Here is a 55,199-nt window from a genome sequence, read left to right as displayed (position 1 = left end):
CAAGGATGTCCCGCCGTACGTCGAGTCCACGTTCGGGGTGAGCACCGCCAGCGCCAACTGGGGTGTCCTGGGCTGGTCGATGGGCGGCACCTGCGCGGTGGACCTGACCGTGATGCATCCCGAGCTGTTCAGCACGTTCGTCGACATCGCCGGCGACACGGGACCCAACGCGGGCACCAAGGAGCAGACGATCGCGCGGATCTACGGCGGAAACGCCGCGGCGTGGCCGGTCTACGACCCGACCACGGTGATCACCAAGCACGGCCCCTACCGCGGCATGGCCGGGTGGTTCGCGATCTCGTCGGACGCACCCACGCAGCGGAAGGGACCGGCCAACCCAGACGCCGTCGGCCTCGGTGGGCAGGACGCGGCGGGCAACCCTGGCGACCAGACAGAAGCCGCGAACTCGCTGTGCAGCCTCGGCCGCGCGAACGGGATCGCCTGCGCGATCGTGGCCTCCCCTGGCAAACACGACTGGCCGTTCGCCACGGCGGTGTTCACCAAATCCCTGCCGTGGCTGGCCGGCGAAATCGGCACGCCGGACGTGCCGAAGATCCCGCTGCCGGGCGGGGGCGCGGCGCCGGGGCCGGTGGGCACTCCACTTCAAGCTGCGACGCACTGATCTCAAGATCGCGTTGGGCACTGATGACCAGCGCCGTCCAAGCGAACAATGCAGTCAGCAGGCATTCGCAGTGATCGCTCCACGCCCGGCACAGCCTGAACGCCTTCTCGGTCCCGGCATGGCGGCACGTCCGACACCGGCAGATCGGCGCACGTCAACAGCCGGAGAACGACCCGGCAATGGTGGCGGTCGCGGAGCGGCTGCGACGGGCTGAAACAGCGGGTGTCCGACGGTTCCGGATAATGGACAGAATGACCGACGGCCCCCTGATCGTGCAGTCCGACAAGACGGTGCTGCTCGAAGTCGACCACGAGCAGGCCGCGGCGGCGCGCGCCGCCATCGCGCCGTTCGCCGAACTGGAGCGCGCGCCCGAACACATCCACACCTACCGGATCACCCCGCTTGCCTTGTGGAACGCGCGAGCCGCCGGCCACGATGCCGAGCAGGTGGTCGACGCGCTGGTGTCCTTCTCGCGGTACGCGGTGCCCCAGCCGCTGCTCGTCGACATCGTCGATACGATGGCGCGTTACGGCCGGCTGCAGTTGGTCAAGAGCCCGGTACACGGCCTGACATTGGTGAGCTTGGACCGCGCGGTGCTCGAGGAGGTGCTGCGCCACAAGAAGATCGCCCCGATGCTGGGCGCCCGCATCGACGACGACACCGTCGTGGTGCACAACAGCGAGCGCGGGCGCGTCAAGCAGATGCTGCTGAAGATCGGCTGGCCCGCCGAGGACCTGGCCGGCTACGTCGACGGCGAGAAACACCCCATCGACCTCCACCAGGACGGCTGGCATCTGCGCGACTACCAGGAGATGGCGGCCGACTCGTTCTGGGAAGGCGGCTCCGGGGTGGTGGTGTTGCCGTGTGGCGCGGGCAAGACGCTCGTCGGCGCCGCCGCGATGGCCAAGGCGGGCGCGACCACCCTGATTCTGGTCACCAACACCGTCGCGGGTCGGCAGTGGAAGCGCGAACTGATCGCCCGCACGTCGCTGACCGAGGACGAGATCGGCGAATACTCCGGAGAGAAGAAGGAGATCCGGCCCGTCACGATCGCCACGTATCAGGTGATCACCCGCCGAACCAAAGGCGAGTATCGCCACTTGGAGTTGTTCGACAGCCGCGACTGGGGCCTGATCATCTATGACGAGGTGCATCTGCTGCCTGCGCCGGTGTTTCGGATGACGGCCGACCTGCAGTCGCGCCGGCGCCTCGGGTTGACCGCCACCCTGATCCGCGAGGACGGCCGCGAGGGCGATGTGTTCAGCCTCATCGGGCCCAAGCGCTACGACGCGCCCTGGAAGGACATCGAAGCGCAGGGCTGGATCGCCCCCGCCGAATGCATCGAGGTGCGGGTGACGATGACCGACAACGAGCGGATGCTCTACGCGGTCGCCGAACCCGACGAACGCTACAAGCTGTGCTCGACCGTGCACAGCAAGATCGCCGTCGTCAAGTCGATCCTGGAACGCCATCCCGGCGAGCAGACACTGGTGATCGGCGCCTACCTCGACCAGCTCGACGAACTCGGCCAGGAGCTCAATGCCCCGGTGATCCAGGGATCGACCAAAACCGCTGAGCGCGAAGAGCTCTACGACGCGTTCCGGCGCGGTGACATCTCCACCCTGGTGGTGTCGAAGGTGGCGAACTTCTCCATCGATCTTCCGGAAGCCAGTGTTGCCGTGCAGGTTTCGGGTACATTCGGATCGCGCCAGGAAGAGGCACAGCGCCTGGGGCGGCTGCTGCGCCCGAAGGCCGACGGCGGCGGCGCGATCTTCTATTCGGTGGTGTCACGCGACAGCCTCGACGCCGAGTACGCCGCACACCGGCAGCGGTTTCTGGCCGAGCAGGGCTACGGCTATGTCATCAAGGACGCCGACGACCTGCTGGGACCCGCGATCTAGACGTGCGGCCCAACGGCTTTCGCGACGGTCAGCAGCACCGCCGAATCCTCCAGGGCCTGCAGGCCGTGGCGCGACGACGGGATGACGATGTGATCGCCCGCCGAACCTTCCCAGTGGACTTGCTCGTTGGTGATGCGTACCCTGCCGACCAGCACCTGCAGGGTAGCTTCACCCGGGCTCTCGTGGTCGTCGAGCCGGCTGCCCGCGGTCAGCGCGATGACGGTCTGGCGCAGGGAATGTTCATGCCCCCCGTAGACGGTGTGCGCGCTGCGACCGCTGTTCGCGGCGCGGGCGGCCTCGAGGTGTTCGCGCGCAAGCGCAGTCAGTGAAACCTTGTTCATACCCGGCGTCCCCTTCCAGACGATCGGACATGCCATCCAGTGCCTGAGCCATGCATCGTCTCGATTCAGGCCGTGGACTTCGAGCCATGAGCAACACATCGGATAAGCAGTCCACTCACACCATTCTCGTCATCGGCAGCACCGGCAAGACCGGAAAGCGCGTGACGGCACAACTCGAAGAGCGCGGTATCGATGTCCGGCACGAAGGCATCCGGTCTGGAGTAGACGACGATTCTTCGCTGCGCCTTCTTCGCGCAGAACTTCAGCGAGGGCGCCTGGCTCGACGAGATGCGCACCGGCGCCGTGGTGTTTGCCGGTCGGCGACGTACAGGAACCACTTGGATTACGCACGCGAGGCCCGACGGGTGCGTGGGCGTACTAGTCAATTTCGAATCGCGGCGAGCACAAGTCACTGCTGCGGGAAGCGCGCGGCCAGCGCGTCGAGGAGTTTCTGGACCTCGGCGACCCGTCCCCGGAGCCGCACCAGAGCCTCAGGAACGCGGTGGCCGTCGTCGAAGCCTCGCTCACATCGCTTCAACCAGCGCTGTTCAGCAGAATCGGCGAGGTGGTTCGCCTCCGCCATCTCAACAAGCAAGATCGCTTCGAACGATTGAGCCTGCGCCACATCGTTGGTGTGCATGGGCCGCGAGATCGATAACACGTCGCGATCATTGCCGACGATCGTAACTTCAGCGACTCCACAGGTTCACCAGTCGGTCAACCTTCCGACCGACGTCGGTAACCGCGCGTTAACGGTCGGCCCCACCGCGTGCGAGCCTCGGTCTACCAGTTGGGAGCATGCTGGTCGTGGCGGGATCGATGCACACCGACGCACCCTGTTCGGGTGCCAACAAAGCCTGGACTCGCGGCCTGGCCGCACATCGGCAGGGTCGCCGCCGCCCTTGGCGCGGCAATGGGAATCGGGCGGTTTGCCTATACCCCGATCCTGCCGCTGATGACCGCGCACGCGGGCCTCACTCCGCATGCGGCCGCCCACCTCGCCACCGCGAACTACACCGGCTATCTGGCCGGGGCTCTGGCAGGGACCTTCTCGACGCGCCTGGCCCGCTCCGCAACGGCACTACGCATATCGCTCGTCGTGCTGGTCGCCACCGTGGCCGCAATGCCGTTGACTTCCAACCTCATGGCTTGGGGGGTGCTGCGTACGGTCGCGGGTTTCGCCAGCGCGCTGGTGTTCGTCATCGCGATCAACTCCCTGCTGGAGCATTTACGGGACCATTCGCCGCACCTGCCCGGCTGGGGCTTCGGCGGCGTCGGCGTCGGGATCGCGCTCTCGGGTGCCCTCGTGCTGTCGCTGCCGCCCTCCGCGAGTTGGCGGACGGCATGGTGGGCGGCCGCGGGCCTGGCCGCTGTCCTCAGCGCCGCCGCCTGGGCGATGCATGGCGGCCCGAAGCCACCTTCGCCTGTCGCTGCGACTCCGACGCCGAAGCGTCCCGCCGCCCGCCTGTTCGCGGCGCTGTTCGTCAGCTACACCCTGGAAGGAATCGGATACATCATCGCGGGCACCTTCCTGGTCGCGGCTATCCGGGAGAACTCCACCGGGTGGCTGGGCAACGGGGCCTGGTTGCTCGTGGGTGTGGCCGCGGCTCCGTCGGCGGCGCTGTGGGCGTGGCTGAGTAAACGATGGTCACACGCCGTCCTTCTCGTCGCGGCGCTGCTGTTGCAGGCCGTCGGGATCGCGATGCCGGCCGTGACACACAGCGCGGTTGCCGCCCTTTTCGGGGCGATGCTGTTCGGCGCCACGTTCATCGGCGTGAGCACCCTGGCACTGGCGGCCGGAAGACTGCTGCAGTTCCCCGGCTCGGTGGCCCTGTTGACGGCCGGATACTCGGCCGGACAGATCGCGGGTCCCGTTCTGGTGAACCCCCTTCTCGCCGAGGGGTTTCGGCTCGCGCTGATCGCGGCCGCGATGGTTGTCGTTTCGGCGGCGGGCGTGGCGGTCCTGCTTCGAGCCGGAGTCATCCGCGCCGGTGCGGATCGTCTCGTGGCAACCAACTCTCCGGGTCGGCCGTGAGGTCCTCGGCATCGCGGGTGAACGCGTCGGCGACCGCCAGGACGGCGCCACTCGTCTCGCTTCGGCGCCAGACCAAGGACCACGTCCACAGTGGTGTGGGATGCACCACCGAACGGCGAACCAAACCGACGGGCTCGGCGGTGTCCTGGCCCCTCGGATTGTTGAGCACGGGCCGCCGCAGCCGGCGTACGTGCTCGAAAAATGTGGGCCCCGTGACTCCTCCGTCGTCGACGCGCATGATGCCCGCGCCGGTGTCCCTGGCGAATTCCTCGGCGTAGCGGTTCCAGGACGACCAACTGACCGTGTCACCGTCGACCAGTACGACGATGTCCTCGGCGTCCACAGGTGCGGTGTCGGAGCCGGCACTGAGTGCGTAGAGCCGGTCGACCCCGAGCAGTCGGGCATGCAGCGACAGGTTCTCGAGGTCGGTGTCCTGCACCCAACAGATCGCGAGATCCAGACTCCCGTCGGACACCCGGGAGGCCTGGGTGTGCGACGGCATCACCCAGGTGTCGACACGAAGCTTCGCCACTCCGGCGGCACGCTCCGCCAGGTCGGGCGGGCGCCACTTGACATAGCCGAGCCGGACAGGCTCCGATATCGACAAACCCGCAGCGCGCCTTCGCAACTCGTCGGCCCGTTCCAGCAACGTCCGAACCTCGGGCATCAGGGCGGCGCCGGCGGGCGTGAGCGTCACCGAACGGCGATCGCGGTCGAACAGACGGACCTTCAAATCGCGTTCCAACGCCTTGATCTGCTGGGACAGCGACGGGCCGGCGATATGGAGGCGTTCGGCGGCGCGACCGAAGTTCAGCTCCTCGGCGACCGTCAGGAAGTAGCGCAGCTGGCGCAGTTCCACGCGGTAATCCTAGTGCACTGAGAGCCTGTGCCTATCAGCAGCGAGATAACAGAACGTTGCCAACGGGACTCAGTGAGGCCCGCTCGAGTGTTCGGAAGTGCAGAAACCGAACAGGGGAGCACACCATGAATTCACCACACGTCGCCATCGTCACCGGAGCCTCGCAGGGCATCGGCGAGGGGTTGGTCCACCGCTATCGCAAACTCGGCTACGCCGTGGTCGCCAACTCGCGCACCATCGGCGGGAGCGACGATCCGATGGGTCTGACCGTAGCCGGCGATATCGCGCAACCCGGTGTCGGTGCACGCATCGTCGAGGCAGCGATGGAGCGCTACGGCCGGATCGACACCGTGGTCAACAACGCGGGCATCTTCATCCCCAAACCGTTCACCGACTACACCGACGACGACTACGACGCGATCGCCGGGGTCAATCTGCGCGGCTTCTTCGAGGTATCCCGTTCGGCGGTGCGCGCCATGCTCTCCCGCGACGGTGGAGGTCATGTGGTCAACGTCTCCACCAGCCTGGTGGACCAAGCCAACTCCCAGATCCCCTCGGCGTTGGCCGCGCTGACCAAAGGTGGCCTCAACGCCGTCACGAGGTCGCTGGCGGTGGAGTACGCGGACCGCGGGATCCGTTTCAACGCCGTGGCTCTCGGCGTCATCCGCACCCCGATGCACGATCCGTCGACTCACGAAGCGCTGGCCAAGATGCATCCTCTCGGTCGCCTCGGTGAGATCGATGATGTCGTGGACGCGGTCCTGTACCTGGAGCAGGCGCCTTTCGTCACCGGTGAGATCCTGCACGTGGACGGCGGCCAAAGTGCCGGGCGATGATGTTCTGCGCGAGGTTCTGGATCTGTGGAAGACCGGCATCGACGCCGAGCGGCCCGAGTGGGTGGGGGGTGTTCACGGAGGATGCCGTCTTTCAGGGGCTGAGCCCGTACACCGTTGGGCGCCAAGGCGTCCGGGATTACTACGCGGGCCAGCCCCGCGGCACGACGGTCAGGTATTCGGTACTCGAGAGCCGCAGGCCGGCAGCCGACGTGGTGCACGGCTATGTGCAGGCGGACTTCGCCTATCCCGACCGGCCACCACTGCGCCTTTATCTGAGCGTGGTGGCCCACCGCATCGACGGCAGATGGAGCATCGCCGCTTATCAGGCGTCGCGGGAGCCCTCGCCGAGAGCCGGTATGACCTCGCGTTCGAATAGCTCGATGCCGGAACGGTCGTAGGCGGCCTCGGGAAAGTACAGGATCGCGTATTCACAGCCGAGGTCGCGCATCCGCTGCATTTTCTCGATCACCTGCTCCGGGGTCCCTGACCCGGATTCCGGTGCGGTGACCGACGCCAGCATTCCGTCGACGGCGGTGCCGTTCGCCTTGGCCACCAGCCGGGCGCGAATCCGTGCGACGCGGTTGCTGACGTCGGCGTCCGATTCGCCGATCACGGTATTGAAGTTGGCCGATCGCACGATGGCGTCGTAATCCGTGCCGACCTCGCGGCAATGGCCGGCCAGCACCTGCGATTTGTGCGCGAACGCGGCGGGGTCGGAAGTGAAGTTGGTGTACTGCGCGTACTTCGCGGCTATCCGCAGCGTTACCTTCTCGCCACCGCCGGCAATCCACATCGGGATGCCGCCGTCCTGCAAGGGTTTTGGCTCGACGATCGGCCCGTCCACCTGATAGTGCTTGCCGTCGAAGGTGACCTCACCGTCGCGCCAGGCGTCACGCATGATCTGAACACCCTCGTCGAGACGCGCGAGCCGTTCGCCCGCGGAGGGGAATCCGTAGCCATATGCGCGCCACTCGTGCTCGTACCAGCCGCCCCCGATGCCCATCTGGACGCGGCCGCCGGAGATGATGTCGGCAGTGGCGGCGACCTTGGCCAGATAGACGGGGTTGCGATAGCTCATCGCGGTGCACATCTGGCCGAGCTTGATGCGCGACGTCGTCGCCGCATACGCCGCCATCAGCGACCACGCCTCATGGGTCGCCTCATGCGTCGGCATGGGCACGGTGTGGAAGTGGTCGTATACCCACAGTGAGTCGAATGCGCTGTCGTCGGCGTAGGCGGCGAGGTCCCGCATCACCATCCAGTGCGTGTCGGTCGGAATGTCAACAAGGTCGAGTCGCCAGCCCTGGGGGATGAACAGTCCGAATCGCATGACGGGGACTCTAATATCAGCGCCGGGTGGCCACCTATCGCGCGGCAATTCGATGAACACGTGACACAAGTGGCCACTCGACGATCGGTGAAGCGTCAGACTGCAGGGATGTCCCGGTCGAGCGATGCCCGAGCACGTTACGAGCGGATGCGTGCCGCCCACGTCTTGGCCGTCCAGGCCGCGTTGGCGGACCACGTCGCGCGCCTGGCGTGGTCACGTGAACAGCTGAACCGGTACCGCGATCAGCGGCTGAGGGCGTTTCTGGCTTATGCGCGCGAGCGGTCGCCGTTTCACGCCGCACGTCTCCGCGACGTCGACGTGTCGTCGGTTTCCACAGCCGACCTGGCACGCATACCGGCGATGACGAAAGCGCAGGCGCAGGACGAGTGGGACTCGATCGTGACGGTCCGGGACCTCACCCGGGACGGCGTCGAGCGCATTCTGGAGTCGCAGCAGTGGTTTTCGTACACCCGCGGGGACGATCAGGTGTTCAGCTCGGGCGGTTCGAGCGGCGTGCGCGGCGTCTATGTCTGGGGTTGGGATTTCTTCGTTTCCGCGGCCTGCCTGGCCTGGCGGACGCAAGCGAGGTCGGACGGCAACGAATCATCGTCGCGATCCCCGGCCGGGATGGCCGTGCTCGAGGCGGGCGTGCCTCCACACGCCAGCACGCCGCTCTTCGATGTGCCCCTCTCCGCCGACATGCAGACCGTGGTGATCCCCGCGGGTGAACCGTTCGACAGGGTGCTGGCGGCGGTGGCGGCCGCCCGTCCCACTCATCTTGTCGGCTACTCGTCGGTGATCGGCCGACTCGCCCGTGCCGCGCTGGCGGGCGAACTCGACTGCCGTCCGGTGCGGGTGAGCACCAACTCCGAACCCCTGCTCGAGGAGGACCGAAGGGCAATCCGCGAGGCGTGGCAGGCGCCGGTCCACAATTTGTGGGGATCCACCGAGATCGGGGTGCAGGCGGTCGGATGTGGCCTCGGTGACGGACTTCACGTGTGTGAGGACGAGGTCGTGCTCGAGCGCGTCGACGAGAACGGTTCGCCGGTCGGTCCCGACGAGCCTGCCGCGCGGACGCTCGCCACGGGACTGGCCAATCGGACGTTTCCCTTCATTCGCTATGACCTCGGCGACCAGGTCACGTGGCTTGCTGGCACGTGCGAGTGCGGCAGCTCGTTTGCTCGGGTGGCAGATATCGGCGGACGGCGCGACGACGACTTTCGGTACGGACGGATCTCGGTTCCGGCCGGCGCATTCCGGCACCTCCTCGGCACAGACCCGCGGATCTCCGAATACCAGGTCGCCCAGACCATCGCCGGCGCGGATATCGTCGTCGTCGGCACCCCCGACGTGAACGCGCTGCGCACCGCCCTGACCGTCGCGCTTCGCGAGTTCGGTTTGTCCGCCCCCGTCGTGCACGTCGGCGTCGTCGAGCGCATCCCCCGTCACCACGCGACCGGCAAACTGAGGCGGTTCATCCCGCGCGACTAGCCTGGCGAACATGGCCCTATCCAAAGAAGAACGCGAGCAGTTTCTGTCCGAGCCACACATCGCCGCGCTCTCGGTGAGCGCGGGCGACAAGCGCGGTCCGCTCACCGTACCGATCTGGTACCAGTACACCCCTGGCGGCGAACCGTGGGTGCACACCGGCAATGGTTCTCGCAAGCACCGCCTCATCGAAACCCAGGGTGAATTCACGTTGATGGTGGAACGCGCCGACCCCAGCGTGCGCTACGTCGCGGTCGACGGCCCGGTCAGCCGCATCGAACCCGCCACCGATGAGCAACTCGTCGAGATGGTCAAGCGGTACCTGCCGGCCGACAAGGTGGAGGCCTACCTCGAGTTCGCCCGCCGCGAGCCCGGCGAGGGCGTGGTGATCTACATGAAGCCGGAGCACTGGCTGTCCGCAGATCTCGGATCTCTTTGACCGATGGGCGGACGGCGGCTCCTGTTCGAGTCCCTCTACCGGCTGGGTTTCGTCCCGTGGGACGGCCACCCGCTGCCGAAGAGCCTGCGGGACCTGGTCGAGGCACCCGAAGCCCTGTCGGCGGGCACGGCGCTCGATCTCGGCTGCGGGACCGGCGACAACGCGATCTACCTCGCCAGGCACGGCTGGCAGGTGACCGGGGTGGACTATGTCGCCAAACCGTTGGACAAGGCGCGGGCCAAGGCGGCGGCCGCGAACGTCGCCGTCACGTTCGTCCAGGCCGATGCGACCCGGCTCAGCTCGGAGGGCGTCGGGGCCGGGTTCGACCTGATCGTCGACAACGGTTGCCTGCACGGAATGAACGCGCAGGATCGTGATGCCTACGTGCGGGAGGTGACCGCGGTGGCCGCGCCGCGCGCCCGGCTTCTGTTGATCGAGTTCATTCCTGGCGGGTCGTTCGGCGTGCCCGGCATCGATCCCGACGAGGTCAACCGCCGGTTCGTGACGGACTGGACACCGGTGACGTCGGGAAGTGAGCCCGAAATGGATCACAACGGCAAGGATCCAGGACGCCACTACGTGTTTCAGCGCGGCTCGTCGACGACGGTGAACGCGACGGACCCGTAGTAAACGGGCAATCCCTGGCGGACAAGGCCTTTCAGATCGTCGTCGGACGGCGCGGAAAATCCGGGGTTGATCTCGATGGCGGCGAACGGCACCTGCCCGAGCCGCGCGTCGGGCACCGCGACTACGCAGGCATCGCGGACCGCCGGGTGTGAAATCAGGACTCGCCGAACTGTCTCCGGCAAGATCTTGAATCCGCCTCGGTTGATCGCGCCATCGGCCCTGCCGTGCAAGGTGACGAACCCGTCCGGGTAGATCGAGGCGATGTCGGTGGTGCGGATCCAGTCCGGACTGATGGGGGCCACTTGCGCCTCCAGCAATCCATGGTGCTGGTCAGAATTTGCAGCGCCACAACGGGTTCGGCCTCGGCGTGTCACCGGCACTTGCCACGACGCTCCAACCCGGTGACGGCCGCCACGAGAGGCGCCGTCAGTGACCTCGCGACGCCCGCACTGCCTGCATACCCGGCGGCCGCGATGACCTCATCGGTCCGATCACGGCGTTCGGCGACGATGGCCGACAACTGCAGCTTTTCGATGTCGCGGCCGATCGATTCCGGTGACTGGAACGAGTGGATCATCGAGACCGTACGGCCGGCGGCCAGGAAACCGATGATCGCCGCGGCGTGCGGCAGCCCTCGAACTGGATGCACGGTCGCGCGCCATAGCTCGCCAAACCCACCGCAAAGTTTTCGGTAAAGCTCTCGGCACGGCTGGACGATAGCCAAGTCATCGCCGCGGCACACCCGGATTGCAGTTCCGACCTGCAGGCCACTGACGACCTGAAGCCGCAAGGCACCTCCGGGGATCCGGGACTTGTGACTCACTTGTCACTGCTCAAAACGTTAGACATCAACGTGAAGTACGGGAAAACGTTTAACCGCTCGACGCGTGCGCTTGTCACGACGGTATTGGTGCTGATGGCCATCTACGTCGTCGCCGCATGCGATGGTGCCGGTCCCCCGTCGCCGACGCCCAGCACGGCAGCCGGCCGATCCCGGCTCCCCGAGATCGTCACCGAGAAGGCGATACGAGTCTGCAGCACAGGCGATTACCGGCCGTTCACCTATCGAGATCCGCGAGGCAATTGGAGCGGCCTCGATATCGACATGGCGCACAATCTCGCCGATCACCTCGGCGTCAGACTCGCCCTCGTTCCCACGACCTGGGCCGACCTGCTGACCGATGTCGGGAACCGCTGCGACATGGTGATGGGAGGGGTCAGCATCACCATTACCCGGGCGCATCAGGCCCTCTTCAGCGCGCCGTATCTGCGCGATGGCAAGGCCGGAATCGTCCGCTGCGCAGATGCCGCGAAGTATCAGGGCTTGAGCGATATCGATCGGCCGGGCGTCCGCGTCGTCGAAAACCCCGGGGGCACCAACGCCGAATTCGCCAAGAGCCACATCAAGCAGGCCAAGCTGCTGTCCTACCCCGATAACACGACCATTTTCAGCCAGCTCACCACCTACGCGGCCGACGTCATGTTCACCGACATCAGTGAGATCCGCTACCAGATGCAGCAGGACCGGCAGTTGTGCGGAGTCAGCCTCGACCACCCGTTCACCTCCGAACAGAAGGCCTACCTGCTACCCCGCGCCGATTCCGCGCTGCAGCAGTATGTCGACCAGTGGCTGTCCCGGGCCCAGACGGACGGGACCTATGCGGCGTTCAGCCGAACGTATCTCGGTCAGGTGGTGGGTCCGTGACCCACCACGCGTCGACTCGGCGGCAGCGCTTCCCGGACCACCGACTTGTGGATCTTGATTCGCGACGGGACGGCGACGCGACCGGCAATCGGCGGGACGGATAGGGCCCGGGCGCCGTTCAGTGGTTCACCTCGGCAACTCGAACATCGTGGGCGACGACAGGCAGCATCAATGGCCGCAGCCCGCGCACGTTTACCGTGCGCTGATCGGTTCGGGAATCTTTCGCCGCATTGACGGCGATACTGCGGCCGAACTGCTGACCCAGCTGCATCCGGCGTACTTCCCACGGGGGACGGTGATCTTCGCCCAGGACGACCTCGGCGACGAGTTACACGTGATCGTCTGGGGCAAAGTCAAAGTCGGTTACCGGAGCCCCGACGGTCGCGAGAATGTCCTGACTGTCATGGGTCCATCGGAGATATTCGGAGTGATATCGCTTTTCGACGGGGGCCGGCGTTCGTTCAGTGCCACCGCCCTGACCGACGTGCATACCGTGCCGATCGAGCGCGAACAACTTCTGGCGTGGATGGAGGTCTGGCCAGAAATCACGTTTCAACTACTCCGGGTACTCGCGCGGCGAGCAGAGGCCACGTCGAACTACTTGCGCGACATGTTGATGCCCGATGTGCCATGTCGGGTTGCGAAACGTCTTGTTCAGCTCGCGAAGCGATTCGGCATCAAGGAGGGCGAGACGGTGCGGGTGAAGCACGACCTGTCGCCGTACGAAATGGCTCAACTCGTCGGCGCTTCTACCGACACCGTGGCCGCGGTGCTGGGCGAATTCGCCGACCGTGCCTGGATTCTGCTCGATGGTGAGAGCATCGTGATCAGGGATGTGCGGAGACTTCTCGAATTCCCCGCCCGCGGAGCGGGTTAGCCGTGAGAGGACGGACTTACAGCACCGCGTCGGCGAGCCTGCTGACCTCGTCGGGGTCGGCAAGTCCCGGATGCAGGATCACCTCGTCGGCTCCGATGGCTTCAAACGACGCCACGGCCTTCCGGATCTCCCCGGCGGTTGTGTTGACGCGCTGCGCCATCGCATCCGCGGCTTCGTCACCGAGTGCGGCGTAGTAGTCGCGGATACTGGACCGGCCCCGCCCGGCGTCACCGAGGGCAAAGTAGGCGATCGCCACCAATCGGGGTGAGCTGTGCCGGCCCGCGTCACGCCATGCCCGTCTGGCCGCCTCGAACATCGGCTCGATGGCCGGGGCGGGCAGGGAGCCGGCCACGTAGCCCTCGCCCCACGTCGCCATCCGCCGGAACGAGCGAGGCGCCATGCCGCCGAACAACAGTGGAATCGGTCGCGTGCCCGTCGGCACGGCCGCGTTGACGCCGCCGCCCAACGGGCTCACTCCGCCACAGGTGATGGTAGGTCTCCAGATCCGAGTCCATCCGCCGGCCGAGATGCCGTCCATATCGCGGATCTGCGTCGGCAACCCGATGCCGATCTTCATCAACGGACCCCGCTGCCGCGCGGCGGCGTGGCGGTGCCGTAAACGCGTTGTGCGTGCTCGGAATACGCCTCCACGGCCGTCGCGCGGATCATCTCTCGGGCCTCCGCAGGCATGTTGGCTATGGTGTCGTCGATGATGTCCCGCTCCCCTTCATACATGCTCATCCCCAACACAAGTGACATCTCATCCGGGTTCATTCCGCCCACCATGGACTGCACGATCTCGTTCCACTCGTCGATCCCGATATGTGATTCCATGACCGGGACGACGTAGGTGTCCTCGTACTCCATGTGATCGACGAGGAAGCCGACAAGCGTTTCCAGTTCAACGGCCAGCCGCTCGCGCCGGTCCGCAGTTGGATCGCGGCGCCACCGGGCCAGGGACTCGGTGACTTTGTTGACGGCGGATTCGACCTGCCGGTGTTGCTCCTCGACGCGAAGCACATGCCAGGACACCTGCACCGGGGCCCGCTGCTGCAGGAGCGGCCAGACGTGCTCGTCTTCACCGGCGTGATGGTGATGGAGCGTCGAGATGATCAGGTCCAGATGCGCGGCCACGGCTTGAGCTCGTCCGTTGTCGCCACCCGCGACCTGCCGGACCACTCCCGGGGCCAACAGGAACTCACGTCGAAACATCCGATGCATCATGGCCATCTCGCGACCATCGAAGTGACTTGCGTCGCTCATGGAGCCCTTTCACCGGCTGACTGTCCTCACTCGATAACGCGCAGGCGTCGCGGCTGATTCAGTCTCCGATGGATCCCGGGCACCGGGCGTCGGCACACGGCTCATGCGCCGAGCACCGAACGCATGCTTTGCCCTTCGACAACAGGCAAGAAACACAAAGCCCCTGAGGCACTTCTTGTGCCCCAGGGGTTCTCGTCGGTTGCGTTTAGCTGGTCAGTGATTCCGGTGGGGTGAAGCGGTCGCCGTATTTGGCGGCCAGTTCCCTGGCGCGGGCCACGAACGCTTCCTGACCGATGCCGGCCGGCCCCTGGTAGCCGACGATGTACTGTGCGCTGCCACCGGTGTAAGGCGGGAAGCCGATCCCCATGATCGAGCCGATGTTGGCATCGGCGGTGGAGGTCAGCACGCCCTCATCGAGGCACTTTTGCGTCTCGATCGCCTCGGCGAACAGCATCCGGTCGATCATGTCCTGCAACGGAATACTGGCACTGCCCGACTTGAAGGTCTCGCGCAGCCCCGGCCACAGTCGGACCCGTTTACCGTCGGCGTACTCATAGAACCCGGCGCCCTTGAGGCGGCTGGGCCGGCCGAGTTCGATCATCTTGTCCACGACAGCCTCGGCCGGATGCGGCTCATAAGTCCCGCCGGCGTCCTCGACACCCTTGCGGGTGGCCGCGGCGATCTTGTGCATCAACTCCAAATTGAGCTCATCGGAGAGTTGCAGCGGCGGCGCGGGATAGCCCGCCTGGCTGCCGGCGTGTTCGATGCTGGCCGCCTCCACGCCCTCACCCAGCATCGCCAGCGCTTCGTTGACGAAGGTGCCGATGACGCGGGAGGTGAAGAAGCCGCGACTGTCGTTGACCACGATCGGGGTCTTGCCGATGGCCAGCGTGTAATCGAACACCCGGGCCAGCGCTTCGTCAGAAGTCTTCTCGCCCTTGATGATTTCCACCAGCGGCATCTTGTCCACCGGGGAGAAGAAGTGGATCCCGATGAAGTCCTCCTGGCGCTTCACGCCGGTGGCCAGCCCGGTGATCGGCAGCGTGGAGGTGTTGGACCCGAGCAGCGCGTTGGGTTCGACGATGTCCTCGATCTCCTGGAACACCTGATGCTTGAGGTCCTGGCTTTCGAACACCGCCTCGATCACGAAATCGACATCCTTGAAGTCCGCGGCGTCGGCGGTCGGGGTGATCCGGCCCAGCAGGGCGTCGGATTTCTCTTGGCTGGTGCGGCCCCGCTCCAGCGCTTTGGCTTCGAGTTTCTCGCTGTACGCCTTGCCCTTCCGAGCGGCCTCGATGCTGACGTCCTTGAGCACCACGTCAAAGCCGGCCTTGGCCGAGACATAGGCGATTCCGGCGCCCATCATGCCGGCGCCCAGCACTCCGATCTTGGTGATCGGTGTCTTGCCGATGCCGTCGGGCCGCGATCCGCCGCCGGTGATGGTCTGCAGATCGAAGAAGAACGCCTGGATCATGTTCTTGGCGGTCTGACCGGTGACCAGAGACGTGAAGTAGCGGCTCTCGATGCGGCTGGCGGTGTCGAAGTCGACCTGCGCGCCCTCGACCGCGGCGTCCAGGATCGCCCGCGGCGCCGGCATCGGCGCACCCTTGAGCTGCTTCTTGAGCAGCGCCGGGAACGACGGCAGGATGCCCGCCAGTCCCGGGGATGCCGGGGTGCCGCCAGGCATCTTGTAGCCCTTCACATCCCACGGCTGGGTGTGGCTGTCGGGGTTGGCCTTGATCCATGCCTTGGCCGCCGGGACCAACTCCTCGACCGAGCCGACCAGCTCGTCCACCAGGCCGACGTCCTTGGCCTTGCCGGGCTTGAACCGCGTGCCCTGACTCAATACCTCCATGAACGCCTTCTGAATACCGAACATCCGCACGGTGCGGGTCACCCCGCCACCACCCGGCAGCAGGCCCAGCGTCACCTCGGGGAAGCCGACCACGAGGCCCTTGACGTCGCAGGCGATGCGGTGGTGACATGCCAACGCGATCTCCAGACCGCCGCCGAGGGCCGCGCCGTTGATGGCGGCCACGACCGGCTTGCCGAAGGTCTCCAGCGTGCGCAGGTCCTTCTTGATGCCTTCGACGGTGCTGAAGAACTCGCCTGCGTCCTCCGGCCGGGCCTGGATCATGCCCTTGAGGTCGCCGCCGGCGAAGAACGTCTTCTTGGCGCTGGTGATGACCACACCCGTAATCGAATCCTTCTCGACGACAAGGCGTGCGACGGCGTTATGCATCGACTCGCGGTAGTGCGCGTTCATCACGTTGGCCGACCCGGTCGGGTCGTCCAGGGTGAGGGTGACGATGCCGTCGGCATCCTTGTCCCACTTGATCGTGTTCTCTGCCATTTCTGTTCGAACCCTCTCAGACTCGTTCGATGATGGTCGCGACACCCATGCCGCCGCCGATGCACAACGTGACCAGCGCGCGGCGCGCATTGCGGCGCTCGAGCTCGTCGACCATCGTGCCGGTGATCATGGCCCCGGTGGCTCCCAGCGGGTGACCCATGGCGATGGCACCGCCGTTGACGTTGAGCTTCTCGTCGGGAATGTTGAGGTCCTTCTGGAACTTCAGCACCACGGACGCGAACGCCTCGTTCAGCTCGAACAGGTCGATGTCGTCGAGGGTCAGGCCGGCGCGGTCGAGCACCTTGCGTGTCGCGGGTGTCGGGCCGGTGAGCATGATGACGGGATCCGCGCCGCTGGTTGCGGTGGCCACGATGCGGGCGCGCGGGGTCAGGCCCTGCGACTCGCCCGCCTTCTCGCTGCCGACCAGCACCAGCGCGGCACCGTCCACGATGCCGGAGCTGTTGCCGCCGGTGTGGACGTGGTTGATCTTCTCGACCCAGTGGTACTTCTGCAGCGCCACATCGTCGAAGCCGCCCATTTCGCCGATGCCGTCGAACGCGGTCTTCAGCTTGCCGAGGCCCTCGAGCGTGGTGTCGGGCCGCATGTGCTCGTCGTGGTCGAGGATGACGAGACCGTTCTGGTCCCGCACCGGTACAACCGACTTGGCGAAGTAGCCGCCGGACCATGCCTCGGCGGCCTTCTGCTGCGAGCGCAGCGCGTAGGCATCGACGTCGTCGCGGGTGAAGCCTTCGGTGGTGGCGATCAGGTCGGCGCCGATGCCCTGTGGCACGAATCCGATCTGGTAGTTCGTCTCAGGGTCGGTCGCCCAGGCGCCGCCGTCGGATCCCATCGGCACCCGGCTCATCGACTCGACACCGCCCGCAAGCACCAGGTCGTCCCAGCCTGACCGCACCTTCTGCGCGGCGGTGTTGACGGCTTCCAGGCCGGACGCGCAGAACCGGTTGAGCTGGACACCGCCGGTGGTCACGGGCAGCCCGGCCGCCAGCACCGCGGTGCGGGCGATGTCGCCGCCCTGGTCGCCGACCGGGGACACCACCCCGAGGATCATGTCGCTGATCAGGGTCTCGTCCAGGTCGGGGTGGCGCCGCCGCAGTTCGTCGACCAGGCCGACGACCAGGTTCAGCGGCTTGACCTCGTTGAGCGAGCCGTTCCTCTGCTTACCGCGAGGCGTGCGAATGGCCTCGTAAATGAACGCTTCTTCGGACATGAAGATATTCCTGTTCAGGTGGGGTTACGGACGCCCTGTCCACATGGGCGTAGTCCTCTACCGGGCAGCCTAACAGCCTCTCCCAACTCGTTGGTTGGGCGTATGCGCGCACTGCCTCGGCTCGCCGTTCGGCGGGTGCCCGTGTGGCCGCCACGCCGCTGCCGGACGGGACCGGAAGCAGAACTAAGCTCGGCAGCCATGACGGTGAAGCGGTTGCAGCCCTACGCGGTCACCATCTTCGCCGAGATGTCGGCGTTGGCCGCCAGGATCGGCGCGGTGAACCTGGGCCAGGGCTTTCCCGACGAGGACGGCCCACCGGCGATGCTGAAGGCGGCGGAGAACGCGATCGCCGAAGGCGTCAACCAGTACCCCCCGGGGCTGGGCATCGCGCCGCTGCGCGAGGCGATCGCCGCCCAGCGCAAGCGTCTGTTCGGCACGGAGTACGACCCGGACACGGAGGTGTTGGTGACCGTTGGTGCGACGGAGGCCATCGCGGCCGCCGTGTTCGGACTGGTCGAGCCCGGTTCGGAGATCCTGCTGATCGAACCGTTCTACGACTCGTACTCCCCCGTCGTCGCGATGGCGGGATGCGAACGACGCGCCGTGCCGATGATCCAGGACGGACACGGCTTCCGCGTCGACATCGACGGCCTGCGCCGCGCGATCACGCCGAACACCAAGGCGCTGATCGTCAACTCGCCGCACAATCCCACCGGGATGGTGCTCTCCGACGATGAGCTCAAGGCGCTGGCCCAACTCGCGGTGTCCGCCGATCTGCTGGTGATCAGCGACGAGGTCTACGAACATCTGGTGTTTGACGGCTGCCGGCATCTGCCGCTGGCGAACTACCCGGGCATGGCCGGACGCACGATCACCATCTCCAGCGCCGCCAAGATGTTCAACTGCACGGGCTGGAAGATCGGATGGGCTTGCGGCGCAGCCGATCTCATGGCCGGCGTGCGCGCAGCCAAGCAATACCTGAGCTATGTCGGCGGCGCTCCGTTCCAGCCCGCAGTGGCCCAGGCACTCAACACCGAGGACGCCTGGGTGTCCGCGCTGAAAGACTCCTTGCAGGCCAAGCGTGACAAGCTGGGTTCGGCACTGGCCGACTTGGGATTCGAGGTTCACGACAGCTTCGGCACCTACTTTCTGGTTGCCGATCCGCGGCCGCTGGGATACGACGACAGCACCGCGTTCTGCGCCCAACTGCCCCAACGCGCCGGCGTAGCGGCAATTCCGATGTCGGCATTCTGCGATCCGGGCGCCGAGCACGCCGGCGCGTGGAACCACCTGGTCCGCTTCGCTTTCTGCAAACGCGATGAGACGCTTGACGAAGCGATCCGGCGGCTGTCGGCGCTGCGGAGCTGATCGGTATGACCTATCCGAGGGATATGATCGGCTACGGCCGCACCCCGCCAGACCCAGAGTGGCCCGGCGGGGCCGTGATTGCGGTCCAGTTCGTCCTCAACTACGAAGAGGGCGCCGAGAACACCGTGCTCGACGGCGACGCGGGGTCGGAGACATTCCTGTCCGAGATCACTCCGGCGGAAGCGTTCCCGAATCGGCACATGAGCATGGAGTCGCTCTACGAGTACGGGTCCCGCGCCGGGCTGTGGCGGGTGCTGCGAACCTTCGAGCGGCGCGAGATCCCCTTGACGATATTCGCAGTTGCGCGTGCCATGCAGCGTAATCCCGAGGCGGTGGCCGCGTTTCGCGAGCTCGGCCACGAGATCGCCTGCCACGGCCTGCGCTGGAAGTCCTACCAGATGGCCGACAGGGACACCGAGCGCACGCATCTCGCGGAGGCCGTGCAGATCCTTCGAGAGCTCACGGGTACGGCGCCGCTGGGGTGGTACACCGGCCGGGACTCGCCGCACACCCGTGAATTGGTCGTCGAGCACGGCGGTTTCGTCTACGACTCCGACTCCTACGCCGACGACCTCCCGTACTGGGTGCGGGTGCACGACATCGACCATCTCGTGGTGCCCTACACCCTGGACACCAACGATATGCGATTCGCTTCTCCTGCAGGCTTTTCCAACGGTGACGAATTTTTCGCCCACCTGCGCGACGCGTTCGACGTGCTCTACGCCGAGGGGCGCGACGGCAGTCCGAAGATGTTGTCGGTCGGCCTGCACTGCCGGCTGGTCGGTCGCCCGGCCAGAACCGCGGCGCTGGAGAAATTTCTCGAACACGTCCAGTCCCGCGATGACGTCTGGATCGCCAAGCGCATCGACATCGCTCGGCACTGGTGCGCCGTCCACCCCGCGGAGTAGGCCTCGGGGTAGGTTTTGGCCTTGATGACCCAATTCCCGATCACAGGATCGGGATGACGGCCTCGATGATCACAGCGATCCAGTTTCGGTGATGTTGCTACCACCCGGCGGTCGGCTGCCTTTCGCGTCTGAACCGCTCTGGCGGTGACGCCAGGAATTCACGGAGTTGGGACCCGTCGCGCAGTCCGCAGCGGCGCGCCGCCGAGTGAAACGATTCCCCTGCGAGCACCAGTCCGACGGCGCTCTCCAGCCGGACGGCCAGCACGTACTCCTTCAGCGTGCAGCCCACCTGCGCCTTGCACAGCCGCGCCAGGTGACGTGCGCTCATGCCCAGGTCGGCCGCGACCTTGTCCAGTGTGTACTTGCGGGCGGGCTCGGCGTTGATGGTCTGCAGCAGGTGTTCCAGCCCCGGATGTTTGGGCCGTGGGGTGCGTGCGGCCACCGACAACTGCGGGTGACCCTCCAGCCGCCGGCTGAAAACCACCATGTCCTTGCTGATTTCGTGGGCGATCGCCGAGCCGTGGTCCTCGGCGACCAGTGCGAGGGCCAGGTCGATGCCCGCCGCGACGCCGGCCGAACTCCAGATCCCGCCGTCGCGAACGTAGACCGATTCCGTCTCCAGGATCACCTCCGGATGCCGGCGGGCGAACGTGTCGAGATGGCGCCAGTGCGTGGTCGCACGCCTGTCGTCCAGCAGTCCCGCAGCGGCGAGTGCAAACGAGCCGGCACAGATCGACGCCGTGCGACGCGCCCGGGAGGAAATTCGGCGGACGGCGGCCAGCAGCCGCGGGTCAGGTCCGGAGGTCACCAGGCATTCGCCCCCGGGCACCAGCAACGTGTCGGGACTGTTGGCCAACGCGGTGATCGGTGCCGCGGCCAGCCTCATGCCCGACGAACAGCACACCATCGCGGCGTCGGTGACGGCGTAGAGCTCGATGGTGTAATCGCACCGCAACGACCGGGCAACGTCGAACACCTCGAGGGGCCCGGTCACGTCGAGGGTTCGTACCCCGTCGTAGACAAGCATCGCGATGTGCCTCGAGACGGGGGACATTCAACAGACCGTAGGGCGTGATGTCCGGAACTGCGCGCGCTGTGTCCGGTTCCAGCACTGTTGGAAAACGCGATGTAACACGTCCGTAACAACGTCACTGAAGTCTTTTCTCATCGCCTCGGTCGGCGTCCGGAAGGGAGCCCTGTGCCATGAAGTTGCAGCATTACCTCGGTGGGCTGGAGGGGTTACCCGAACTCGAGGACCTCGAGAAGCGGGTGTTCGTCGCGGACTGGGAGAAGCGGATCTTCGGCATCCATGTCGCGATGATGGCCCTGTCCAAGCACCTGAGCTCGGCGGTGCCGCAGTACCCGATCGACGAGGTGCCCACCACCTTCGACGACAAATGGACCTGGGCACATCTGCGCACGGGCGCCGAGGCGATGAACCCCTTCGACTACTTCAAGTTCCGCTACTACGAGAAGTGGCTCGGCGGTATCACCCAGTTCTTCATCGACAAGGGCTATCTGACCGATCAGGAACTGTCCTCTCGGCAAGGCGAACTGGCAGCTGGTCAGGCGCCTGCGACAAGCGATCCGCGGCCCGCTATCGACGACCAGGTGGTGCGATACCTTCGGAAGGGCGACACGCCTCGCCGCGACGTCGCACACCCCAGGTTCGTCCTCGGTGATCGCGTCCGGATCACCGATGTGCCCGCCTCCGAACACACCCGCCTGCCCGGTCACCTGCGCGGCAAATCCGGCATCGTCGAGCGGATCTTCGAGGGCGACTACGCCTATTTCGTCGACACCGGCGACGGTATCGGCGCCCCCATGCCTGTCTACATCGTCGCGTTCGAGCCGTCCGAGTTGTTCGGTGATCGCGCGGAACCCGGCCGGCAAATGTTCTACGCCGAGTTGTTCGAGGCCTACCTGGAAGGCGTGTGATGAGCAGTCAGTTCCACTATCCCGAGGACCGCGAGGCCTCCAGCGCGGCGAAAGTCACCGCACTGGAATCGCTATTGATCTCCAAGGGCGTGATCAACGATCAGACGGTCGACAAGGTGCTGGCGTACTTCGAGTCCGAGATGACGCCACTGAACGGCAAGAAGATCGTCGTCAAAGCCTGGACGGATCCCGGCTTCGCGGCCCGGGTGGTCGACGACACGCCCGCCGCGATCGCCGAGCTCGACCTACCCGACGGCATGGCCGGCGCGGAGGGCGAACATCTGCAGGCCGTCGCGAACGCGCCGGGCGTGCACAACCTGATCATCTGCACGCTGTGCTCCTGTTTCCCGTGGCCGGTGCTGGGGCTACCGCCGTACTGGTACAAGGATCCGGTGTTCCGGGCGCGCGCCGCCCGCGAACCACGTCAGGTGCTCGCCGAGGTCGGGGTGGAGCTTCCGGACGACACCGAGATCAAGGTCTGGGACAGCAGCGGGCACTCGCGCTGGTTCGTGATACCCGAGCGTCCTACCGGCACAGAGGATTTCACCGACGAAATGCTGATGGATCTAGTGACGACGGAGTCCATGATGGGTGTTGCGCTGGCGGGACCCGCGTCATGAAGCTGCACGACACCTGCACCACCGATCAGGCGGCACCACAATTCGAACACGAGTGGCAGCGACGCGCGTTCGGCCTCGCACTGGCGTTGTCCGAGTTCGGCCACTACCAGTGGAGCGAGTTCCAGCAGAGCCTCATCGAGACGATCGGCGACTGGGAGGGCTCGTCCCCCGACGCCCGCGGGGAGTGGCAGTACTACGACCACTGGGTCGCCGCGCTCGAGAAGGTGATCGACGAGCACCGGCTGCTGACCGAGCCGCCGAAACTGAACGGAGACGGCCATGAGTGACACCGCCGCGGTAAGCCGCGCAACGACGACCAGCCTGGCCGGCGCCGGGTGGCTTACCGCCACCGTGCTGCTGGCGTTGCTCACCCTGTATTTCGTCGGCCTCGACCAGGGTGCGTCGTCGGTCTTCGGCTCCAACACCGCCATTCACGAGTTCATGCACGACGCGCGCCACCTGCTGGGTTTCCCCTGCCACTAGGCGGGAGCCGCGGGTGTCCTGATTCGTGACTCGGGTGCAGCAGTTCCCGATTGACCAACATTGCGTTGACCGATGATGAGCGGGCCGGCATCCCGGAGTTGGCTGATGGCATTGATCACGCTGCGGCGCCGCGGTTGGTAGCCGATCGGGTTGGGCCTGTTGGCATCTGATGGCTTGACCGGGACTCGGGTGGCCCGAATTTGTCGGACCTGGCTGCGATGATGGGGTTATGTCTTCGACCGCTTCGCTTGAGGTGCCGGTGGTGCGGGCTGGGGAGCGGGTTGAGGTGTTGTTCGGGGAGTTGTCGGAGTTGGCGGGGCAGCGCAATGCCATTGATGGGCGCATTGTGGCGATCGTCGCGGAGTTGGATCACGACGGGTTGTGCGGGTCGACCGGGGCGCGGTCGATCGCGGCGTTGGTGGCCTGGAAGCTGGGCGCCTCGTCGGGCAACGCCGCCACGATCGCCGCCATCGCGCACCGGTTGCCGGTGTTTCCGCGCTGCGCGCAGGGGATGCGGGAGGGTCGGCTGTCGTTGGATCAGGTCGGGGTGATCGCCGGCGGCGCCGCCGATGGCTCCGATGAGCATTATGCGGAGTTCGCCCGTGTCGCCTCGGTGTCGCAGTTGCGCACCGCGGTCAAGCTCGAACCCCCACGCGACCCCGACGCCCAGCCCCAGCCGCAGCCCGAGCCCGAGCCGGAGCCGGAGTCGGAGTCGGAGCCGCGGGTTTCGATCAGCTCCACCTCCGATGAGCAGTTCTGCTATTACCGGATCACGTTGCCGCATCTGGAGGCGGCGAAGTTCGACGCGGCCCTGGGGTCTCATCGGGAGGCGCTGGTCGCCGAGTGGAAACGCGATCACGCCGCCGGCGGCGACGCGTCCGGGCGGCGGCCGGCGCTCCCGTCCACCGGCGCGGCGTTTCTGCGGCTGGTCGATGCCGGCTGGGACGCCGAGGCGGCGGCCCGCCCGCACGGGCAGCACACCACCGTGGGGGTACACGTCGATGTGAAAGACCAGGTCGCTCAGTTGCATCTGGGGCCGCTGCTGTCGGCTGCTGACCGGCGCTACCTGAGCTGTGATGCCACCTGCGAGGTGTGGTTCCAACGCGCCGGGGCGCCGATCGGGGCGGGGCGGGCGTCCCGGGTGATCAGCCGCCGGCCGCGCCGCGCCCTGGAGCACCGCGACCGCAGCTGCGCAGTGCCCGGGTGTGCGGCCACCCGGGGTTTGCATGCTCATCACCTCTGGCATTGGGAAGACGGCGGCCCCACCGAGCTGGACAACCTGGTGCCGCTGCTTGTGCCCCTACCATCACCGGCTGCACCACCGCGGCGGCATCACCATCACCGGACCCCCAGCCCAGTTGTGCGTCACCGACAACACCGGCCGCACCCTGACCCCCGGATCGCTGGCCCGCCCCCCGACCCAGCCCCCACCCGCGGTCCCACCCTGTCCGGGACCCACCGGCGAACGCGCCCACTGGTGGTGGTATCAACCCTTCCAACCCCAACCACCACCCCCACCCACCTAGCTTCAACCACCGCAGCCGGTCATCACCAGCGGCGCAGGGCCATTCGCAGTAGACGATGGCAAGGTTGTCGAGAGCGAGGAATTCGGTCGGCGGTCTTGGTCCAGCCGTAGGGTCGCGGCTTGTCATCCCAGATGTCGATGCAGGCTCGGACATCGGCGTTGAATTGCTGGTATCGCTCAACACTGCAACCGAATCAACGACACAGGACACTAATCGAGCGAGGCGGCGGCGGCCCACAGTGACTCGCTGGGTTTCGAGCGGTCCAACGGACTCAGCACGACGTCGGTCGCGCCGGAATCGAGGTAGGCCCTCAGCTGTCGTCGCACCGATTCCGCGGACCCCACGGCCGCGAGATCGGCCACACTGTCGATGCCCTCGCGCGCGATCACCTTCTGATACGACGGAATGGTCTCGTAGAAACCGAGTTGGTCGACCGCCACTTGGCGCGCGGAGGCGACATCTTTGGGGTCGTCAGGGTGTTGGGACACCAGAACCGGTACAGCAGCGATGATTTGGGGTTTCGGCCGGCCGGCGTCAGCGGCGGCCTTCCTGATCGTGGGCTCGATGAACTCGGCGATCGTTCGCGGACCGGCAAGGTAGGGCAGGGTGCCGTCGGCGAGTTCACCGGTCACCCGCAACGCTTTCGGTCCCATCGCGGCCACATAGACCGGGATCGGTGAACCACCGGCCACTGCCACAGGCCATTCGGGGTCGGCGACGATCTCCTCGCCGTGGAAGGCCACGCTGCCGGTATCGAAGATGGCCCGCAGCACCGTGAGGTGTTCTCGCAGTCGCTGGATCGTGTTCGGCCACGATGTGCCGAACGCCTTGCGTTCCGGCTCATGGGAACCGAGTCCGAGCCCGAGGCTGAAGTTGCCGTGCGCGGCCGCCTGGGCCGTCTGGGCCAGTGACGACACGATCAGCGGATGTCGGGGATTGATCGGCACCACCGAGGTGCCGACGCCCAGCCCCGGCACCGCCGCGCCGACCAGGCCGGCCAGCGCGATCGCGTCGAGGTCGAACTGCTGGCCCAGCCAGATCTGGCGCACTCCGAGTTCATGCGCACGACGCGCCTGGGACACCACGTCATCGACGACGTTGTCGGTATCGGGTCTGGCGAAGAGGAAAACTCCGGTCGGCATACCGGAACCAACCGGCCCCTGACCGTGTTGTTCCGATCGACTCGGGCGGATCGCAACGCTTGCCGGCCGGAGCGCTAAGACGCGTATTTCTCCATCACCCGCTTGCGCAGGCTCTCGGTGGCGACGTCGAGCACAATCTTCTTGGCCCGCTTGATGAGAAACCGGGGTACTGGCGCCGCCAGATCCAGAATGATGTCGAAGCGCACCCGCGTCCTGCCCTCGCCCTCCGAAGTGAGGTTGTACTCGACGTGCTGGCCGCGCTGCGTGAAGGTTTTCACCGCGTCCCACACCATCCAGTCGTCACCCCAGTGGTACTCGAGCAGTTCGTTGTCGGTGATCCCCAGGACCTTGAAGGTCGCCTTCACATGGTGCGGCCGGCCATCGGGATGCCGGTCGAGCACTTCGGTGTGCTTGTGCACCGGCGACCACTCCGGCACCTGATCAACGTCGGCGAGGGCGTCCATGATCGCCTCGGGCGGGGCCTCCACAACGACTTCACGCCATGCTCGGTGCGCCATTCGGCAAATATTAGTTAGCTTCGAGGCCACGCGCAGGAGAATCTGCAGCTAACTTCAGCTACCAGTCGATGTCGGTGATGGATGTGGTGGTCTCAGGAGGCGCGCCGATCGGACCGGACGGGGTGAGGGAGGATGCGGCGCCGCAGCGGCCTGGTCGACACCGTTGGACCGCACCAGCGCCGACCGCGCCCGCAGGTGCTCGTCCTGTCTCGCTTCCGTCCAGGTGAGCACGGGTGTGACGCAGGGGTCGGTACCGGCGAATATCGCGGTCCACTCATCGCGGGTCTTGTTCGCAAACCGCTCCGCGAAGATCCTGTGCATGTCGGGAAACGCCGACGGTTCGCATCTCCTCCGAGCGTCCAATTAACGGCCACGACAGTCCCACTCTATGGAGCCCAAAAGCCCTGGTATCGGCCCGCGGAGATTATGACGACTCCAGTCAGCCGGTCTTTTTCACCTTCAGGACCTGCTTGCGCAGTCCGTCGGTGGCGGTTTCCATCGCGCCCTTCATCGCGCGCTTGAGCACGAAGCCCGGAAGCGGCACCGACAGGTCGACGGTGATGTCGAATGTCACCGTGGTCTTGTCGCCGTCGCGAGTCAGGGTGTAGCTCGCGTCCTGGGCCTTCAGCTGACCCGCGGAGACCAGGGTCCAGCTCACCTTGTCGTCAGTCCAGGTGTACTCGACCACCTGCTCGTCGGAGATGCCCGCAGACTTGACCTTCATCTTGACCTGGCGCGGCCGGCCGTCGTCGTAGGAGTCCAGTACCTCGGCGCTCTGGTACTGCGATGACCAGCTCGGAGTGGACTCGACGTCGGCGATGACGTCGAGGATCTCGTCCGGGCTCGCCTCGATCACGACCTCGCGGGAATCGCTAGTAGCCATGGCGCGACCATAGCGATGTGCCAAACCGCGGGACGGGAGTTCGCCAGAATGGAGCCGTGGCCGCCCAGCGTGTGATCGTGATGGTCGTCTTCGACGGGATGAAGCTGCTCGACGTCGCCGGCCCGGCGGAGGTGTTCGCGGAGGCCAATCGCTTCGGCGCCGAATACCGGCTGGTGATCGCGTCCGTCGACGGTCGTGACGTCACCACCTCGATCGGTAGCAGTTTCGCTGTCACCACCCGGATCGACGCGGTCGAGCGGGCCGATACCGCGCTCGTCTCGGGCGGCGACGAGCTGGTCGGCCGTCCGATCGACCCCGCCCTGGTCGATGCGTTGACGGCGTTGCAACCGCGGGTGCGGAGGATGGCATCGATCTGCACCGGGGCATTCATCCTGGCCCGGGCCGGAATTCTGGACGGGCGCCGCGCCACCACCCACTGGCGCCACACCGGACTGCTGGCGCGGGCCTATCCGCAGATCTCTGTCGAGCCGGACGCCATCTTCGTCCGGGATGGTGACGTGTACACGTCGGCGGGTGTGTCGGCCGGCATCGACCTGGCGCTGTCGCTCGTCGAGGACGACCACGGCGCCGATCTGGTCCGGGACGTCGCCCGGTCGCTGGTGGTCTTCCTCAAGCGGGCCGGCGGCCAGTCCCAGTTCTCGGCGACGGTCGAGGCCCGCCCGCCACAGCGATCCGCTCTGCGCGCCGTCACCGACATCATCGCGTCCGATCCAGCCGCCGAGCACAGCGTGAAAGCCCTTGCCGCACAGGCGTCGTTGAGCACCCGCCAGCTCACCAGGCTGTTCCACACCGAACTCGGCACCACGCCGGCACGCTATGTCGAGACGATCCGCATCGACGCGGCTCGCGCAGCGCTGGACGCGGGCCGGTCGGTGGCCGACGCCGCAGGCATGGCGGGTTTCGGGAGCGCCGAGACACTGCGGCGGGTGTTCGTCCGCGAGTTGGGGATCTCGCCGCGGGCGTATCGGGATCGGTTCGCCTCGACCGGAGCGAATCGCTAGGGTCGCTCCCATGACCGCTGCCATCGATCCCACGGTTCCTCCGAGCGGCACCGGTTGCGCCGAATGCGACGCGGCCGCAGGCTGGTGGGTGCACCTGCGGCGCTGCGCGGCGTGCGGGCACATCGGATGTTGCGACGACTCGCTGGCACGGCACGCCTCGGCACACTGGCGCGACACCGGACACCCAATCATCCGGTCCTTCGAACCGGGCGAGGACTGGTTCTGGAACTTCGACACCAACGAGTATTACGACGGTCCGGAACTCGCGGCGCCCGAATCTCACCCCCCCGACCAGCCGGTCCCCGGGCCGCGCGACCGGGTGCCCAGCGACTGGGCCGCCCAACTTCGGTCGCGCGACGGGTGACCTGACGTGGTGAAGACGGGCGGCGACAGCACGCTTACCGTCATCGTCGCGTTCAGCGCCAATCTCGCGATCGCGATCGCAAAGACCGCGGCGGCCATGCTGTCCGGTTCGGCGTCGATGGCGGCTGAGGCGGCGCACTCCTGGGCCGACACCGGCAACGAGATCTTCCTGCTCGTCGCCGATCGGCGCAGTGCCCGAGAGCCCGACGTCCGCAGACCGCTGGGGTACGGCCGCGAAGCGTACGTCTGGTCGCTGCTGGCCGCCGTCGGACTGTTCGTGGTCGGCGCGACGGTGTCGATCTGGCGGGGCGTCAACGAACTGCTCCACGAGCCCGACCCCCGAGGTGAGGACTACCGGGTTGCCTATCTGGTGCTGGCCATCGCCTTTGTGCTGGAGGGAATCTCATGGCTGCAGGCGGTTCGTCAGCTGCGCAGGGAGGCCCGACAGTACGAGCGCGACGTGCTCGAATACGCGCTGGACACCTCGGACCCGACGCTGCGGGCGGTTTTCGCCGAAGACAGTGCGGCACTGATCGGCGTCGTGATCGCCGCCCTCGGCATCGGCCTGCACCAGCTGACCGGCTCCATCGTGTGGGACGCCGCAGGTTCGATCCTGATCGGCGTCCTGCTCGGCGCGGTCGCACTGCTGCTCATCGACCGCAACCGCATCTTTCTCACCGGTGAGCCCGGTCCCCCGCGAGTACGGGAAGCGGTTTCCGAAGAGATCGTGGCCATGCCGGAGATAGCCGCGCTGCGAGACCTGCGGATCGAATTCGTCGGCCCCAAGCAGCTTTTCATCGTGGCACGGGTGGATCTGGTCGGCGATGACGCCGAATCGTCGGTGGCCCGCACGCTGGGTGGCCTGGAGCGCCGGCTGGAGGTGAACCCGCTCGTCGTCGATGCCGTGCTCACCGTTTCCGAACCGGACAGCGAGGGTACTCCAGACCGGTGAACGGCAAGAAACCCGAGACCGCCGAGTCCGATGCCGGTGCCGAAGGCGCCGACGACGACGTGCTCAGCGATCCGGCCAAGGGTGATGTTGACCGCTCCGACTGGTCGGACGAGGGTGGCGCCACCGCCGACGGCTCCGCCTAGATCGATTCGGCAAGCGCCGCCAGCGTCTGAGGGGCGCTGTATTCGGGTTGCCAGCCCAACTGGCTCTTGGCTTTGCTGACGTCCATCACTACCGAGGTCCGACCCACGTGCAGCCACTCCAGTGCCGACGGCACGAACGGCAATCTCGCGATCAGTTCTGATGCCGCGGAGGCGGCGATTCGCGGCACCCGGATGGATCCCACACCGAGCGCGTGTGCAACCTCCGACATGGACAGCACGCCGTCGGCAGCGATGTTGTAGGCCCCCGGCGGCGCGGAAGTCGTTGTGGCCAAGGCGATTGCCGCCGCGACATCGTCGTGATGGACGAGTTGCAGCGGGGTCCCGGGATCCGGGAAAGGGGGAATCAGGAGCGGCAACGCCTGAGCCACCCGCTTGACGGGGCCGGGCAGTTGGTTCCACGGCATCGCCTCCGCCAGCGCAGGCGCCTTGGGGCCCGCGACGATGCAGGGCCGCAGTATGTAGACCTCGAGCGACGAACCACCGGTGACGTCCTGGAGCACCGCCTCACACAGCGCCTTCTGCTCGGAATAATAATGCTCGGGCGAACCCCGCGGGGCCACGTCTTCGGTGATGGGCACCGGGTTATCCGAGTGGTAGCCGTACGCGGCCACCGACGACGTGTACACCAGCCGGCGGGGCCGTCGAGCCGCCACCGTGGCCTCGAAGACATTGCGGGTGCCCGTGACGTTGATCCTCGCGCTCTCTTCCCGCGAGCCCATGATGATGAATGCCAGGTGGATGACCACGTCGGCGTCGGCGACGAAATCGTCAACGGCTTCTCGGTCGAGGATGTCGCCCTGCCGGTACTCGGTTTTGGTCCATCCGTGCTCGGCCGGGTCGAACGGGCGTCGCGCCATGCCGAGGATCCGGGCGATGTCGGGTGTTCGCTCGAGCGCCTCAACCGCGGAGATGCCGATTTCCCCAGTGGGCCCCGTGACGGCCACCGTCAGTCCCATGCACGGGGCATTCCCGGCCAGGTCCGTCGACAAACAACGTCGAAGTCAGGAATTATCGGCCAGTGCCTGCTTGGCCGCGTTGTAGCCGGGGATGAAAGTGATGCCGGGCCCGCCGTGACAACCTGCGCTGGCAAGGTAGAGCCCGTCGATCGGGATTGGCTGATCGACATAACCTTTCGGGCCCGGACGATTGGGGCCCATCTGTTCCGGGTGGATCGGGCCGTGGCAGTAGTCGCCGCCGGGTGCGCCGAACATGGTGCCCATGCGCTTTGGCGTGAAGGTGGTATGCCGCAGGATCAGGCTCTCGAAATCTGGAGCCAGCCGGGTGATCTTTTCGATCACCCGCCGCCCCATCTCCACCTTCATCTCGCCATAGCTCGACTATGTCTCCTCGACGGGAAACCACAGCGAAAATGCCGAGGCCGCATGCTTAGCCCAGGGCGCCAGGGCGGGATCGTTGACCGACGGGATCTGCAACGCGATGGCCGGATCGGCGGGCACGATGCCGCGCCGCCGGCAGTTCTCCCACTGCTGCTGCAGCTCCTCGGGGGTACTGAAGATGCCGCTTTCGACTGCAGCGCAGGGTCATTGAGCATTTCGTAGGGGCGGCGATCGTGGTCTCCGCGGTCGTTCCCGACTCACGCTGACGGATTCCCGCGGCCCGGCCCTCGGCGACGACGATCTCCTCGACCTTGCTGCAGTCGCAGTTCGCCTCCGGCGAAACCGAATGCGTCGCACCGGGGTGACGTCAGTGCGCCGATACTGCCTCGCAACTTCTTGACCAACAGCGCGTTCTTGTCCGGGACCGCGAACCCATACGCCGATGCCGCGGCGGTGCCCAGGGTGGCGGGCCCGCGGTAGGTGGTGTTCACCGCCAGGAGCGAGAGCATGCCCCGCAGCGCGCCGTGCTTCTCACGGTCCGGCGGGTAGCGGTCGAGCACGTCGGTCACCGACCCGAACAGCGGATCGCTGATTGTCGATCGCTCGAATTCGTTTGTGGACAGGCATACATCTCATCGAGGGTCTTCAGTGGATGGCCGGCTTCGAATCGCCCGAGCGCCCGCGCCGGCGCCTGGCAGCAGGCCATCAGGCCGGCCAACCCGTTGACCGCTTCGGCGCCGTGCACCTCGTTGATGTGCGTGAGCACCCTTATCGGATCGGTGTAGTAGATGAGGGGTTCGTGGCCGACGCCGCGCAGGGACACCGACATCACGTCGAGGCCGACCGTGGGCAGCGTGTCGAGGCCGAGTTCGCGGCTCACGGCGCCCGACGTGGGAATCTGCACCGAGCCCGCGATCTCGAACCTGTAGCCGTCGAACAGCTCCACAGTGGAGGCCATGCCCCCGGCATGGAGCTTGGAGTCGAGGCAGGCCGTGCGCAGCCCCGCGTTCTGGAGAAGCACGGCAGAGGTCAGCCCGTTATGACGCGCGCCTACGACAATCGCGTCGGAGTCCGCCATCGGCTGAGGCTGCCATGGTGCCGAAGTTTTGCCAATAATGACGAGACTTAGCTGATCCCCTTGGCGACGGTCTCCAGGGCTTCCCGGCACAGCCGGGCCAACTCCGGCAGCGAGTGCTCTTCCCCCAACATCCAGACCTCCATCGCCCCGAACACCGCGGCGGCGATGCACCGGGCGGTGACGGCGATGTGCATCCGATCGTCGGTACCCGCCGCGGGCGGGTTGTCACCCGCCAAGTGCTCCTCGATCGCCTCGGCGAAGTAGGCCTCGACCTGGCGGAGGTGCCGCACGATTCGCCCCGGATCGAGTTCCTGGGCGCGCAACGAGGCAATCTTGGTGACCGCCCAGTCCTCGTACGGCGACGACTCCAGGACGGCGGCCTGCACCGACTCGATGATCGATTCACCGGGCGAGCGCGCCGCCAGCGCAGCGCGGAACCACTGCAGGCCGGCGTCGTAGTCGGCGAACAGCAGGTCGTGCTTCGACGTGAAGTGGCGGTAGAAGGTTCGCAGTGATACACCGGCGTCGGCCGCGATCTGCTCGGCCGACGTGTCGTCGACACCTTGCGCGAGGAATCTCACCAGCGCCGCCCGCCGCAACGCCTCGCGGGTGCGCTCGCTTCGCGCCGTCTGTGCTGGCCGGGCCATCTGCGTAAGGTACCGCACGCAGTTGTGTCAATATTGACAAAACATTGTCTGACAAAGAGACTCCGCTGCATGGTTTCGCTGATCGTCCACCTCGTCATCGGGTTTGCCGTATTGGCCCTCATCGTCAAGACGAATCCGGGAATCTTCCAGCGTTACCCGTCGAGACCTCGGGTCACCAAGCTGGAGCTCTTCTACTACGTCGTCGGGATCGCGTCGGTTCTGCTCGGCTACTACTTCAACAACGAGTACGTCGCGGCATACGCACCGCACGGCGGACTACACAATTTCATCTGGGGCCCGGGCAGCTGGTCAGAGTTCATTGCGCTCGGTTATGACAACCCCGCCGCCAGTTCGGCGAGCCAGGATTACACGATCATGAGCCTGCTCATCTTCCCGGTGTGGGCGATCGTCGACGGCCGGAGAAGAGGCATCAGGAATGCCTGGCTGTACATCGGGTTCATCCTCTTTGCGAGCTCGGCGTTCGCTTGGGCGTTCTATCTGGCTACCGTCGAACGTCAACATCAGCGATCGGCGCTCGAGGTCAAGGCGGCCGCCTGACCGCGACTGCGCAACACCGACATGAGTCTGCCGAGCACGTCGTAGTACCGCGTCGGCGTCACCCGGCCCAGGATGTCGAACATGTGCGCGTCCGGGCCCACCAGGATGCGCGCCTTGCCCTGCTCCACACCGCGATGAATGATCGCGGCGGCCTTGTCCGGTTCGGTCATGGTGAGCGCGGCGAACTCCTGGGCCATCTGCTCCTGCGAACGCCCGCGCCCGTCGGGATCTCTACGAAACCGGGCGTTGCGCACGATGTTGGTGTTGATTCCGCCGGGGTGCACGTTGATGGCGGTGACGCCGGTGCCACGCAGTTCCTGCCGCAGCGAGTCGGTGAAGCCGCGGACCGCGAATTTGGCTGAGCAGTAGGCGCTCTGGTTCGGCATCCCCACCAGCCCGAACACGCTGGACGTGTTCACGATCGCGCCTTCGTTCTGTTCGACCAGGATTGGCAGGAAGGCTCTCGTCCCGTTGACGACGCCGTGGAAGTTGATGTCCCACAGCCAGTCGTCGTCCTCGGCAACCGAATCGAGCACACTGGAGGCGACCGCGACCCCGGCGTTGTTGAACACCGCCCCGATCGGCTTCGGCGCCCACTGGGCCACGTCGCCGGCGAAGTCACGCTGGGCGGCGGCGTCGCGGACGTCGAGCACCCGGACGAAGGACGGCCCCGGCAGGGACGCCTCGGTCTCCTTCAGGCCGTTCTCGTCGACATCGGCGATGGCAACAGGACAGCTGTGCGCCGAAAGCCGGTGCGCCAGCGCCCGGCCGATGCCGGACGCCGCACCGGTGATGACGACCGTACGGCCGCTGATCGTGCGTTTCGTCATGCTCGCTCCTTGCGTTCGAGGTGGGTCACAGTCCGCGAGTGCGCGGTGATCAGGTCGAGGATCCCAGGTGGTATTGGCGACGGGCGGCGCCGCCACGGAGCATCGCCACCGGGTTCGGCGGCCGGTAACCCATGTGGGTGGACAGCCCCGCGTCCCGGTTGTCGAACCGGGTCACCCGATGACCACGAGCGGCCAGCGCTGCGGTGAAGTCGTCGGGCCACGAATGCAATTGCTGCCCGAGTCCGGCGATCAACAGAACCGGCGGATCGCCGGGGTCGCCCGTCTGGTCGTAACAGATCCGGATGCCGCGACCGTCGTCGGCGATCGCCTCGGCCCCCGTCACACCGAAACCCTTTCGGCATCCCGCCGCATCACCGGCCGGCCGGCCGGGTCACGCCGGCGGGCCGCCCGCGCCGGCGCGTCGATGACCGGGCGGGTGCGCCGAACCTCCCAGATGGTGGCCTGACGGAGGCCGGATCCGCCCGCGTCCGGCTCGGTGGTCAGGCGTGCGAGCAACCGCGGATGCCTGCGCAGGCGTGGGATCGCCCAGGGCAGGGTGGTGGCGGTCGTTTCAAGCAACGGCACCATCGGCGGCAGCATTTGACGCAGTTCGTCGGAAGCCGTTCCCTGTGCGCCGAACACCGCGCGCGGGAAGGCGTTGAGCGTGATCCACATCATCAGCTCAAGGGTTCCGAACTCGCGGCCTTCCGGCCAGCTCCCGATTTCGCGCATCAGTTCCTCCTCGATGAGTGCCCCGTAGCGGGCGATCCGCTTGCCACGCTGCCGAGGTTGGACGCGACCAAAAATCGGCAACCGTAGTGTGAACGTGCTGCCATACCGGCGCTCGACCGCGGTGACGGCCCGGTGACGCATGGTGAGGGCAGGCCCGGCCGACCAAAGCCCTCGGGATGCGCGCTCCCGGAAGCTGACGCACGGGGTCGCAGTTCGCTTCGGCCATGTCGTCACCCCTGTCGCGGTACTACTCGGTACCACGACACGGTACGTGACGGTACCGGCGATGACAAGCCTTGCCAGGGGGGAGAGGGATCAGTCGGCGGGCGGTGCGGGCGTCAGCAGGGCAATGGAGGCATCGACCGCATCGTCGGTGACGTCGCTCATCCGCCCGCCCTCTTCGACAGTGATCGCGGTCAGTTCCTGTAGCCCGCCGAGCAACATGATGATGCGCGGCCGCGATACCGGCCCGATCCCCGCCGCACGGAACTCATCGCTCTCGCCGAGGGCCTGGACCATCTCGATGAAGTTCTCCATCGCATCACGCTGCAACCGGCGTGCCGCGTTCCCGAGCGAGGGAACATCGCGGATCCAGCTCACCATCAGCGGGGCCCGGGATTCGCCCGAGGATATCCAGGCCTCGACGGCCTGCCGGACCTGTCTGCGCCACGGCGCGGTGGGGTCGACCGCGGCGGCGATCTGATTGACCTGATCGGCGTTGGCCTCGGTGAGCAGCGCGACGAAGCACGCTTCTCGACTGTCGAAGTGCTCGTAGAAGGTGCGCCGGGAGGTCCTGGCCCGGCGCACGATGTCCGAAACCGTCGTTCGCGAGTACCCGTCCTCGGCGATCGCCGTTTCGAGCGCACGCAGAAGCCGCTGGCGAAAGTTGCCCTTGGCGTCGTCGGCGCGTCCCATGTCAGGGGCATCGTACCGAGACACTTTGCTGAGTATCAGATGGCCGGTTCTTGAGGATTTCTCCGACGGAGGGCAAGCCGCCATCGCCTCCCACGGCGGATGTGTACAACGTCACATTCGCGGAGTGCGACGGACAAGGTATGACAACGACCCGCAGTTCAGCGCGGCCGAACCCCGCAACGACGTGCTCGAGGCGGTGCGCCACCCCGGCATGCGGCTCGCCGAGATCCTGCAAACCGTGATCGAAGCGTATGAAAACCGGTCCGCACTGGGGAACGACTCCGCGAGTTCACCACGGACCCGGCGGTCGCGCCTCGGCGCGATTGCTGCACCGGTTCCGAACCACTCGCCGACCTCGGGCAACTCGGGCTGCTCTGAGCTCGACGGTCACGCCGGCGTGACGCTCCGGAGGCGTGCGACTGGGGGCTGGCGATATTTCTCCGCCGGGAGTGGCGACTCGGCTAACGTCGTTGTTCATGTCGACACCGTCGCAAGGCGGCTCAGCGACAGGGCTGACCGGTCGTCCACCAGAACGCGGCGTGCTCGAGGGCGCGTCGTGGCTGTGCACACAGCTGGTGTCGAGTCGGAGATGAACCACTGATGACTTCGCCGGACTACACCCGGACCTCTACCGGGGAGAAATCGCGTCCGATTCGCGGGCGGGCGGCCGAACTAGAGGTGATCGGCGCGCTGGTCGCGAAACTCGCGCAGGGCCAGGGCGGCGTCCTGGTTGTCGAGGGGCCGCCGGGCATCGGCAAAAGCCGCCTGATGACCGAATCGAGGATCCTCGCAGAGAAGGCGGGGATACGAACGTTGTTCGGACAAGCCTACGAGTACCAGCAGACAGTGCCGTTCTTCTCGTTGTTCACGGCCACGCTGCACGCCGACCCGCCAGTCGGCGACGAGGAAGCGCTGCGCGGGCTGGGCAGTTCGGCCGACCTCCGCTATTGGGTTGTCCACGATCTTCACCGCGCAATTCGCGCTGCTGCGGCGCAAACCCCGCTGCTCATCCTGCTCGAGGACATCCACTGGGCCGATACCGGCACGCTATTGGCGCTGCGGGCGCTGACGGCGACGCCGGGCGACTCGCCGGTGCTGTGGATGCTCAGCGCGCGGACCGGTGCCGGCGGTCCGGCGGTCCGGGACACCATCAGCGAGTTGGAGCGCCAGGGCGCGGCGTTCGTCCGGTTGTCTGCCATGCCGCGCAGCGGAGTGATCGACATGATTGAAGATGCCGTCCGGGCCCGCGCCGATGTCACCCTGCTCAATCTGGCCGAGAAGGCCCACGGCAACCCGTTCCTGGTCACCGAGCTGCTCGGCGGCCTGAACGAGGAAAGCCGGCTGCGCATCAGCCGCGGGTGCGCCGTCGCCACCGGTGAAACATTGCCCCGACGGCTGAGCGCGAACATGAGACAGCGATTGGACGCTCTGTCCGATGCGACAAAGGAAGTGGTACAGGTCGCCGCGGTACTGCCCGACCTTTTCACCGCCGCACTATTGGCGCAAATGTTGGAGAGACGGCCTGCGGTTCTGGTCTCGGCCGTTGAAGAGGCCGTGCGTGCAGACCTGCTCGCGGAGGACGGCGACCGGTTGAGGTTTCGTCATGACCTGCTACGAGAAGCGACACGGCAATCGCTGCCGCCATCCCTGCGCCGCGCCGTCGAACGTCAATCCGCAGCAGTCATGCTGGAGATGGGCGCCGCGCCGGCGGAAGTGGCCACCCAGTTGGCGCGCAGCGCCGATGTCGGTGACCAGGCGGCTATCGCAGCGTTACGCGAAGCCGCTCGATCCATGGCTAACAGTGACAAGAGTGGGGCTGCCGATCTGAGCCGGCGAGCTCTCGAGTTGCTGCCCGCCGAAGACTCCCTGCGCGGAGCACTGCTGGCGGAAACCGTTGGGCTGCTGAACCGGTCCGCCCGTTATCAGGAGGCCGATGAGCTGGCGGTTGCCATGCTGGCGCAACTGTCACCCGAGGAGGAAGCGCAAGCGCGGCTGCGCACACCAACGGCCGCAGATGCAGTGGAGCAACGCGTCGCGGAAAACCGCCGCGCGCTGCAGTTGAGTCAGATCAGCGATGTCACCCGGGCGCGTCATCAGGCCTGGCTGGCATGCAACCATGCCGTCAGCGGTTTGCCTTTCGATGAGTCGGTGATCACCCAGGCCCTCGCCGTCGCCGAGGCCACGGGCGATCCGGAAAGCCGGATCATCTGCGAGATATCGCTTGCTATCAGTGATTACGTCGAGGGGTACGCATTGCGCGCCCTGCAGCGGATCGATAGCCTCGACCTGCGCGATGACCGTGACGATCCCACCTTCGCCGGTGCGCTGGCCCAGATCCACCGGGCCAACTTGTTGACTTTCATCGGCCGCGCTGAGGAAGCCGAAGCGGTGATGACGCACGGGGTTGAGATAGCACGTCGCGAAGGCGGCGGCATGGCGTCCGCCGTTTGGGCGCCGCAGGGCGCGATGATCCACCTGGCTGCCGGACGCTTGTCCGCCGCGCGCGCGACTTTGGAAGCGGTGGCACCGCCACTGTGGGGTGTGGTGAGCGAGATGAGCATGAACCGCTGGCTGATCCTGGCCGAGGTCGCCGCCCACGTCGGCGATAGGAAGCTGTTGCAGGAATCAGTTGTCTGGGCGCGTGGCGCTGATCCCGTCGGCTCAACCTTGGTGAACAGAGGCGCGGCGTATGTACTCGCTCTGGCGGCATGGGATTGCGGCGGCGTGCATGAAGCCGTGCGCTGGTTGAGCTGCGATACCGGACAGGTGCTCAATCCGCTATGGTCGAATGCTTTTGACCAATTGATCCTTACTGCGCGGGTGGCGGCGGCCGCCGGCGATGCGGGATTACGAGCACGAGCCCTTCGCAGTGTTGAACTGCTTGAGCGCGACAGCACCGCGGTTCCCTTGTTCTCGGCGGTGATTCGGCATACCCGGGGAATACTGGAACGCGACGCCGTCGCCCTGGTGGACGCCGCGGACGCGTTGCGCATGGCTCGCCCGCTGTTGTCCGCCTGCGCTGCAGCGGATGCCGGCGCGGTTCTGACGCAGACGGGTAGCAACGCCCGTGCGGTCGAGCAGTTCAACTACGCGTTCGATATATATGTCGAGTCCGAGGCGATGGCGGACGCCCACGGAGTCGCCCGGATGTTGCGTCGGTTGGGCGTGCAGCGGCGCATCAGCAACCATCAGCGCGAGACGACCGGCTGGGACAGCCTCACCGATGCCGAGCGGAAAGTGGTCAGCCTCGTGGCCGACGGGGCGACGAACACCGATGTCGCCGAGCAATTACACATTTCGCTGAATACCGTCAAGTCCCATGTGCGCAACGCATTCGCCAAACTTGGCGTCAACTCTCGCGTCCAGTTGACACGGTCGATGCGTAGCCTCGGTGGCCGCTCGGCCGACTAAGCCGCCACTCGCCCGAGGCCCGGTAGTCACCGCCCTGACCCCTCTTAAATATCACCCGACGGGTGATGGTGAACGCCCGGGCACGGGCGGCAAAGTGATAGTCGAAAACTCTCACGATGGGCGGAGATTGACTATGGATTCCGGAATGGCCGACACCGTCGCGGGCGTCACTGTCCCCGACACCCCGCTGACACGCGACGTCACCGACTTCATCCGCAATGCCGAAGACGACTTGCTCTTCAACCATTCCCGGCGGGTGTTCTTCTTCGGCGTGGTGCAGGGCCGACGCCGGGGCCTTCAACCCGATCTCGAGCTGCTGTACGTCGGTGCGATGTTTCATGACCTCGGGCTGACCGAGCCCTACCGCACCTCCTCGAGCCTCCGGTTCGAGGTCGATGGCGCCAACGCCGCACGGGACTTCCTCCTTCAGCACGGCATCGATGAAGGCGAAGCACGCAGAATTTGGCTGAGCATCGCTTTGCACACCACACCCGGTGTGCCCGAATTCCTCGAGCCGGAAATAGCTTTGGTCACCGCAGGAGTCGAGACCGACGTCCTGGGCTTCGGCCGTGACGATCTATCGCCCCATGATTTGTCTGCCGTCACATCGGCGCATCCGCGGCCTGACTTCAAACGTTGCATCCTTCAAGCGTTCACCGACGGCATGAAACATCGGCCGCGCACCACCTTCGGCACGATGAACGCCGATGTGCTCGCCCACTTCGATCCGTCGTTCGTCCGCGACGACTTCGTGACAACCATCAATCACAGCAGCTGGCCCGAATAGCGGAGACCGGCAACTGCCATTGCGAGCACCACGCCACCTTGCGATGCACCGGGTGTCCAACCGCTTGACTGAGAAGTGGACGCCTGCCGTCGTTGTCATATAAAGGATCTACTGACAATGTCTTTGACAAATCGAACATCTGAGAGTCAGATCGAGAGCCGCTTCGAACGCGACGTGCTTCCACTGACCCATCAAGTTTTCACCGCTGCGCTGCGTCTTACCCGTAACACACACGACGCCGAAGACCTTGCCCAAGAAACGATGCTCCGGGCCTATGCAGGCTTCGGCTCGTTCCGGGACGGCACAAACCTTCAGGCATGGCTGTACCGGATCGTGCGCAACACCTGGATCAACCAATACCGTATGAAGAAGCGTCGGCCTGATGAGGTACCAACGATGTGCATTTCGGACTTGCCGGCCGCTGTCGCCCTGCGATCATCGAATGACTTGCGTTCGGCAGAAGATTTCGCGCTGGAATCGGTGACGGATGAGGAAATTCTGACAGCGTTGGCAGCACTGGGAGAGGACATTCGGACGACTGTGTACTACGCCGACGTGCTGGAGTTCTCGTACAAGGAGATCGCCGTCATCACTGATTGCCCCATCGGCACGGTCATGTCACGGCTGCATCGAGGACGTAAACGCTTGCGTACAAGCCTGCTCCCGGCTGCCGCCCGTCGCGGCATCGGGCCTGAGCAGCGATGGGTCAAGGCGCCGCCGGCCGCGTGATGCGGTGGGAGCCGGGACGCCATTACTGGCGCGTACAGCCACAACTGTCCTGACCCAATATGGGACATGTATGTCTCATATCGGAGCATATGTGCTACATTGAGTCGCATGAGCGCACCGCAATGGACGGGGGGTGGCGCACGCTCGCGGACCCGGAAGGCGATTCTCGACGCCGCCATGACCGTCATAGGCGACAACCCCGCCGCGTCGTTGAGCGACATCGCTTCGGCCGCCGACGTGGGACGCAGCACGCTGCACCGGTACTTCGCCGAGCGCTCCGATCTGCTGCATGCGTTGGCGCTGCATGTCCACGAGCTCAGCAACGCGGCCATCGAACGCGCCGAGCCCGACTGCGGTCCGCCGGTCGAGGCCTTGCGGCGCGTCGTCGAATGCCAGTTGGATCTCGGCCCGATCGTCCAGTTCGTCTATAACGATTCCGCGATCATGGCAGACAAGGAGCTGGCCGCCATTCTGGATACGGGCGACGAGGTGATCGTCGAGGTGCTCGACCGGGTGGCCACGCAGGGCACCGCCGGACCCCCGTGTTGGCCGCGACTGGTCTTTTGGGCGCTGCTGAACGCCGGCTACGCGGCCGCGAGTCAGGGCACTCCGCGCGTGCAGGTCGTCGACGCCATCATGGCCAGCCTCACCCAGGGCACCATCAAGCCTGAATAGCTTCTCTCCCAATACTTTCCTTCGCACAGGAGCACACCATGTCCATCCGCTCGGATGCCCACGCTGCATCCGGCCGTGAGTCCAGCGCCACCCCGCGGCACGCCTGGCTGGCGCTCACCGTGCTCATCCTTCCGACGTTGCTGATCGCCGTCGACAACACGATCCTGGCGTTCGCGCTGCCCAGCATCGCCCAGGACTTCCGCCCGGCGGCATCGACGCAGCTGTGGATCATCGACGTCTACTCCCTGGTTCTCGCAGCGCTTCTCGTCATGATGGGCAGCCTCGGTGACCGGCTCGGCAGACGCCGACTGCTGATGATCGGCGCGGGCGGCTTCGCCATCGTTTCGGCCGCCGCCGCGTTCGCACCCAGCGCCGGGTGGCTCGTCGGTGCCCGTGCTTTGCTCGGCGTCTTCGGCGCGATGCTGATGCCTTCGACGTTGTCGTTGTTGCGCAACATCTTCGCCGACGCCTCGGCACGACGGCTCGCCATTGCGATCTGGGCGTCGTGCTTCACCGCCGGCTCGGCGCTGGGCCCAATCGTCGGCGGCGTGTTGCTGGAGCACTTCCAATGGGGTGCGGTGTTCCTGGTCGCGGTGCCGATCCTGCTGCCGCTTCTGGTGCTCGCACCGCGGTTGGTGCCTGAATCGCGCGACCCGAACCCGGGACCGCTCGACTTGTTCAGCGTGCTGCTGTCGCTGACCACCATGCTTCCTCTGGTTTGGGCGATCAAGACTGCTGCGCACGACGGGCCGTCGTGGTTGGTCGCCGCAGCGCTGCTCTTCAGCGTCGGCTCCTGCGTACTGTTCGTCAGGCGCCAGCGGCGAATCGCCACACCCATGCTCGACGTCCAGCTGTTCCGCTACGCGCCGTTCACATGCTCGATCACGGCCAATTTCCTCTCGATCGTCGGCCTCATCGGATTCATCTTCTTCATGTCGCAACACCTGCAGTTGGTGCTCGGCCTCAGCCCGCTGCAAGCGGGCCTGGTGACATTGCCCGGTGCGGTGCTGTCGATGATCGGCGGCATCGCCGTGGTGCGGTTCACCCGATGGTTCGCCCCGCCCACCCTGATCATTGCCGGGCTGGTGCTGGTGTCGGCTGGATTCGTGATGATTCTCATCTTTCGCCACGACCTGACCGTGGCCGCCGTGGTGGCGTCGTTCATCGTGCTTGAGGTCGGCGTCGGCACCTCGCAGACCATCACCAACGACACCATCGTCGCGTCGGTGCCCGCGGCGAAGTCAGGTGCCGCATCGGCCGTCTCGGAGACTGCGTACGAGCTCGGCGCGGTCGTCGGCACCGCGACGCTCGGCACCATCTTCACCGCGTTCTACCGGTCGAGCGTCACGTTGCCCGGCGGCCTCACCGGGTCCCAGGCTGCCGACGCGTCCGAAAGCATCGGGGGCGCAACGTCGGTGGCGCAGACCCTGCCGCCCGCACTGGCTGACCGGCTGATGTTCTCGGCACGCGCGGCGTTCGACTCCGGCATCGCGCCGACGGCGACCATTGCGGCGGTCCTCACCCTCGTCGCCGCAGGCGTGGTGGCCTTCTGCTTCCGGTCCGGTGGCACTACCGCTGACGAGGAACGACCGGAATCAGCACAGGGCTTTGCCCCACGGTCGGCGGATTCGGTGTGTCATAGCAGTTCGGAGTGACGGATCGGATGGGGCTGTCGCCGGGACTCAGTTTGGGCCGGCGGTGACACTCAGCCTCCAAGAGGCGCGCCGGCCGCCCGCCTGGGTACGCCCAGGGCGCAGGTAGAACGTGGTGGCCAGTGCCGGGATCGAACCGGCGACCTTCCGCTTTTCAGACGGACCTGCGCTCGGATGGAACTTGTTTGCGCCAGCCAAACCGGATGGTTGCCTGGCATTCAGACGTGTTAGATCAGTTGGTCCGGCTCGTTGGCCCTATTTGGCCATATGTAGTGACCCGCTGCGCGCCAGCCGATCGGCTTATGTGGTCGCTTGCCGGAGGAGGTGTCGGGGGTGAGCACGTCAGCGCACCCGGAACACGGGCGGACGCTTCTCCAGGAACGCGTTGACGCCCTCACGGTAGTCCTCGCTCTCGACGGCCAGGATCGGCAGCGAAGCAGCCTCCTCGTCGGGCGCGTCCTCGCCGGCGACGATCTTCTCGATCAGCCGCTTGGCTCCCCGCACCGAGACCTGAGAGCGCGACGCGATCGTCGTCGCGAACTCGGTGGTGATCTCCGCCAGGTCGGCAGGGTCGACGAGCTCATCGACGAGCCCCACCCGCAGCGCGTGCGCGGCGTTGACCCGGTTGCCCGAGAACAGCAGGTACTTCGCGAACGCGGGGCCGGTGGTCGCAACGAGCTGGCGGGTGGAGTCAAAGCTGTAGACGATGCCCAGCTTCGCCGGGGTGATCGCGAATTCCGCAGTGGTGTCGGCGAAGCGCATATCGCATGCCAGTGCCAGCTCGCAACCGCCGCCTATGCAGAAGCCGTGGATCATCGCGATGGACGGTTTGCTCATGCCTGATAACGCGTGCGCGGCCGCCTCGACGCGCTCGCCATAATCGCGGGCCGCGTCAGCGGTCGAACGGTGGGTGCGGAACTCGCCGATGTCAGGGCCCGCGCAGAAGTGCCGACCGGCGCCGCGCAGCACGAGGACCTTGACCGACTCGTCGGCGTCGGCCTCCGCGGCCAGCTTGGGCACCGACGACCACATCTCATACGACATGGCGTTGCGCTTCTCGGGCCGGTCGATCACGAGTTCGGCGATGGCGCCGTGGTGTTCGAGGCGAAGTCCTGTCATCAGCTGTCGACCTCCTTGGTGTTGAGGTGGTGTTCCTCGACGGTCCCGCCGGCGATGAGCGTGTCAATCTCGGCGTCGGTGCGACCCAGCTCTCGCAGTATCCCCCGCGAGTGCTGGCCGAGCGGGGGCGCGGACCGTGGCGGGCGTCTCTCCGACATCTTCGCGGGCACGCCGAGCGCATGCATCGGCCCGATGATCGGGCGGGGTTCTACGAACGGTCAGGTTCAATGAAGACGGGTAGCTGTACATCTCGCAGATTCCAGATTAGTTCGATCATCGGGGCGTTCTCGCGGAGAGTGCCCGATCGTCGGCGTTGTCCGGCAGCCAGCTCTCGAACGGCCACTGATGATTTCCGCCACCATCAACGGCGCGCCCGCCCTGGACGCGGTCGCTGAGCTGGCCGGCTATCCCGACGTGCTGCGCCTGCAGCGCACCACCGCCTTCGGGCATTACGACGACGGGTTCGTGCTGGCTGTAACCGCTATTCCGGTTTGACGGTCAAGCCTCCAACGCCATGCTGCATTACCAGCGGGTTCGTTTCTGCCGTCCCCTTGACACCGCTGTTCGCACGGTCCAGTCTGTTGCATGAAGGGGCAGGGCCGGTGGCAGAACACCTGAATCTGTACATCATGGGTGGGTGGCGCCGCGCGGGCAAGGGACCGCCCCGTGAGCTCCGATGTCCCCCTGACGGTCGGCTGGTCGCAATGGGCGCCGAGGGGTCCACCGCGGACATGCACGCCGCAATCGCGGCCGCGCGCGAAGCCTTCGACACCGGGCCATGGCCGGAACGCGAGCGGGCGGACGTGCTGCGGCGCACCGCCGATCTCATCGATCGCGACCGCAAGGATTCCTCCCGCGCCGAGGCACTTGACACCGGCAAGCGGATGATCGAAGCCGAAGACGACATGGATGATGTGGTGGCGTGTCCGCGCTACTACGCGGGTATCGGCGGCACCGAGGCCGGACACGTTGTCGACACCGACAAGGTGGATGCCATCAGTGGCCCGGTCTACCAGCCAGTCGGTGTCTGCGGATTGATCATTCCCTGGAATTACCGTCTATTGCAGGCGATTTGGAAGGCGGCCCCGCCGCTATTGGCGGGCAACACCGTCGTGCTCAAACCGAGTGAGCTGACGCCGTCTACCGCCGCGCTCCTGATGCGAGCGCTGGAAGAAACCGGTCTGCTCGCCGGCGTTGCCGATCTGATTCTCGGCTCGGGGCCCAAGGCTGGTGCCCCGCTGTCGGAGGATCGCGACGTGGACATGGTCTCGTTCACCGGCGGTGTCCCGTCGGGTACCCGCGTAATGGCCGCTGCCGCACCGACTGTCAAGCGGGTCGCACTCGAATTCGGCGGCAAGAACCCGAACGTTGTCTTCGCCGACGCGGACTTCGAGACTGCGGTGGACTTCGCCCTCACCGCCGTGTTCCTGCATTCCGGGCAGGTGTGTTCGGCAGGCGCCCGGCTCATCGTCGAGCAGTCATTGCACGATCGGTTCGTCGACGAGGTTGTCGCACGCGCCGAGCGGACCACGCTCGGCGGACCATTCGACCCGGACGCCGAGACCGGTCCGCTGACCCCGGCCGCCCACCGGGACAAGCTCGGTGTCTACGCGGCCGCTGGTTTGGCAAAGGGCGCCGTGCTGCGGTGCGGCGGTCGCCGGCCGGAGGACGCGCATCTGCGTGACGGGTTCTTCTGTCCCCGACCGATTCTGGACGGCTGCCACTCGGGACTGACTGCGACACAAGAGGCCTCGTTCGGTCCGGTGCTGACCGTTGAGACATTCACCGACGAAGACGAAGCGTTGCGGCTGCCCAATCACACCGTCTACGGGCTGGCAAACGCGGTGTGGACCCATGACGCAGGCAAGGCCCAGCGCGTCGCAGGCCGAATGGGGCGGCATGAAGCGCTCCGGCCACAGTCGCGAACTCGGCCGCGTCGGACTCGACGAATACGGCGAAATCGAGCACATCTGGCAGAACACCAATCTACGGCGCGAACGCTGGTTCCGCGGGTAACCCCGGCGCGCAATGCACCGGTCGACCGACAGCCCGAGAAGTTAGGAGATTCCGGTGGCCATCCACACAGAAACCGCGTCCACGGCGGTCGTCACCCCGCCCATCCCCGAGCGCAGCGACGCCGAACTGAGTGTCGATGGACTGTGGAAAGTCTTTGGCGCCAAGGCTTCCGATGTCGCGTGCGACGAGACGATGGAGCGGATGAGCGTCCAGGACATCAAGAAGAAGACGGGGTGCGCGGTCGCCGTGCGCGACGTCAGCTTCGACGTGGGCTGTGGCGAGGTGTTCGTCGTGATGGGCCTGTCCGGCTCCGGTAAGTCCACGCTGGTGCGATGCCTGACGCGGCTGATCGAGCCGACAAAGGGACATGTGGTGTTCCAAGGCACCGATATCACGTCCGCGGGCGAGAAGGAACTGCGGGATCTACGCCGCCGCAAGGTCTCGATGGTCTTCCAGCATTTCGGTCTTCTGCCGCACCGGCGGGTGTTGGAGAACGTCTCCTACGGCCTGGAGGTCCGCGGCGTAGACAAGAAGGACAGGATGAAACGCGCCACCGAGGTCACCGAGCTGGTCGGGCTCGCCGGATACGAGAACTCGTACCCGGATCAGCTGTCCGGTGGCATGAAGCAACGGGTCGGGCTGGCGCGCGCGCTGGCCAGCGATCCCGACATGTTGCTCTTCGACGAGCCGTTCTCAGCTCTGGATCCGCTGATCCGGCGCGACATGCAGAACGAGGTGATCCGTCTCCACCACGAGATGGGCAAGACGATGGTGTTCATCACCCACGACCTGTCCGAGGCGCTCAAGCTCGGCGACCGGATCCTGATCATGCGCAACGGCGAGGTGGTCCAGATGGGCACCGGCGACGAGCTCGTCGGCGCCCCGGCCGATGACTACGTGCGTGAATTCGTTAGTGACGTACCACGTTCGCGGGTGCTGACGCTGAAGTGGATCATGCGCGAGCAACGGCCCGCTGATCCGTTAGACGGTCCCGAGATGGGACCCAATACCGTTATCCGCGACGCCGTCGACCCGGTGCTCGCCGCCGACAAGCCGATCAAGGTGGTCGCCGACGGCAAGCTGCTCGGCATGGTTGGCCGTAGCGACATCCTCGCGGTGATCGGCAAGGTCGACGAGGGCGGCGCCTGATGGCTGCGGTCACCGTCGGAGCACCACCGGCACCATCGGCACCGGAGGCGCAGCCGCGGACGTCGTGGTTCTCCGAACGTGGGCCGGCACAGTTCATCGCGGCCATCGGCGCCGTGCTGGGTGTCTGGATCGTGCTGTTTTTCTTCCTGCGCAGCCGCAACACCCTGGCTCTGGCCCCGGCCGACACGAAACCGCTGCACGTGTGGCTATCCGACCTGCAAACCCGCGTCGGCGAGGGCCGAAACACCAATCCGCTCTTCACCTATTTCTTCAATCCGATCCGGTCGGTGATCGATGCGTTCGGCACCGCGATCGCGGACCTGATCGCGCACCCGATTGATGGGCGACCTGTCCCCTACATCGGCTGGCTTGGCGTCGTGGTGCTGTCCACATTCCTGGCCTGGATGCTCGGCAACTGGAAGGTCGGGCTGCTCACCCTGTGCGGCTTTTTGTTCATGGGTCTGCAAGGCCTGTGGCAGGACAGCATGGAGACGCTGGCGCTGACCATCGCCGCGGTGGCGATATCGCTGCTCATCGGGATCCCATTGGGCATCTGGGCGGGCATGTCAGACAGATTCAATCGCCTGATCACACCCTTGCTGGATTTCATGCAGATCCTGCCGTCGTTCGTCTACCTCGCGCCGCTGACGCTGGCGTTCCTGATCGGCCCGGCAGCGGCAATCATCGCGACAGTGATCTATGCGGCTCCCCCGGTCATTCGCCTTACAGCGCATGGCATTCGGTCGGTGCCCTCGGAGTCGCGTGAGGCGGTCGAGTCACTCGGTGCCACTCGATCTCAGGAGTTGTTCGGGGCGCTGCTGCCAATGGCCAAGCGCACCATCGTGCTTGGCATCAACCAGACCATCATGGCCGCGCTGGCGATGGTGACGATCGCCGCGCTGATCGCCGCACCCGGCCTCGGCCAGGTGGTCATCCAGGCGTTGTCGACCCAAGATGTTGGCACGGCGTTCAACGCCGGACTCGCGATTGTGATCATGGCGATCATCCTGGACCGAACGACCACGGCAGCCAGTGAGCGAGTGGAGAACGAACGACGTAAGTCGGCCGAGCCCAATAAGTATCGGCGGCCAGGAATAGTGATCGGCGCCGTCGTGACGGCGATCGCGCTCTGGTTGTCCTACACCTACCAGCTGGTCGCGATCTTCCCATCGTCACTGCAAATCGGGTCAGTGCATATCGGACTCGACGTCGGCACGCCCATCATCAACGCCGCGAATGCCGTGACGAACTGGGCGCAGACCAGCTTCTCCGGGGTGACCAACGGCATCAAGGACGTGGTCACCGCGGTGGCGCTCGACCCGCTGCAGGCGCTGCTGGACCAGTCACCGTGGTGGCTCACCTTCGTCGCCATCACCGCGATCGCGGCGCTCGTCGGAGGCTGGATCGCGGCAGTCATCACCGCGGTGTGCCTCGGCCTCATCCTCTGGCCGCTCGAGCTATGGCAGGCCACCATGGACACCCTGGCCGCAGTGCTGGTCGCCACGGTGATCGTCGTCGCCCTCGGGGTGGTGGTCGGCGTGTGGATGGGCCGCGGCCCGACCGCGGACAAGATCGTGCGACCGTTCCTGGACGCCGCGCAAACCATGCCGTCATTCGTCTACCTGGTTCCGTTCCTGGCGCTGTTCTCGGCGTCGCGGTTCACCGGCATCGTGGCGGCGATCGTCTACGCCGCGCCCGTGTCGATCAAGATCATGGCCGACGGCATCCGCGGCGTGTCGGCCGAGACCGTCGAGGCGGCGCGCTCGGTGGGGTCGAACACCTGGCAAGTCATCGGCAAGGTCCAGCTGCCGATGGCCGTTCGATCCCTGACGCTGGCCACGAATCAGGGCCTTATATATGTGCTCTCCATGGTGGTCGTCGCCGGTCTGGTCGGCGGCGGTGCGCTGGGCTACCTGGTGGTGGCCGGCTTCGCGCAGACCAGCCTGTTCGGTAAGGGCTTGGCGGCAGGTCTTGCGATCGTGCTGCTGGGCACGATTCTCGACCGCACGACCGCAGCCGCATCGAAACGGATAGGACGGACACAGGAATGAAACGACTCGCCATTGCGGCCGCAGCGCTCGTGTTGCTGATCTCGGGCTGCAACGCCACCAAGGTGTCGGACCTGCAAGCGCGGGGCGAGCTGAAACCCGGTAGCAAGCCGTGCGGCACCTTCAACCTGGCCATCAATTCCTGGGTCGGGTACGAGGCGAATGCGGCGGTGATCACGTATCTCGCGGAGAACGTGTTGGGCTGCTTCGTCAAGCAGAGACATATTGCCGAGCAGGTGTCCTGGCAGGGCATGTCGACCGGGCAGGTGGACGCGATCCTGGAGAACTGGGGTCACGACGACCTCAGGCAGCAGTACATCGACAACATGGGCGTCGCGGAGAGCGCGGGCTCTACCGGCATCAAAGGGCAGATCGGCTGGTACGTGCCGCCGTGGATGGCCGAGCAATATCCGGACATCATCGATTGGCGGAATCTGAACAAGTACGCCCACCTGTTCAGGACCTCGGAATCCGGTGACAACGGGCAGTTGCTCGACGGAGATCCGGCATACGTGACCAACGACGACGCGCTGGTGTCCAACCTTGGCCTCGATTACAAGGTGGTGCAGGGCGGCAGCGAAACGGCGCTGATCTCGAGTATTCGTCAGGCCCAGCAACAACGGAAACCGCTGCTCGCATACTTCTACTCGCCGCAGTGGTTGCTGAGCGAAGTGCCGATGGTGAAGATCAATCTGCCGCCCTACACAAAGGGGTGCGACGATGACCCGGCCAAGATCGCCTGCGACTATCCGGACTACGACCTGGACAAGATCGTCTCGACCAAGTTCGCGGAATCCGGAAGCCCGGCATACACGCTGGTGAAGAACTTCCAGTGGACCGCAGAGGACCAGAACTCGGTCGCCCGCTCGATCGCGGTCGACGGGATGAGCGACGACGAGGCCGCCAAGAAGTTCATCGATGCGCACCCACAGCTTGTCGCCAAGTGGCTGGCCGGCACGGGCGCGGAGAACGCGGCCTAGTGAACCTGCTCAAAGACGTGCGCGCGACGTGAAAGCTCGCGCGCCGCGACTCTTGACAAGGCCGGGCGATTTCCACCAGGCGGGTATGAACCGCGCCGACGCACGGCATCTTCCGTTGACCCCCGAGGTTGTCGGACAACACCTACGCGGTGGGGTCCATATCGGCCTCTATCCGCTTGGCGACGATGACACATGTTGGTGGGTCGCAGCCGATTTCGACAAAGAGGCCGCGATGCTCGACGCACTGGCCTATATGAAAGCGGCACGGGAACGACACTGGACGCCGATCGCCAACACTTCTGCGTTGCGGTCGGCCGGCGCGCCATCGGAGCTCTGAAATGGGTGCCTCGGCGCAGAAGTCGATGCAGCCCCGACATCAGACGGTGCGTTCCCACCAATGCAGGCGGTGTAGACGCGAATGGTCCGGTTCTATCTGGTCATACACCCGCCACCAGGTCAGCTCGTACTCGATCGGCGAGAGCAGTCCCAGTTGGCGGCGGTCATCGGCCTCGATCAGCGTGGCCGCCAGTGCCCGCAGCTCGCGGCGAGCATCCTGTGACAGCGGATCGGGGTAGCCGGACATCACGGTCGCACTCATCGTGCGGACCCGGCCGCGGACATCACCGGCCCGAATGAACGCCACGACACCGGTGCCGACAAAGGCGGCAGTCGAAATTCCCAGTGCAGTCCCTGGCCCGATCAGCCCGTTGAGGATGACATCGGACGCGATCCACAACAGCGCTCCCCACATCGGCCAGCCCCGCCACACGCGGAGACGGCACCGCTCGGTCTCGTTGATGCCGGGTGGGTAGATGACCAACCGGTACCGGGTCACCCCCATGCGGTCGAGGCAGACAATGAATGATCCCCACGGGAAGGCGCCGTCGACCAGCCGCAGCCAGCCGCGGCGCAGAACGCCCGGGCCCCCCGGCATGCGCGCCATGTATCGAGGTGTACCCGCGCTAGACGCGCGTGACCGCCCGATTCACACATTTTCTTGACGGCTCTCTCGAGAGGGTGGGCAGCAGCATATACACCGGAAACCTCTGACCATATGCCGTGGCGACATTGAGACATGGCCGCAGCCCGATCGTCGGCGAGGCATCTGTCGTAGCACCCGATTGAGTCGCAACGGCACACGCGATTACACACCAATGGGCGCATGGTCGATGTAGCCCATGGTGTCCTTGCCATTGCACATCCCGACCTCGGCAGCCGCGGCTCGGTGTATCGCTACCGCAGCATCTGACCGTTTTCCTCGAGACCTTGCACACGACCCCAGCAGCGAAGGCCGGGGCGCGGATTGCAAGCGGGGCTTCCATGGCCACGCGTGGCTGGCGCCTCTGTCTTGCCGCCGACAAGCTGGCGTGTGCCATGGAGATCCGCGCTTCGATGCCGCTAGGCCCTCAGTCTCGGCAGGATCATGACCGGGACCGGCGCATGCCGAAGGATTTTTGAAGCAGCTGTACCGAGGAAGACCTGGGCCAGTGGGCCGGCAGCACCCGATCCCAGTAGCAGCATGTCGCCGGATTCCCAGGCGATGTCGTCCACCGCCTCGCCCCACCCGATGCCGGCGCCTATCACGACGTCCACATCGGGGATTGCAATGTTCGCGCGGGCTTCGTTGAGCTGCTTGAGCACCGCGTCCATCGTCTTGCGCGTCCACTGTTGTATGACCAGGTTCTCTGCGGAACGTTCGATCGAGCCCCCGAACGTCGTGGGCGGACGCACCGCAAAGGAGGCAATCCGCAGCTGTACGGACCATTTTTCGGCTAGCTCCGCGCTGCTCTGGATGAGGCCAACGGCGTCCGCCGCGCCACCGTAAGCGGCCGTGAGCCGTTTGATGGGAACGGGACTCGACGGATAGCCGCGTGGGGCGATTGCGACCGGCACGGCCGCCCTGTGTACCAGCCATTCGGTCACGCTGCCCAGTGCCACCCGGCCCAACAGCCCCGATGACGACGAGCCGACCACCACCAGTTCGGCACGATATTGATCGACCAACTCCATCAATCCCCTGGGGATCGATGTCGACTCGTGGATGATCACCGATACATCCTCGCCGCCCGTAGCCTTGACCACCCGCTTGAGTGATGCCGCCGCCTGGGCCGAGACGTAGCCCTGGTACTCATCCTCGATCGGGTCGATGCCGGCGGGCAGTGCCCGCTCGACGATCGCGGTGGCGACGACCTTCTCACCGGTGGTGCGTGAGAACTGCGCCGCCAGGTTCAGTGGCGCGCTGCCTTGCCGGCTGGAGCTGAAGCCCGCGATGATCGTCATTGCACACCCGCTCCTGCCGGGATCGGGTGTGCCACCACATGGCTCACCGGAATATCGCTGTGCTCGGCGCGGGCCCGGTCGACCACTTCAAAGCGATGCCACACCGAATCTTCAAGCGGCAGCGTCGAGATGACAATCTGATCTGGGTGAAAGGTGTCCACCGCGTTGGCCAGCGCCCGCAGCGGCCGGTAATCGCCCAATGCGCCGTCCACATCCAGATTCTCCGAGCGCAGCGTCAACAACGTGTAATCCAGCCGCGCTCTGGCGGCTTCCTCGGTCGCCACCATCACATCGAGGGGGCCGTGTTTGGCTGCCACGCCGGTTGCGATCGGGCTGGCCGGCACGACAACGTAGTATCTGGCGGCACTACCGGCGCCGAGGCGGCGCAGCTCGTCGAGCAGCTCGTCAGAATCGACGGTCTGGTTTGCCATCACCAGCACCCGCCGCGGCTTCGCCGTGGCGATCGCTCCCTCGACGACCGGGCGGCGGCCCATGAACCACTTATTGGCCAAATACAGCACCACCACAACCGCCCACGACAGCAGACTCAACACCAACTGTGATCGCGAATCCTTCTGCAGGCCCATCTGCGCCAGGATCGCGACGATCCCGGCGACGGTGAAGATGGACAACACCGGAAACAGCCACATCTTCACCTGCAGGCTTTCAGACCCGCTGCGCCACCGCAGCACGATCTGTGAGACACCGATGAGGCAGTAGACGAACAAGATGATCGCGCCGCTGGAGTTCAGCAGGAACGCGAAGACGGTGTCCGGCGAAACCGCGGCGGCGATAACGCAGAGGAAACCGACCACCGAGGACGCCAGGATCGCGACGGCCGGCACACCCCGGCGAGTTACCCCAACCAGCTGCATCGGTGCCTCGCGGCGCGCGGCGAGCACGAACAGCATCCGCGACGCGGTGTACATGCCCGAGTTCAGACAGCTCAGCACCGCGGTGAGCACGACAGCGTTCATGATGTGGTCGGCGTAAGGAACTCCCATCTTGGTGAACGCGGCCACGAACGGCGACGCGGCGACGGTCTTGTCGTTCCACGCCAGGATCACCGTCAGCAGGAAGATCGAACCCACGTAAAAGATGGCGATGCGCGCGATCACCGAGTTGGCGGCCTTGGCCACCGCTCTTGCGGGATCCTTCGACTCCGCCGCGGCGATGGTGGCGACCTCAGCGCCGGTCATCGAGAAGATCACTGTGACGACGGCGGCCGTGATGCCGATCGCGCCGTGGGGCAAGAAGCCGCCATGGGCGGTCAGGTTGGAAAAGTCCATGGACTTGTGCGGCCACAAACCGAACACAAAGGCCGTGCCCACGGTGAGGAACACGATAATCGCGGCGACCTTGATGCCAGCGAACCAGAATTCGAACTCACCAAAGGATGAAACCGAGAACAGGTTGGTCAGGGTCATCAGGCTCAACAGAACCAGCGAAGACAACCACAGCGGGATACCGGGCAGCCAGTACTGAACGATCTTGGCTCCAGCGATGGCCTCGAACCCGACGATGATCACCCAGAAGTACCAGTAAAGCCAACCGACCGAGAATCCCGCCCAACCGCCCAGCGCGTTGCGGGCATAATCGGCGAACGATCCCGTCGACGGATTGGCCACCGCCATCTCCGCCAGCATCCGCATCACCATGATGACCAGGAATCCGCACAATGCGTACGTGATGAACGAACCGGGCCCAGTGCTGCCGATGACCACGCCCGAGCCGACGAACAAGCCCGCGCCGATCACGCCGCCGATGGCGATCATCCTCAGCTGACGCTCGCTGAGACCCTGCTTGAGAGTTGGCCCCCCGCTCATCGCGCGCCTCCATGAACAGAAACCGAGAAGACCCGGTCCGCATGCGACGAGCCCTGCCGCCCAACAACTTCGCGTGCCTCGGATCGCGGCCAGCCGCTCGCCTCCGGCGGAGCCGCCACACCCGCGGATGCCTGACCCCCGGATCCGACCTGATCGCTCGTTGTTGTCACATCAACCTCCCTGCAGTACCTGTCGCTTGCGTCGTTCGACCAGCGGCTCTGAGGGGCCGCCCCGCCTCTTCGTCCGTGTTGCGTATTACGAGACATAGATCTCAATGTAAAACTGATGGCCCTTACCATAGTGTGATGGATCACAAATTCCGCCCATATAGTGATCTACATCACATTTTTGGGCTGGATGACAGTGTGAGCGTGGGGTCGAGCCTGGCGAGCGTAAACAGCCCCGGTGACCACGACTGCGAAGCCCGCCTGCACGATGCCCGCGACCTGTGGTGCCCCCCGCGCGCGTGCGCGCCAGGCGCTCGGCAGCTCCTTGGCGCAGCCGAGCGCGTAGAGATAGCGCGTGGGCTGAGCGCAACAGGCCCGACGGTCCCGTCTCTGACAACCACGTGACGATTTGCCGTGCAGCTCACGGCCACACAGCCGTAATGAATTTTGTGAAGAAGAATTATCAAATTCT

Annotated in this window: 56 protein-coding genes, 1 tRNA gene and 4 pseudogenes (1 of these 61 cut by a window edge); 32 read left to right on the top strand and 29 right to left on the bottom strand. The window is 65.8% G+C overall.

Going from position 1 to position 55,199, the window contains the following annotated elements; translation table 11 throughout:
- Positions 1–622: the end of an alpha/beta hydrolase gene (locus ACVWWN_RS10980; protein ID WP_457143920.1), read on the top strand. It extends 827 nt beyond the left edge of the window; 622 of the gene's 1,449 nt are visible here — the last part of the coding sequence; the start codon falls outside the window, past its left edge; it ends in the stop codon at positions 620–622.
- Positions 623–873: 251 nt separating this feature from the next.
- Positions 874–2,523, top strand: coding sequence for a DNA repair helicase XPB (locus ACVWWN_RS10975; protein WP_457143919.1), 1,650 nt, complete (start codon positions 874–876; stop codon positions 2,521–2,523).
- On the opposite strand, the gene ACVWWN_RS10970 is transcribed toward ACVWWN_RS10975, so the two are convergent.
- The 3 genes from ACVWWN_RS10970 to ACVWWN_RS10960 all read right to left on the bottom strand — a co-directional run bounded on the left by ACVWWN_RS10970 (position 2,520) and on the right by ACVWWN_RS10960 (position 3,489).
- Positions 2,520–2,864 carry a cupin domain-containing protein gene (locus ACVWWN_RS10970; protein ID WP_457143918.1) on the bottom strand — a complete coding sequence of 115 codons (345 nt, stop codon included), beginning with the start codon at positions 2,862–2,864 and terminating at the stop codon, positions 2,520–2,522. The two genes, ACVWWN_RS10975 and ACVWWN_RS10970, sit on opposite strands and share 4 nt — an antisense overlap.
- A 65-nt stretch (positions 2,865–2,929) precedes the next feature.
- Positions 2,930–3,160 (bottom strand): hypothetical protein, encoded by a 231-nt coding sequence (locus ACVWWN_RS10965; RefSeq protein WP_457143917.1) that lies wholly within the window; start codon positions 3,158–3,160, stop codon positions 2,930–2,932.
- A 113-nt stretch (positions 3,161–3,273) separates the two neighbouring features.
- A complete protein-coding gene (locus tag ACVWWN_RS10960; protein ID WP_457143916.1) occupies positions 3,274–3,489 on the bottom strand; it encodes a hypothetical protein in 216 nt (71 codons plus the stop codon).
- Positions 3,490–3,708: 219 nt separating this feature from the next.
- On the opposite strand from ACVWWN_RS10960, the gene ACVWWN_RS10955 reads away from it, so the two are divergent.
- Positions 3,709–4,899 (top strand): YbfB/YjiJ family MFS transporter, encoded by a 1,191-nt coding sequence (locus ACVWWN_RS10955; protein ID WP_457143915.1) that lies wholly within the window; start codon positions 3,709–3,711, stop codon positions 4,897–4,899.
- Here ACVWWN_RS10955 and ACVWWN_RS10950 read toward each other — a convergent pair.
- A complete protein-coding gene (locus ACVWWN_RS10950) occupies positions 4,844–5,758 on the bottom strand; it encodes a LysR family transcriptional regulator (protein WP_457143914.1) in 915 nt (304 codons plus the stop codon). The two genes, ACVWWN_RS10955 and ACVWWN_RS10950, sit on opposite strands and share 56 nt — an antisense overlap.
- 125 nt (positions 5,759–5,883) lie before the next feature.
- Between ACVWWN_RS10950 and ACVWWN_RS10945 the strand changes: the two genes are divergently transcribed.
- Complete coding sequence (locus ACVWWN_RS10945) at positions 5,884–6,594, top strand: SDR family NAD(P)-dependent oxidoreductase (RefSeq protein WP_457143913.1); 711 nt, start codon at positions 5,884–5,886, stop codon at positions 6,592–6,594.
- 322 nt (positions 6,595–6,916) lie between these two features.
- Here the strand turns inward: ACVWWN_RS10945 and ACVWWN_RS10940 are convergent, their stop codons facing one another.
- Positions 6,917–7,924 carry an LLM class F420-dependent oxidoreductase gene (locus ACVWWN_RS10940; protein ID WP_457143912.1) on the bottom strand — a complete coding sequence of 336 codons (1,008 nt, stop codon included), beginning with the start codon at positions 7,922–7,924 and terminating at the stop codon, positions 6,917–6,919.
- A gap of 87 nt (positions 7,925–8,011) precedes the next feature.
- On the opposite strand from ACVWWN_RS10940, the gene ACVWWN_RS10935 reads away from it, so the two are divergent.
- Genes ACVWWN_RS10935 through ACVWWN_RS10925 form a run of 3 tightly spaced genes read left to right on the top strand, consistent with a single transcriptional unit; the run spans position 8,012 to position 10,478 of the window.
- Positions 8,012–9,415: a phenylacetate--CoA ligase family protein gene (locus ACVWWN_RS10935; protein ID WP_457149078.1), complete on the top strand. Its 1,404-nt coding sequence runs from the start codon at positions 8,012–8,014 to the stop codon at positions 9,413–9,415.
- A 10-nt stretch (positions 9,416–9,425) separates the two neighbouring features.
- Entirely contained in the window at positions 9,426–9,851 is a 426-nt protein-coding gene (locus ACVWWN_RS10930) for a pyridoxamine 5'-phosphate oxidase family protein (protein WP_457143911.1), read from the top strand.
- 3 nt (positions 9,852–9,854) lie between these two features.
- Positions 9,855–10,478 carry a class I SAM-dependent methyltransferase gene (locus tag ACVWWN_RS10925; protein ID WP_457143910.1) on the top strand — a complete coding sequence of 208 codons (624 nt, stop codon included), beginning with the start codon at positions 9,855–9,857 and terminating at the stop codon, positions 10,476–10,478.
- Here the strand turns inward: ACVWWN_RS10925 and ACVWWN_RS10920 are convergent.
- Entirely contained in the window at positions 10,436–10,780 is a 345-nt protein-coding gene (locus ACVWWN_RS10920; RefSeq protein ID WP_457143909.1) for an AMP-binding enzyme, read from the bottom strand. The two genes, ACVWWN_RS10925 and ACVWWN_RS10920, sit on opposite strands and share 43 nt — an antisense overlap.
- 68 nt (positions 10,781–10,848) lie before the next feature.
- Complete coding sequence (locus ACVWWN_RS10915; protein ID WP_457143908.1) at positions 10,849–11,127, bottom strand: hypothetical protein; 279 nt, start codon at positions 11,125–11,127, stop codon at positions 10,849–10,851.
- Positions 11,128–11,331: 204 nt separating this feature from the next.
- Here ACVWWN_RS10915 and ACVWWN_RS10910 point away from each other — a divergent pair, with 204 nt between their 5' ends.
- The gene (locus tag ACVWWN_RS10910; protein ID WP_457143907.1) at positions 11,332–12,183 is read left to right on the top strand and encodes a transporter substrate-binding domain-containing protein; all 852 of its coding nucleotides are present in this window, start codon (positions 11,332–11,334) and stop codon (positions 12,181–12,183) included.
- A 202-nt stretch (positions 12,184–12,385) separates the two neighbouring features.
- Positions 12,386–13,060, top strand: a complete 675-nt coding sequence (locus ACVWWN_RS10905) for a Crp/Fnr family transcriptional regulator (protein WP_457149077.1) — start codon at positions 12,386–12,388, stop codon at positions 13,058–13,060.
- A 16-nt stretch (positions 13,061–13,076) separates the two neighbouring features.
- Here ACVWWN_RS10905 and ACVWWN_RS10900 read toward each other — a convergent pair whose 3' ends face one another.
- From ACVWWN_RS10900 to ACVWWN_RS10885, 4 genes are all read right to left on the bottom strand, one after another.
- Positions 13,077–13,637: a hypothetical protein gene (locus tag ACVWWN_RS10900; protein WP_457143906.1), complete on the bottom strand. Its 561-nt coding sequence runs from the start codon at positions 13,635–13,637 to the stop codon at positions 13,077–13,079.
- Positions 13,637–14,290: a hemerythrin domain-containing protein gene (locus ACVWWN_RS10895; protein WP_457143905.1), complete on the bottom strand. Its 654-nt coding sequence runs from the start codon at positions 14,288–14,290 to the stop codon at positions 13,637–13,639. Before ACVWWN_RS10895 ends, ACVWWN_RS10900 begins: the two co-directional genes overlap by 1 nt.
- A 238-nt stretch (positions 14,291–14,528) precedes the next feature.
- Positions 14,529–16,676, bottom strand: coding sequence for a 3-hydroxyacyl-CoA dehydrogenase NAD-binding domain-containing protein (locus ACVWWN_RS10890; protein WP_457143904.1), 2,148 nt, complete (start codon positions 16,674–16,676; stop codon positions 14,529–14,531).
- Between the two features lie 16 nt (positions 16,677–16,692).
- Entirely contained in the window at positions 16,693–17,904 is a 1,212-nt protein-coding gene (locus ACVWWN_RS10885; RefSeq protein WP_457143903.1) for an acetyl-CoA C-acetyltransferase, read from the bottom strand.
- Positions 17,905–18,102: 198 nt separating this feature from the next.
- Here ACVWWN_RS10885 and ACVWWN_RS10880 point away from each other — a divergent pair, with 198 nt between their 5' ends.
- Both ACVWWN_RS10880 and puuE read left to right on the top strand, forming a co-directional pair.
- On the top strand, positions 18,103–19,272 hold the full coding sequence (locus ACVWWN_RS10880) for a pyridoxal phosphate-dependent aminotransferase (protein ID WP_457143902.1): 1,170 nt from the start codon (positions 18,103–18,105) through the stop codon (positions 19,270–19,272).
- 5 nt (positions 19,273–19,277) lie between these two features.
- Positions 19,278–20,180 carry an allantoinase PuuE gene (gene puuE, locus ACVWWN_RS10875; protein ID WP_457143901.1) on the top strand — a complete coding sequence of 301 codons (903 nt, stop codon included), beginning with the start codon at positions 19,278–19,280 and terminating at the stop codon, positions 20,178–20,180.
- Between the two features lie 97 nt (positions 20,181–20,277).
- Here the strand turns inward: puuE and ACVWWN_RS10870 are convergent, their stop codons facing one another.
- Complete coding sequence (locus ACVWWN_RS10870; protein WP_457143900.1) at positions 20,278–21,234, bottom strand: GlxA family transcriptional regulator; 957 nt, start codon at positions 21,232–21,234, stop codon at positions 20,278–20,280.
- A gap of 149 nt (positions 21,235–21,383) precedes the next feature.
- Here ACVWWN_RS10870 and nthB point away from each other — a divergent pair, with 149 nt between their 5' ends.
- The 5 genes and pseudogenes from nthB to ACVWWN_RS10845 all read left to right on the top strand — a co-directional run bounded on the left by nthB (position 21,384) and on the right by ACVWWN_RS10845 (position 24,747).
- A complete protein-coding gene (gene nthB / locus ACVWWN_RS10865) occupies positions 21,384–22,118 on the top strand; it encodes a nitrile hydratase subunit beta (protein WP_457143899.1) in 735 nt (244 codons plus the stop codon).
- Positions 22,118–22,738, top strand: a complete 621-nt coding sequence (gene nthA / locus ACVWWN_RS10860; protein ID WP_457143898.1) for a nitrile hydratase subunit alpha — start codon at positions 22,118–22,120, stop codon at positions 22,736–22,738. Before nthB ends, nthA begins: the two co-directional genes overlap by 1 nt.
- Positions 22,735–23,025: a nitrile hydratase accessory protein gene (locus ACVWWN_RS10855; protein ID WP_457143897.1), complete on the top strand. Its 291-nt coding sequence runs from the start codon at positions 22,735–22,737 to the stop codon at positions 23,023–23,025. Before nthA ends, ACVWWN_RS10855 begins: the two co-directional genes overlap by 4 nt.
- Complete coding sequence (locus ACVWWN_RS10850; RefSeq protein ID WP_457143896.1) at positions 23,018–23,221, top strand: CbtB domain-containing protein; 204 nt, start codon at positions 23,018–23,020, stop codon at positions 23,219–23,221. Before ACVWWN_RS10855 ends, ACVWWN_RS10850 begins: the two co-directional genes overlap by 8 nt.
- Before the next feature lie 229 nt (positions 23,222–23,450).
- Positions 23,451–24,747 (top strand): annotated as a pseudogene (locus tag ACVWWN_RS10845) (DUF222 domain-containing protein).
- A gap of 209 nt (positions 24,748–24,956) precedes the next feature.
- On the opposite strand, the gene ACVWWN_RS10840 reads toward ACVWWN_RS10845, so the two are convergent.
- The 4 genes and pseudogenes from ACVWWN_RS10840 to ACVWWN_RS10825 form a co-directional block, all read right to left on the bottom strand.
- On the bottom strand, positions 24,957–25,889 hold the full coding sequence (locus ACVWWN_RS10840; RefSeq protein ID WP_457143895.1) for an LLM class F420-dependent oxidoreductase: 933 nt from the start codon (positions 25,887–25,889) through the stop codon (positions 24,957–24,959).
- Between the two features lie 74 nt (positions 25,890–25,963).
- Positions 25,964–26,407, bottom strand: a complete 444-nt coding sequence (locus tag ACVWWN_RS10835) for an SRPBCC family protein (RefSeq protein WP_457143894.1) — start codon at positions 26,405–26,407, stop codon at positions 25,964–25,966.
- 58 nt (positions 26,408–26,465) lie between these two features.
- Positions 26,466–26,704, bottom strand: a pseudogene (locus tag ACVWWN_RS10830) (CoA transferase); the annotation flags it as partial.
- A 142-nt stretch (positions 26,705–26,846) separates the two neighbouring features.
- Positions 26,847–27,290, bottom strand: coding sequence for an SRPBCC family protein (locus ACVWWN_RS10825; RefSeq protein WP_457143893.1), 444 nt, complete (start codon positions 27,288–27,290; stop codon positions 26,847–26,849).
- Positions 27,291–27,370: 80 nt separating this feature from the next.
- Between ACVWWN_RS10825 and ACVWWN_RS10820 the strand changes: the two genes are divergently transcribed.
- Genes ACVWWN_RS10820 through ACVWWN_RS10805 form a run of 4 tightly spaced genes read left to right on the top strand, consistent with a single transcriptional unit; the run spans position 27,371 to position 29,770 of the window.
- The gene (locus ACVWWN_RS10820; RefSeq protein WP_457149076.1) at positions 27,371–28,312 is read left to right on the top strand and encodes a GlxA family transcriptional regulator; all 942 of its coding nucleotides are present in this window, start codon (positions 27,371–27,373) and stop codon (positions 28,310–28,312) included.
- A gap of 10 nt (positions 28,313–28,322) precedes the next feature.
- On the top strand, positions 28,323–28,676 hold the full coding sequence (locus tag ACVWWN_RS10815; RefSeq protein WP_457143892.1) for a UBP-type zinc finger domain-containing protein: 354 nt from the start codon (positions 28,323–28,325) through the stop codon (positions 28,674–28,676).
- Positions 28,677–28,682: 6 nt separating this feature from the next.
- A complete protein-coding gene (locus ACVWWN_RS10810) occupies positions 28,683–29,627 on the top strand; it encodes a cation diffusion facilitator family transporter (protein ID WP_457143891.1) in 945 nt (314 codons plus the stop codon).
- The gene (locus tag ACVWWN_RS10805; RefSeq protein WP_457143890.1) at positions 29,624–29,770 is read left to right on the top strand and encodes a hypothetical protein; all 147 of its coding nucleotides are present in this window, start codon (positions 29,624–29,626) and stop codon (positions 29,768–29,770) included. Before ACVWWN_RS10810 ends, ACVWWN_RS10805 begins: the two co-directional genes overlap by 4 nt.
- Here ACVWWN_RS10805 and ACVWWN_RS10800 read toward each other — a convergent pair.
- The 3 genes and pseudogenes from ACVWWN_RS10800 to ACVWWN_RS10790 form a co-directional block, all read right to left on the bottom strand.
- Positions 29,767–30,747: an NAD-dependent epimerase/dehydratase family protein gene (locus ACVWWN_RS10800; protein ID WP_457143889.1), complete on the bottom strand. Its 981-nt coding sequence runs from the start codon at positions 30,745–30,747 to the stop codon at positions 29,767–29,769. The two genes, ACVWWN_RS10805 and ACVWWN_RS10800, sit on opposite strands and share 4 nt — an antisense overlap.
- 45 nt (positions 30,748–30,792) lie before the next feature.
- A pseudogene (locus ACVWWN_RS10795) lies at positions 30,793–32,206 on the bottom strand (phytoene desaturase family protein).
- A 47-nt stretch (positions 32,207–32,253) separates the two neighbouring features.
- A complete protein-coding gene (locus tag ACVWWN_RS10790) occupies positions 32,254–32,853 on the bottom strand; it encodes a TetR/AcrR family transcriptional regulator (protein WP_457143888.1) in 600 nt (199 codons plus the stop codon).
- 69 nt (positions 32,854–32,922) lie between these two features.
- Here ACVWWN_RS10790 and ACVWWN_RS10785 point away from each other — a divergent pair, with 69 nt between their 5' ends.
- A complete protein-coding gene (locus ACVWWN_RS10785; protein ID WP_457143887.1) occupies positions 32,923–33,411 on the top strand; it encodes a DUF2834 domain-containing protein in 489 nt (162 codons plus the stop codon).
- On the opposite strand, the gene ACVWWN_RS10780 is transcribed toward ACVWWN_RS10785, so the two are convergent.
- The 4 genes from ACVWWN_RS10780 to ACVWWN_RS10765 form a co-directional block, all read right to left on the bottom strand.
- A complete protein-coding gene (locus ACVWWN_RS10780; RefSeq protein ID WP_457143886.1) occupies positions 33,375–34,241 on the bottom strand; it encodes an SDR family NAD(P)-dependent oxidoreductase in 867 nt (288 codons plus the stop codon). The genes ACVWWN_RS10785 and ACVWWN_RS10780 overlap by 37 nt on opposite strands.
- A 49-nt stretch (positions 34,242–34,290) precedes the next feature.
- A complete protein-coding gene (locus tag ACVWWN_RS10775; protein ID WP_457143885.1) occupies positions 34,291–34,584 on the bottom strand; it encodes an alpha/beta fold hydrolase in 294 nt (97 codons plus the stop codon).
- Positions 34,581–34,973 carry a hypothetical protein gene (locus ACVWWN_RS10770; RefSeq protein ID WP_457143884.1) on the bottom strand — a complete coding sequence of 131 codons (393 nt, stop codon included), beginning with the start codon at positions 34,971–34,973 and terminating at the stop codon, positions 34,581–34,583. Before ACVWWN_RS10770 ends, ACVWWN_RS10775 begins: the two co-directional genes overlap by 4 nt.
- A gap of 315 nt (positions 34,974–35,288) precedes the next feature.
- Entirely contained in the window at positions 35,289–35,888 is a 600-nt protein-coding gene (locus ACVWWN_RS10765; protein ID WP_457149075.1) for a TetR/AcrR family transcriptional regulator, read from the bottom strand.
- 600 nt (positions 35,889–36,488) lie between these two features.
- On the opposite strand from ACVWWN_RS10765, the gene ACVWWN_RS10760 reads away from it, so the two are divergent.
- From ACVWWN_RS10760 to lfrA, 5 genes are all read left to right on the top strand, one after another.
- Positions 36,489–39,299: a helix-turn-helix transcriptional regulator gene (locus tag ACVWWN_RS10760; protein ID WP_457143883.1), complete on the top strand. Its 2,811-nt coding sequence runs from the start codon at positions 36,489–36,491 to the stop codon at positions 39,297–39,299.
- 145 nt (positions 39,300–39,444) lie between these two features.
- The gene (locus ACVWWN_RS10755; RefSeq protein WP_457143882.1) at positions 39,445–40,086 is read left to right on the top strand and encodes an HD domain-containing protein; all 642 of its coding nucleotides are present in this window, start codon (positions 39,445–39,447) and stop codon (positions 40,084–40,086) included.
- Positions 40,087–40,203: 117 nt separating this feature from the next.
- A complete protein-coding gene (locus ACVWWN_RS10750; RefSeq protein WP_457143881.1) occupies positions 40,204–40,815 on the top strand; it encodes a sigma-70 family RNA polymerase sigma factor in 612 nt (203 codons plus the stop codon).
- Between the two features lie 108 nt (positions 40,816–40,923).
- Positions 40,924–41,490 (top strand): TetR/AcrR family transcriptional regulator, encoded by a 567-nt coding sequence (locus tag ACVWWN_RS10745; RefSeq protein WP_457143880.1) that lies wholly within the window; start codon positions 40,924–40,926, stop codon positions 41,488–41,490.
- A 38-nt stretch (positions 41,491–41,528) separates the two neighbouring features.
- Entirely contained in the window at positions 41,529–43,145 is a 1,617-nt protein-coding gene (gene lfrA, locus ACVWWN_RS10740) for an efflux MFS transporter LfrA (RefSeq protein WP_457143879.1), read from the top strand.
- Between the two features lie 110 nt (positions 43,146–43,255).
- On the opposite strand, the gene ACVWWN_RS10735 is transcribed toward lfrA, so the two are convergent.
- The 3 genes from ACVWWN_RS10735 to ACVWWN_RS10725 form a co-directional block, all read right to left on the bottom strand.
- Positions 43,256–43,338 (bottom strand) — tRNA-Phe (locus ACVWWN_RS10735).
- Positions 43,339–43,484: 146 nt separating this feature from the next.
- The gene (locus ACVWWN_RS10730) at positions 43,485–44,261 is read right to left on the bottom strand and encodes an enoyl-CoA hydratase-related protein (protein ID WP_457143878.1); all 777 of its coding nucleotides are present in this window, start codon (positions 44,259–44,261) and stop codon (positions 43,485–43,487) included.
- Positions 44,261–44,446: a hypothetical protein gene (locus ACVWWN_RS10725; protein WP_457143877.1), complete on the bottom strand. Its 186-nt coding sequence runs from the start codon at positions 44,444–44,446 to the stop codon at positions 44,261–44,263. The genes ACVWWN_RS10730 and ACVWWN_RS10725 overlap by 1 nt, the downstream gene beginning before the upstream one ends.
- A 160-nt stretch (positions 44,447–44,606) precedes the next feature.
- Between ACVWWN_RS10725 and ACVWWN_RS10720 the strand changes: the two genes are divergently transcribed.
- From ACVWWN_RS10720 to ACVWWN_RS10695, 6 genes and pseudogenes are all read left to right on the top strand, one after another.
- Positions 44,607–44,756: a hypothetical protein gene (locus tag ACVWWN_RS10720; protein WP_457149474.1), complete on the top strand. Its 150-nt coding sequence runs from the start codon at positions 44,607–44,609 to the stop codon at positions 44,754–44,756.
- A gap of 134 nt (positions 44,757–44,890) precedes the next feature.
- Positions 44,891–46,277: pseudogene (locus ACVWWN_RS10715) on the top strand (aldehyde dehydrogenase family protein).
- A gap of 201 nt (positions 46,278–46,478) precedes the next feature.
- Positions 46,479–47,426, top strand: a complete 948-nt coding sequence (locus ACVWWN_RS10710) for a quaternary amine ABC transporter ATP-binding protein (protein ID WP_457149074.1) — start codon at positions 46,479–46,481, stop codon at positions 47,424–47,426.
- Entirely contained in the window at positions 47,426–49,477 is a 2,052-nt protein-coding gene (locus ACVWWN_RS10705; RefSeq protein WP_457143876.1) for an ABC transporter permease, read from the top strand. Before ACVWWN_RS10710 ends, ACVWWN_RS10705 begins: the two co-directional genes overlap by 1 nt.
- Positions 49,474–50,454, top strand: coding sequence for an ABC transporter substrate-binding protein (locus ACVWWN_RS10700; protein ID WP_457143875.1), 981 nt, complete (start codon positions 49,474–49,476; stop codon positions 50,452–50,454). The genes ACVWWN_RS10705 and ACVWWN_RS10700 overlap by 4 nt, the downstream gene beginning before the upstream one ends.
- A gap of 85 nt (positions 50,455–50,539) precedes the next feature.
- Entirely contained in the window at positions 50,540–50,791 is a 252-nt protein-coding gene (locus ACVWWN_RS10695; RefSeq protein ID WP_457143874.1) for a TOTE conflict system archaeo-eukaryotic primase domain-containing protein, read from the top strand.
- Between the two features lie 39 nt (positions 50,792–50,830).
- On the opposite strand, the gene ACVWWN_RS10690 is transcribed toward ACVWWN_RS10695, so the two are convergent.
- The 3 genes from ACVWWN_RS10690 to ACVWWN_RS10680 form a co-directional block, all read right to left on the bottom strand.
- On the bottom strand, positions 50,831–51,388 hold the full coding sequence (locus ACVWWN_RS10690; RefSeq protein WP_457143873.1) for a DUF6611 family protein: 558 nt from the start codon (positions 51,386–51,388) through the stop codon (positions 50,831–50,833).
- A gap of 464 nt (positions 51,389–51,852) precedes the next feature.
- On the bottom strand, positions 51,853–52,734 hold the full coding sequence (locus ACVWWN_RS10685) for a universal stress protein (RefSeq protein WP_457143872.1): 882 nt from the start codon (positions 52,732–52,734) through the stop codon (positions 51,853–51,855).
- Entirely contained in the window at positions 52,731–54,560 is a 1,830-nt protein-coding gene (locus ACVWWN_RS10680) for an amino acid permease (protein WP_457143871.1), read from the bottom strand. The genes ACVWWN_RS10685 and ACVWWN_RS10680 overlap by 4 nt, the downstream gene beginning before the upstream one ends.
- Positions 54,561–55,199 lie beyond the last annotated feature (639 nt).

The sequence above is a fragment of the Mycobacterium sp. URHB0021 genome, from assembly GCF_054057895.1.
This window is presented reverse-complemented; position numbering and strand designations above follow the sequence as displayed.

Excerpts from the sequence above, each read along its gene's own strand:
- ACVWWN_RS10885 (WP_457143903.1), bottom strand. The coding sequence starts at position 17,904 with ATGTCCGAAGAAGCGTTCATTTACGAGGCCATTCGCACGCCTCGCGGT.
- puuE (WP_457143901.1), top strand. The coding sequence starts at position 19,278 with ATGACCTATCCGAGGGATATGATCGGCTACGGCCGCACCCCGCCAGAC.
- ACVWWN_RS10945 (WP_457143913.1), top strand. The coding sequence starts at position 5,884 with ATGAATTCACCACACGTCGCCATCGTCACCGGAGCCTCGCAGGGCATC.
- ACVWWN_RS10970 (WP_457143918.1), bottom strand. The coding sequence starts at position 2,864 with ATGAACAAGGTTTCACTGACTGCGCTTGCGCGCGAACACCTCGAGGCC.
- ACVWWN_RS10765 (WP_457149075.1), bottom strand. The coding sequence starts at position 35,888 with ATGGGACGCGCCGACGACGCCAAGGGCAACTTTCGCCAGCGGCTTCTG.
- ACVWWN_RS10800 (WP_457143889.1), bottom strand. The coding sequence starts at position 30,747 with ATGGGACTGACGGTGGCCGTCACGGGGCCCACTGGGGAAATCGGCATC.
- ACVWWN_RS10750 (WP_457143881.1), top strand. The coding sequence starts at position 40,204 with ATGTCTTTGACAAATCGAACATCTGAGAGTCAGATCGAGAGCCGCTTC.
- nthB (WP_457143899.1), top strand. The coding sequence starts at position 21,384 with ATGAAGTTGCAGCATTACCTCGGTGGGCTGGAGGGGTTACCCGAACTC.
- ACVWWN_RS10700 (WP_457143875.1), top strand. The coding sequence starts at position 49,474 with ATGAAACGACTCGCCATTGCGGCCGCAGCGCTCGTGTTGCTGATCTCG.
- ACVWWN_RS10815 (WP_457143892.1), top strand. The coding sequence starts at position 28,323 with ATGACCGCTGCCATCGATCCCACGGTTCCTCCGAGCGGCACCGGTTGC.
- ACVWWN_RS10880 (WP_457143902.1), top strand. The coding sequence starts at position 18,103 with ATGACGGTGAAGCGGTTGCAGCCCTACGCGGTCACCATCTTCGCCGAG.
- ACVWWN_RS10780 (WP_457143886.1), bottom strand. The coding sequence starts at position 34,241 with ATGACGAAACGCACGATCAGCGGCCGTACGGTCGTCATCACCGGTGCG.
- ACVWWN_RS10705 (WP_457143876.1), top strand. The coding sequence starts at position 47,426 with ATGGCTGCGGTCACCGTCGGAGCACCACCGGCACCATCGGCACCGGAG.
- nthA (WP_457143898.1), top strand. The coding sequence starts at position 22,118 with ATGAGCAGTCAGTTCCACTATCCCGAGGACCGCGAGGCCTCCAGCGCG.
- ACVWWN_RS10825 (WP_457143893.1), bottom strand. The coding sequence starts at position 27,290 with ATGGCTACTAGCGATTCCCGCGAGGTCGTGATCGAGGCGAGCCCGGAC.
- ACVWWN_RS10940 (WP_457143912.1), bottom strand. The coding sequence starts at position 7,924 with ATGCGATTCGGACTGTTCATCCCCCAGGGCTGGCGACTCGACCTTGTT.
- ACVWWN_RS10725 (WP_457143877.1), bottom strand. The coding sequence starts at position 44,446 with ATGCATGCGCTCGGCGTGCCCGCGAAGATGTCGGAGAGACGCCCGCCA.
- ACVWWN_RS10785 (WP_457143887.1), top strand. The coding sequence starts at position 32,923 with ATGGTTTCGCTGATCGTCCACCTCGTCATCGGGTTTGCCGTATTGGCC.
- ACVWWN_RS10745 (WP_457143880.1), top strand. The coding sequence starts at position 40,924 with ATGAGCGCACCGCAATGGACGGGGGGTGGCGCACGCTCGCGGACCCGG.
- ACVWWN_RS10790 (WP_457143888.1), bottom strand. The coding sequence starts at position 32,853 with ATGGCCCGGCCAGCACAGACGGCGCGAAGCGAGCGCACCCGCGAGGCG.
- ACVWWN_RS10755 (WP_457143882.1), top strand. The coding sequence starts at position 39,445 with ATGGCCGACACCGTCGCGGGCGTCACTGTCCCCGACACCCCGCTGACA.
- ACVWWN_RS10685 (WP_457143872.1), bottom strand. The coding sequence starts at position 52,734 with ATGACGATCATCGCGGGCTTCAGCTCCAGCCGGCAAGGCAGCGCGCCA.
- ACVWWN_RS10890 (WP_457143904.1), bottom strand. The coding sequence starts at position 16,676 with ATGGCAGAGAACACGATCAAGTGGGACAAGGATGCCGACGGCATCGTC.
- ACVWWN_RS10900 (WP_457143906.1), bottom strand. The coding sequence starts at position 13,637 with ATGAAGATCGGCATCGGGTTGCCGACGCAGATCCGCGATATGGACGGC.
- ACVWWN_RS10710 (WP_457149074.1), top strand. The coding sequence starts at position 46,479 with ATGAGCGTCCAGGACATCAAGAAGAAGACGGGGTGCGCGGTCGCCGTG.
- ACVWWN_RS10855 (WP_457143897.1), top strand. The coding sequence starts at position 22,735 with ATGAAGCTGCACGACACCTGCACCACCGATCAGGCGGCACCACAATTC.
- ACVWWN_RS10925 (WP_457143910.1), top strand. The coding sequence starts at position 9,855 with ATGGGCGGACGGCGGCTCCTGTTCGAGTCCCTCTACCGGCTGGGTTTC.
- ACVWWN_RS10695 (WP_457143874.1), top strand. The coding sequence starts at position 50,540 with ATGAACCGCGCCGACGCACGGCATCTTCCGTTGACCCCCGAGGTTGTC.
- ACVWWN_RS10770 (WP_457143884.1), bottom strand. The coding sequence starts at position 34,973 with ATGCGCGAAATCGGGAGCTGGCCGGAAGGCCGCGAGTTCGGAACCCTT.
- ACVWWN_RS10895 (WP_457143905.1), bottom strand. The coding sequence starts at position 14,290 with ATGGCCATGATGCATCGGATGTTTCGACGTGAGTTCCTGTTGGCCCCG.
- ACVWWN_RS10730 (WP_457143878.1), bottom strand. The coding sequence starts at position 44,261 with ATGACAGGACTTCGCCTCGAACACCACGGCGCCATCGCCGAACTCGTG.
- ACVWWN_RS10760 (WP_457143883.1), top strand. The coding sequence starts at position 36,489 with ATGACTTCGCCGGACTACACCCGGACCTCTACCGGGGAGAAATCGCGT.
- ACVWWN_RS10690 (WP_457143873.1), bottom strand. The coding sequence starts at position 51,388 with ATGCCGGGGGGCCCGGGCGTTCTGCGCCGCGGCTGGCTGCGGCTGGTC.
- ACVWWN_RS10840 (WP_457143895.1), bottom strand. The coding sequence starts at position 25,889 with ATGCCGACCGGAGTTTTCCTCTTCGCCAGACCCGATACCGACAACGTC.
- ACVWWN_RS10835 (WP_457143894.1), bottom strand. The coding sequence starts at position 26,407 with ATGGCGCACCGAGCATGGCGTGAAGTCGTTGTGGAGGCCCCGCCCGAG.
- ACVWWN_RS10820 (WP_457149076.1), top strand. The coding sequence starts at position 27,371 with ATGGTCGTCTTCGACGGGATGAAGCTGCTCGACGTCGCCGGCCCGGCG.
- ACVWWN_RS10930 (WP_457143911.1), top strand. The coding sequence starts at position 9,426 with ATGGCCCTATCCAAAGAAGAACGCGAGCAGTTTCTGTCCGAGCCACAC.
- ACVWWN_RS10680 (WP_457143871.1), bottom strand. The coding sequence starts at position 54,560 with ATGAGCGGGGGGCCAACTCTCAAGCAGGGTCTCAGCGAGCGTCAGCTG.
- lfrA (WP_457143879.1), top strand. The coding sequence starts at position 41,529 with ATGTCCATCCGCTCGGATGCCCACGCTGCATCCGGCCGTGAGTCCAGC.
- ACVWWN_RS10720 (WP_457149474.1), top strand. The coding sequence starts at position 44,607 with ATGATTTCCGCCACCATCAACGGCGCGCCCGCCCTGGACGCGGTCGCT.
- ACVWWN_RS10870 (WP_457143900.1), bottom strand. The coding sequence starts at position 21,234 with ATGTCCCCCGTCTCGAGGCACATCGCGATGCTTGTCTACGACGGGGTA.
- ACVWWN_RS10975 (WP_457143919.1), top strand. The coding sequence starts at position 874 with ATGACCGACGGCCCCCTGATCGTGCAGTCCGACAAGACGGTGCTGCTC.
- ACVWWN_RS10850 (WP_457143896.1), top strand. The coding sequence starts at position 23,018 with ATGAGTGACACCGCCGCGGTAAGCCGCGCAACGACGACCAGCCTGGCC.